The sequence below is a fragment of the Dietzia sp. NPDC055877 genome, from assembly GCF_053615975.1.
The window spans coordinates 56,513-111,757 of the sequence record NZ_JBSHCV010000006.1 but is presented as its reverse complement, the minus strand read 5'-3'; the positions used below and the strand labels follow the sequence as shown (position 1 = coordinate 111,757).

At 69.7% G+C, this 55,245-nt stretch carries 54 protein-coding genes (1 of these 54 running past the window's edge); 20 read left to right on the top strand and 34 right to left on the bottom strand.

Going from position 1 to position 55,245, the window contains the following annotated elements; all coding sequences use genetic code 11:
- Positions 1-272, top strand: the 3' portion of a protein-coding gene (locus ACWGLC_RS09270; RefSeq protein ID WP_452099614.1) for a hypothetical protein. The gene continues 130 nt to the left of window position 1, outside the view; only the last 272 of its 402 coding nucleotides appear in the window; the start codon falls outside the window, past its left edge; its stop codon occupies positions 270-272.
- Positions 273-282: 10 nt separating this feature from the next.
- Positions 283-1,326 carry an LLM class F420-dependent oxidoreductase gene (locus tag ACWGLC_RS09265; RefSeq protein ID WP_452099613.1) on the top strand — a complete coding sequence of 348 codons (1,044 nt, stop codon included), beginning with the start codon at positions 283-285 and terminating at the stop codon, positions 1,324-1,326.
- A 124-nt stretch (positions 1,327-1,450) separates the two neighbouring features.
- On the opposite strand, the gene ACWGLC_RS09260 is transcribed toward ACWGLC_RS09265, so the two are convergent.
- Both ACWGLC_RS09260 and kstD read right to left on the bottom strand, forming a co-directional pair.
- Positions 1,451-2,311: a MaoC/PaaZ C-terminal domain-containing protein gene (locus tag ACWGLC_RS09260; RefSeq protein ID WP_452099612.1), complete on the bottom strand. Its 861-nt coding sequence runs from the start codon at positions 2,309-2,311 to the stop codon at positions 1,451-1,453.
- Positions 2,312-2,314: 3 nt separating this feature from the next.
- Complete coding sequence (kstD, locus tag ACWGLC_RS09255) at positions 2,315-4,036, bottom strand: 3-oxosteroid 1-dehydrogenase (protein WP_452099611.1); 1,722 nt, start codon at positions 4,034-4,036, stop codon at positions 2,315-2,317.
- A gap of 60 nt (positions 4,037-4,096) precedes the next feature.
- On the opposite strand from kstD, the gene ACWGLC_RS09250 reads away from it, so the two are divergent.
- Entirely contained in the window at positions 4,097-4,882 is a 786-nt protein-coding gene (locus ACWGLC_RS09250; RefSeq protein WP_452099610.1) for a 2-keto-4-pentenoate hydratase, read from the top strand.
- Here the strand turns inward: ACWGLC_RS09250 and ACWGLC_RS09245 are convergent.
- Positions 4,879-5,658, bottom strand: a complete 780-nt coding sequence (locus ACWGLC_RS09245; RefSeq protein ID WP_452099609.1) for an IclR family transcriptional regulator — start codon at positions 5,656-5,658, stop codon at positions 4,879-4,881. The two genes, ACWGLC_RS09250 and ACWGLC_RS09245, sit on opposite strands and share 4 nt — an antisense overlap.
- A gap of 190 nt (positions 5,659-5,848) precedes the next feature.
- Here ACWGLC_RS09245 and ACWGLC_RS09240 point away from each other — a divergent pair, with 190 nt between their 5' ends.
- The 3 genes from ACWGLC_RS09240 to dmpG all read left to right on the top strand — a co-directional run bounded on the left by ACWGLC_RS09240 (position 5,849) and on the right by dmpG (position 9,307).
- A complete protein-coding gene (locus ACWGLC_RS09240; protein WP_452099608.1) occupies positions 5,849-7,243 on the top strand; it encodes a DUF222 domain-containing protein in 1,395 nt (464 codons plus the stop codon).
- A 76-nt stretch (positions 7,244-7,319) separates the two neighbouring features.
- On the top strand, positions 7,320-8,237 hold the full coding sequence (locus ACWGLC_RS09235) for an acetaldehyde dehydrogenase (acetylating) (RefSeq protein ID WP_452099607.1): 918 nt from the start codon (positions 7,320-7,322) through the stop codon (positions 8,235-8,237).
- Positions 8,238-8,242: 5 nt separating this feature from the next.
- A complete protein-coding gene (gene dmpG / locus ACWGLC_RS09230; protein ID WP_230931043.1) occupies positions 8,243-9,307 on the top strand; it encodes a 4-hydroxy-2-oxovalerate aldolase in 1,065 nt (354 codons plus the stop codon).
- A gap of 92 nt (positions 9,308-9,399) precedes the next feature.
- Here the strand turns inward: dmpG and ACWGLC_RS09225 are convergent, their stop codons facing one another.
- The 4 genes from ACWGLC_RS09225 to ACWGLC_RS09210 all read right to left on the bottom strand — a co-directional run bounded on the left by ACWGLC_RS09225 (position 9,400) and on the right by ACWGLC_RS09210 (position 12,716).
- Positions 9,400-9,921, bottom strand: a complete 522-nt coding sequence (locus ACWGLC_RS09225; RefSeq protein ID WP_452099606.1) for a flavodoxin domain-containing protein — start codon at positions 9,919-9,921, stop codon at positions 9,400-9,402.
- Positions 9,922-9,947: 26 nt separating this feature from the next.
- Positions 9,948-11,009, bottom strand: a complete 1,062-nt coding sequence (locus ACWGLC_RS09220) for a 2Fe-2S iron-sulfur cluster-binding protein (protein WP_452099605.1) — start codon at positions 11,007-11,009, stop codon at positions 9,948-9,950.
- 91 nt (positions 11,010-11,100) lie between these two features.
- A complete protein-coding gene (locus tag ACWGLC_RS09215; protein ID WP_230931040.1) occupies positions 11,101-11,499 on the bottom strand; it encodes a hypothetical protein in 399 nt (132 codons plus the stop codon).
- Positions 11,496-12,716, bottom strand: coding sequence for a Rieske 2Fe-2S domain-containing protein (locus ACWGLC_RS09210; protein WP_452099604.1), 1,221 nt, complete (start codon positions 12,714-12,716; stop codon positions 11,496-11,498). The genes ACWGLC_RS09215 and ACWGLC_RS09210 overlap by 4 nt, the downstream gene beginning before the upstream one ends.
- A gap of 186 nt (positions 12,717-12,902) precedes the next feature.
- Here ACWGLC_RS09210 and hsaA point away from each other — a divergent pair, with 186 nt between their 5' ends.
- From hsaA to ACWGLC_RS09185, 5 genes are all read left to right on the top strand, one after another.
- Complete coding sequence (hsaA, locus tag ACWGLC_RS09205; protein WP_452099603.1) at positions 12,903-14,078, top strand: 3-hydroxy-9,10-secoandrosta-1,3,5(10)-triene-9,17-dione monooxygenase oxygenase subunit; 1,176 nt, start codon at positions 12,903-12,905, stop codon at positions 14,076-14,078.
- A 32-nt stretch (positions 14,079-14,110) separates the two neighbouring features.
- Complete coding sequence (gene hsaC, locus ACWGLC_RS09200; RefSeq protein WP_452099602.1) at positions 14,111-15,013, top strand: iron-dependent extradiol dioxygenase HsaC; 903 nt, start codon at positions 14,111-14,113, stop codon at positions 15,011-15,013.
- 111 nt (positions 15,014-15,124) lie between these two features.
- On the top strand, positions 15,125-15,709 hold the full coding sequence (gene hsaB / locus ACWGLC_RS09195; protein WP_264886742.1) for a 3-hydroxy-9,10-secoandrosta-1,3,5(10)-triene-9,17-dione monooxygenase reductase subunit: 585 nt from the start codon (positions 15,125-15,127) through the stop codon (positions 15,707-15,709).
- Between the two features lie 11 nt (positions 15,710-15,720).
- Positions 15,721-16,920: a hypothetical protein gene (locus ACWGLC_RS09190; RefSeq protein WP_452099601.1), complete on the top strand. Its 1,200-nt coding sequence runs from the start codon at positions 15,721-15,723 to the stop codon at positions 16,918-16,920.
- 12 nt (positions 16,921-16,932) lie between these two features.
- Entirely contained in the window at positions 16,933-18,117 is a 1,185-nt protein-coding gene (locus tag ACWGLC_RS09185; RefSeq protein WP_452099600.1) for a sulfotransferase family protein, read from the top strand.
- Positions 18,118-18,328: 211 nt separating this feature from the next.
- Here ACWGLC_RS09185 and ACWGLC_RS09180 read toward each other — a convergent pair whose 3' ends face one another.
- From ACWGLC_RS09180 to ACWGLC_RS09145, 8 genes are all read right to left on the bottom strand, one after another.
- Positions 18,329-19,261, bottom strand: a complete 933-nt coding sequence (locus tag ACWGLC_RS09180) for an esterase/lipase family protein (RefSeq protein WP_452099599.1) — start codon at positions 19,259-19,261, stop codon at positions 18,329-18,331.
- Between the two features lie 106 nt (positions 19,262-19,367).
- Positions 19,368-20,189, bottom strand: coding sequence for an inositol monophosphatase family protein (locus ACWGLC_RS09175; protein WP_452099598.1), 822 nt, complete (start codon positions 20,187-20,189; stop codon positions 19,368-19,370).
- 23 nt (positions 20,190-20,212) lie between these two features.
- Complete coding sequence (locus ACWGLC_RS09170) at positions 20,213-21,394, bottom strand: acyl-CoA dehydrogenase family protein (protein ID WP_452099597.1); 1,182 nt, start codon at positions 21,392-21,394, stop codon at positions 20,213-20,215.
- Positions 21,391-22,383: an acyl-CoA dehydrogenase family protein gene (locus ACWGLC_RS09165; RefSeq protein WP_452099596.1), complete on the bottom strand. Its 993-nt coding sequence runs from the start codon at positions 22,381-22,383 to the stop codon at positions 21,391-21,393. Before ACWGLC_RS09165 ends, ACWGLC_RS09170 begins: the two co-directional genes overlap by 4 nt.
- A gap of 11 nt (positions 22,384-22,394) precedes the next feature.
- Positions 22,395-23,564, bottom strand: a complete 1,170-nt coding sequence (locus ACWGLC_RS09160) for an acyl-CoA dehydrogenase family protein (protein WP_452099594.1) — start codon at positions 23,562-23,564, stop codon at positions 22,395-22,397.
- 3 nt (positions 23,565-23,567) lie between these two features.
- Positions 23,568-24,500 (bottom strand): enoyl-CoA hydratase, encoded by a 933-nt coding sequence (locus ACWGLC_RS09155; protein WP_452099593.1) that lies wholly within the window; start codon positions 24,498-24,500, stop codon positions 23,568-23,570.
- An 83-nt stretch (positions 24,501-24,583) separates the two neighbouring features.
- Positions 24,584-25,396 carry an SDR family NAD(P)-dependent oxidoreductase gene (locus ACWGLC_RS09150; protein ID WP_452099592.1) on the bottom strand — a complete coding sequence of 271 codons (813 nt, stop codon included), beginning with the start codon at positions 25,394-25,396 and terminating at the stop codon, positions 24,584-24,586.
- Positions 25,393-26,994, bottom strand: a complete 1,602-nt coding sequence (locus tag ACWGLC_RS09145; protein WP_452099591.1) for a FadD3 family acyl-CoA ligase — start codon at positions 26,992-26,994, stop codon at positions 25,393-25,395. The genes ACWGLC_RS09150 and ACWGLC_RS09145 overlap by 4 nt, the downstream gene beginning before the upstream one ends.
- A 400-nt stretch (positions 26,995-27,394) precedes the next feature.
- On the opposite strand from ACWGLC_RS09145, the gene ACWGLC_RS09140 reads away from it, so the two are divergent.
- Both ACWGLC_RS09140 and ACWGLC_RS09135 read left to right on the top strand, forming a co-directional pair.
- Positions 27,395-28,627 (top strand): acyl-CoA dehydrogenase family protein, encoded by a 1,233-nt coding sequence (locus ACWGLC_RS09140; RefSeq protein WP_452099590.1) that lies wholly within the window; start codon positions 27,395-27,397, stop codon positions 28,625-28,627.
- A complete protein-coding gene (locus tag ACWGLC_RS09135; RefSeq protein ID WP_452099589.1) occupies positions 28,624-29,430 on the top strand; it encodes an SDR family oxidoreductase in 807 nt (268 codons plus the stop codon). Before ACWGLC_RS09140 ends, ACWGLC_RS09135 begins: the two co-directional genes overlap by 4 nt.
- Before the next feature lie 33 nt (positions 29,431-29,463).
- Here ACWGLC_RS09135 and ACWGLC_RS09130 read toward each other — a convergent pair whose 3' ends face one another.
- Positions 29,464-30,279 carry a hypothetical protein gene (locus ACWGLC_RS09130; protein ID WP_452099588.1) on the bottom strand — a complete coding sequence of 272 codons (816 nt, stop codon included), beginning with the start codon at positions 30,277-30,279 and terminating at the stop codon, positions 29,464-29,466.
- A gap of 102 nt (positions 30,280-30,381) precedes the next feature.
- On the opposite strand from ACWGLC_RS09130, the gene ACWGLC_RS09125 reads away from it, so the two are divergent.
- Together ACWGLC_RS09125 and ACWGLC_RS09120 are read left to right on the top strand one after the other, a co-directional pair.
- Positions 30,382-30,963 carry a TetR/AcrR family transcriptional regulator gene (locus ACWGLC_RS09125; protein WP_452099587.1) on the top strand — a complete coding sequence of 194 codons (582 nt, stop codon included), beginning with the start codon at positions 30,382-30,384 and terminating at the stop codon, positions 30,961-30,963.
- Between the two features lie 32 nt (positions 30,964-30,995).
- Complete coding sequence (locus tag ACWGLC_RS09120) at positions 30,996-32,165, top strand: acetyl-CoA C-acetyltransferase (protein ID WP_452099586.1); 1,170 nt, start codon at positions 30,996-30,998, stop codon at positions 32,163-32,165.
- A gap of 88 nt (positions 32,166-32,253) precedes the next feature.
- Here the strand turns inward: ACWGLC_RS09120 and ACWGLC_RS09115 are convergent, their stop codons facing one another.
- From ACWGLC_RS09115 to ACWGLC_RS09080, 8 genes are all read right to left on the bottom strand, one after another.
- Positions 32,254-33,150 carry a hypothetical protein gene (locus ACWGLC_RS09115; protein WP_452099585.1) on the bottom strand — a complete coding sequence of 299 codons (897 nt, stop codon included), beginning with the start codon at positions 33,148-33,150 and terminating at the stop codon, positions 32,254-32,256.
- A 216-nt stretch (positions 33,151-33,366) separates the two neighbouring features.
- Complete coding sequence (locus ACWGLC_RS09110; protein ID WP_452099584.1) at positions 33,367-33,924, bottom strand: hypothetical protein; 558 nt, start codon at positions 33,922-33,924, stop codon at positions 33,367-33,369.
- 196 nt (positions 33,925-34,120) lie between these two features.
- Positions 34,121-34,690, bottom strand: a complete 570-nt coding sequence (locus ACWGLC_RS09105) for a hypothetical protein (RefSeq protein ID WP_452099583.1) — start codon at positions 34,688-34,690, stop codon at positions 34,121-34,123.
- Between the two features lie 228 nt (positions 34,691-34,918).
- Positions 34,919-35,551: a hypothetical protein gene (locus tag ACWGLC_RS09100; RefSeq protein ID WP_452099582.1), complete on the bottom strand. Its 633-nt coding sequence runs from the start codon at positions 35,549-35,551 to the stop codon at positions 34,919-34,921.
- A 274-nt stretch (positions 35,552-35,825) separates the two neighbouring features.
- Positions 35,826-36,947: an NAD(P)H-dependent flavin oxidoreductase gene (locus tag ACWGLC_RS09095; RefSeq protein WP_452099581.1), complete on the bottom strand. Its 1,122-nt coding sequence runs from the start codon at positions 36,945-36,947 to the stop codon at positions 35,826-35,828.
- Complete coding sequence (locus ACWGLC_RS09090; RefSeq protein ID WP_452099580.1) at positions 36,944-37,711, bottom strand: CoA-transferase; 768 nt, start codon at positions 37,709-37,711, stop codon at positions 36,944-36,946. Before ACWGLC_RS09090 ends, ACWGLC_RS09095 begins: the two co-directional genes overlap by 4 nt.
- 3 nt (positions 37,712-37,714) lie before the next feature.
- On the bottom strand, positions 37,715-38,629 hold the full coding sequence (locus ACWGLC_RS09085; RefSeq protein ID WP_452099579.1) for a CoA transferase subunit A: 915 nt from the start codon (positions 38,627-38,629) through the stop codon (positions 37,715-37,717).
- A complete protein-coding gene (locus ACWGLC_RS09080) occupies positions 38,626-39,420 on the bottom strand; it encodes an enoyl-CoA hydratase family protein (RefSeq protein ID WP_452099578.1) in 795 nt (264 codons plus the stop codon). The genes ACWGLC_RS09085 and ACWGLC_RS09080 overlap by 4 nt, the downstream gene beginning before the upstream one ends.
- 79 nt (positions 39,421-39,499) lie before the next feature.
- Here ACWGLC_RS09080 and ACWGLC_RS09075 point away from each other — a divergent pair, with 79 nt between their 5' ends.
- Together ACWGLC_RS09075 and ACWGLC_RS09070 are read left to right on the top strand one after the other, a co-directional pair.
- Positions 39,500-40,291, top strand: a complete 792-nt coding sequence (locus ACWGLC_RS09075) for an SDR family oxidoreductase (protein WP_452099577.1) — start codon at positions 39,500-39,502, stop codon at positions 40,289-40,291.
- Positions 40,292-40,333: 42 nt separating this feature from the next.
- Entirely contained in the window at positions 40,334-41,251 is a 918-nt protein-coding gene (locus tag ACWGLC_RS09070) for an SDR family oxidoreductase (protein WP_452099576.1), read from the top strand.
- A 346-nt stretch (positions 41,252-41,597) separates the two neighbouring features.
- On the opposite strand, the gene ACWGLC_RS09065 is transcribed toward ACWGLC_RS09070, so the two are convergent.
- The 4 genes from ACWGLC_RS09065 to ACWGLC_RS09050 form a co-directional block, all read right to left on the bottom strand.
- Entirely contained in the window at positions 41,598-42,785 is a 1,188-nt protein-coding gene (locus ACWGLC_RS09065) for a hypothetical protein (RefSeq protein WP_452099575.1), read from the bottom strand.
- 178 nt (positions 42,786-42,963) lie between these two features.
- The gene (locus ACWGLC_RS09060; RefSeq protein ID WP_452099574.1) at positions 42,964-43,461 is read right to left on the bottom strand and encodes a nitroreductase family deazaflavin-dependent oxidoreductase; all 498 of its coding nucleotides are present in this window, start codon (positions 43,459-43,461) and stop codon (positions 42,964-42,966) included.
- Entirely contained in the window at positions 43,458-44,045 is a 588-nt protein-coding gene (locus ACWGLC_RS09055; RefSeq protein WP_452099573.1) for a GNAT family N-acetyltransferase, read from the bottom strand. The genes ACWGLC_RS09060 and ACWGLC_RS09055 overlap by 4 nt, the downstream gene beginning before the upstream one ends.
- 1 nt (position 44,046) lies before the next feature.
- Positions 44,047-45,213 carry a steroid 3-ketoacyl-CoA thiolase gene (locus tag ACWGLC_RS09050; protein ID WP_452099572.1) on the bottom strand — a complete coding sequence of 389 codons (1,167 nt, stop codon included), beginning with the start codon at positions 45,211-45,213 and terminating at the stop codon, positions 44,047-44,049.
- 166 nt (positions 45,214-45,379) lie between these two features.
- On the opposite strand from ACWGLC_RS09050, the gene ACWGLC_RS09045 reads away from it, so the two are divergent.
- Together ACWGLC_RS09045 and ACWGLC_RS09040 are read left to right on the top strand one after the other, a co-directional pair.
- Complete coding sequence (locus ACWGLC_RS09045) at positions 45,380-46,624, top strand: cytochrome P450 (protein ID WP_452099571.1); 1,245 nt, start codon at positions 45,380-45,382, stop codon at positions 46,622-46,624.
- Between the two features lie 127 nt (positions 46,625-46,751).
- A complete protein-coding gene (locus ACWGLC_RS09040) occupies positions 46,752-47,786 on the top strand; it encodes an alpha/beta hydrolase (protein ID WP_452099570.1) in 1,035 nt (344 codons plus the stop codon).
- A 234-nt stretch (positions 47,787-48,020) separates the two neighbouring features.
- Here ACWGLC_RS09040 and ACWGLC_RS09035 read toward each other — a convergent pair whose 3' ends face one another.
- The 6 genes from ACWGLC_RS09035 to ACWGLC_RS09010 all read right to left on the bottom strand — a co-directional run bounded on the left by ACWGLC_RS09035 (position 48,021) and on the right by ACWGLC_RS09010 (position 53,935).
- Entirely contained in the window at positions 48,021-48,968 is a 948-nt protein-coding gene (locus ACWGLC_RS09035; RefSeq protein ID WP_452099569.1) for a hypothetical protein, read from the bottom strand.
- A 247-nt stretch (positions 48,969-49,215) separates the two neighbouring features.
- Positions 49,216-50,121, bottom strand: coding sequence for a TIGR03619 family F420-dependent LLM class oxidoreductase (locus ACWGLC_RS09030; RefSeq protein ID WP_452099568.1), 906 nt, complete (start codon positions 50,119-50,121; stop codon positions 49,216-49,218).
- Positions 50,122-50,123: 2 nt separating this feature from the next.
- Entirely contained in the window at positions 50,124-50,642 is a 519-nt protein-coding gene (locus ACWGLC_RS09025; RefSeq protein ID WP_452099567.1) for a nuclear transport factor 2 family protein, read from the bottom strand.
- Positions 50,639-51,823 carry a thiolase domain-containing protein gene (locus ACWGLC_RS09020; RefSeq protein ID WP_452099566.1) on the bottom strand — a complete coding sequence of 395 codons (1,185 nt, stop codon included), beginning with the start codon at positions 51,821-51,823 and terminating at the stop codon, positions 50,639-50,641. The genes ACWGLC_RS09025 and ACWGLC_RS09020 overlap by 4 nt, the downstream gene beginning before the upstream one ends.
- A complete protein-coding gene (locus tag ACWGLC_RS09015) occupies positions 51,820-52,884 on the bottom strand; it encodes a thiolase domain-containing protein (RefSeq protein ID WP_452099565.1) in 1,065 nt (354 codons plus the stop codon). Before ACWGLC_RS09015 ends, ACWGLC_RS09020 begins: the two co-directional genes overlap by 4 nt.
- Positions 52,885-52,894: 10 nt before the next feature.
- Entirely contained in the window at positions 52,895-53,935 is a 1,041-nt protein-coding gene (locus ACWGLC_RS09010; RefSeq protein ID WP_452099564.1) for an OB-fold domain-containing protein, read from the bottom strand.
- Positions 53,936-54,025: 90 nt separating this feature from the next.
- Between ACWGLC_RS09010 and ACWGLC_RS09005 the strand changes: the two genes are divergently transcribed.
- Entirely contained in the window at positions 54,026-55,060 is a 1,035-nt protein-coding gene (locus ACWGLC_RS09005; protein ID WP_452099563.1) for an LLM class F420-dependent oxidoreductase, read from the top strand.
- The last annotated feature ends 185 nt before the right edge of the window (positions 55,061-55,245 follow it).

The following is a 55,245-nucleotide window of genomic DNA, read 5'->3' as shown; positions in this document are numbered from 1 at the left end:
TGGCCCGCATGTTCGGGCGCGGTCTCGGTGGTGATGTCGTCGTCGTCCCCACCGCGGATGTCGATCTGCCCGAGCACGCCGTCCTGGAGGTGGCCGCGGGGGCGGGGTTCCGGATCATCGGGTATGAGCGCGCCGACACGCCGCTGCGCAGGCGGGTGGGCGTGTTCGTCCGCGTCGGAGGGCCGGTCGACGCGGTGATCAGGGGCCCGCTGGGGTCGGGCGAGCGGGCGAAGTCGGCGGTGCACGCGGGGAGGGCCCCGGCGCCCCGGTAATGTCGCGCGCATGCGCATCGGAATGGCCCTGAACTACAGCGGCGGGTTCGCCGAGACCGCGGCGGAGGCCGCGGACCTCGAGCGGGCCGGACTGGACATCGCCTTCGTGCCGGAGGCCTACTCCTTCGACGCCGTGAGCCAGCTCGGCTACCTCGCGGCCCGCACGTCCACTATGGAACTCGCGTCCGGGATCCTGCAGATCTACACCCGCACGCCCACGCTCACCGCCATGACCGCCGCCGGCCTGGACTTCGTGTCCGAGGGCCGCTTCACGCTCGGACTGGGCGCCTCGGGCCCGCAGGTCGTCGAGGGCTTCCACGGCGTGAAGTACGACGCGCCGCTGGCCCGCACCCGCGAGATCATCGAGATCTGCCGCCAGGTGTGGCGGCGCGAGAAGGTCGTCCACGACGGCGCCAAGTACCAGATCCCGCTGCCCGCCGACCAGGGGACCGGGCTGGGCAAGCCGCTCAAGCTCATCAACCACCCGGTGCGAGAGAAGATCCCCATCGTGCTGGCCGCGCTCGGGCCCAAGAACGTGGAGCTGGCCGCCGAGATCGCCGACGGCTGGCAGCCGCTGTTCTTCCACCCCGAGAAGGCACACCTGGCGTGGGCCGACCCGCTGGCCAAGGGGCGCGCCAAGCGTGACCCGTCGCTCGGTGAGCTGGACGTGTACGCAGGCCCGCCGCTGGCGATCTGCGACGAGAGCGAGGTCCCGGGCTATCTGGACTTCGTGCGCCCGCACCTCGCGCTGTACATCGGCGGCATGGGTGCGCGCCGCAAGAACTTCTACAACGAGCTCGCCTGCCGCTACGGCTACGAGGCCGAGGCCGAAAAGATCCAGGACCTGTACCTGGACGGCAAGAAGGACGAGGCGGCCGCGGCCGTGCCGGACGAGCTCGTGCGGTCCGTCTCGCTGATCGGGCCCGCCTCCTACGTCGCCGAGCGGGTCGAGGCGTTCCGCGAGGCCGGCGCCACCACGCTCACCGTCGTCCCGATGGCCATGGACGCGCCGGGCCGCATCAGGCTCGTGGAGCAGTTCCGCGACCTCTGCTGAGCAGCGCGGGACCCGCGCCGGCATCCGCTCCCGCGCCCCGGTCGGTTCCCGCGAAATGACCACACCCCGCGGCACGGGGCCGCGGGGTGTGCAGGTGAGCCGTACGGCCCGATCGGATCAGCGATCAGGCGAGGTCGACCACCACGTTCTTGAGGACGGGGGCGTCCTCGCGCTCGACGACAGTGGCCGCCACGAGCAGCTGCGTTCCCTCCTCCCACACGCGGATGCGCATGGTCTCGCCGGGGAAGAAGATGCCGCCGAAGGTCACGCCGTAGCCGCGGACCTTCTCGACGTCGCCGCCCAGCACCTCGTCGACGACCGCGCGCAGCACCAGGCCGTACGAGCACAGGCCGTGCAGGATCGGGCGCGGGAAGCCGGCCGCCTCGGCGAAGGCCGGGTCGGAGTGCAGCGGGTTGCGGTCGCCACACAGGCGGTAGATCAGGGCCTGCTGCGGCAGGGTCGCGACCTCGATGGTGTGGTCGGCCTCGCGCTCGGGGTACTCCACCTTCTCGGAGGTGCCCCGCTCGCCGCCGAAGCCGCCCTCGCCACGGGCGAAGATGCCGGACCGGGCGGTCCACAACTTCTCCCCGTCGGCGGAGACCGTCTCGGACTCCTGGATGATCACCGCGGCCGAACCCTTGTCCTGGATCTCGGCGATCTTCGTCGTCGTCGTCGCGGTCCCGTCGGCCGGGATCGCACGGTGCAGGCGCACGGACTGGCTGCCGTGCACGACCTTGGCCAGGTCGATCTCCACGCCGGGGAACGACACCCGCGGCGCCTCGGTCACGTTCATCGTGGCCGCGACGGTCGCGAACGACGGCAGCACCTTCGGCGCGGTGTCGTGGATGTACTCCAACCCGGTGGTGTCCATCGGGTCGCCCGCGGCGCCCACCCCCAGCGCGTAGAGCGCCACGTCGGAGGCGGTCCAGGAGAACTCCTGCGAGGGCAGTTCCGCCCCGAGGGCGGTGTTCAGATCGATCGGCACTTCTCAGACTCCGGTCTTCTCGGTGGTCGGGGCGGTGGCGAGCATGTTCTCGATCGCGAGGTAGCCGAAGACCAGCGCAGGTCCGATGGTGGCGCCCGGGCCGGCGTAGGTGTGGCCCATGACCGGCGACGAGGCGTTACCGGCGGCGTAGAGGCCCTCGATCACGGAGCCGTCCTCGCGCAGGACACGGCCGTGGACGTCGGTGTTCGCGCCGCCCTTGGTGCCGAGGTCGCCCGGGACCATCTTGACCGCGTAGAACGGCGCCTTGGCGACCGGGCCGAGGCTCGGATTGGGCTTGTTCGTGGGGTCGCCGTAGTAGTGGTCGTACCCGGAGGCGCCGCGGTTGAAGTCCTCGTCGCGGCCGTTGGCGGCGAAGCCGTTGAACCGGTCGGCGGTCTTCTGCAGCGCCTCGGCCGGCACGTCGATGAGCTCGGCGAGCTCGGCGAGGGTGTCTGCCTTGTGGAAGTTCTCCGTCGCGAGCCACTTCTTGGGCAGCGGCTGCTTGGCCTGCAGGCCGGCGAAGAGGTAGCGGTTCTTGTACTCCTGGTCGAAGACGATCCAGGCCGGGACGTTCTCGCCCGGGGCGTCCTTCTGCCCCTCGGGAGCCTGGCCGAACTCGCCGCCGTACATCATGTGCCCGGCCTCGACGTAGGGCAGGGACTCGTTCATGAAGCGCTCGCCGCGCGAGTTGACCATGAACGAGCACGGCAGCGACCGCTCGGCCAGCGCGAACCACGGGCCGCGCGGCATGAGGATCGTCGGACCCCACCAGGCGTCCTCCATGAAGGACAGGGCGGCGCCCGTCTTCTCCATGTACTCGATGCCCTCGCCGGTGTTGGCGGCGGCGCCGACGGTCCACGAGGTGGGGATGGGCTGACGCTGGTACTTGTCGCGCATCTCCTGGTTGTGCTCGAAGCCGCCCGAGCCCATGACCACGCCGCGGCGGGCACGGAGGGTGACCTCTTCGCCGTTCCGGGTGACGGTGATGCCGACGACGCGCTCGTCATTCCCGGACCCCTCGGTGACCAGTCCGGTCATGGGGGTCTCGAGCCACACCGGCACGCCGGCGTCGAGCAGGCCCTTGCGCATGGCGGCGATGAGCGCGCGGCCCATACCGACGGAGTTCTGCTTGCGGGCCTTGGCGAGGAACATGCGCGCGGCGACCCGGATCGAGCGCCGGATACCCTTGGTGTGCGGGCGCTGGAGGAGGTTGAGCCAGCGGTAGTCGGACTGCATCACGACCATGTTGGCCGGGGCCTTGGCGTAGCCCGGCTCCAGCTTGTCGGCTTCGGGGCCGAGCTGGTTCAGGTCGAAGGGGCGGGGCTCGACCGAGCGGCCGCCTAGGCGGCCTCCGGGGGCCTCTGGGTAGTAGTCGGAGTAGTCCTTGACCCACTCGAGCTGCAGCGGACTGTTGGCGAGGATGAAGTCGAGCACCTCGGGGCCGCGGTCGATGTAGGTGTCGATGCGCTCGGGGGCCACGACGTCACCGATGATGGACCGCAGGTAGGTCCTGGCGGCCTCCGGGGTGTCCAGCACACCGTCGCGCTGGAGCACGGAGTTGCCCGGGATCCACACGCCGCCGCCGGAGCGGGCGGTGGAGCCTCCGTAGTGTGGGGCCTTCTCAACGAGGACCACGCTGAGGCCCTTCTTTGCTGCCGCGAGGGCGGCCGTCATGCCTGCTCCACCGCTGCCGACGACGACGACGTCGAATTCCTGGTCTGCCATGTAGAACACGTTATAGAACTGATGGCAATCGCGCCAGACGCCCCAGGTAGCATCCCCCTCATGCTCAACGAGGAGACCCGTGCCACTCTCGCGCAGCGACTCTGGGACGCCGAGGCCGGCGTGACCCCGATCGCCCCGCTCACCGACGACCACCCGGACCTGACCCCGGACGACGCGTTCGAGATCCAGCTCGTCAACATCCGGCGCAAGCTGGACGCGGGCGCCGTGGTCACGGGCCACAAGGTGGGCCTGGCCTCCAAGGCCATGCAGGAGATGATGGGCGTCGACGAGCCCGACTACGGCCATCTCCTCGACACCATGGAGTACCCCGAGGGCACGCCGATCGAGGCGGCGAGGTTCTGCTTCCCCCGCGTCGAGGTCGAGGTGGGCTTCATCCTCGGCGCCGACATCCCGCCGGAGGGCTGCTCCCAGGAGGAGGCCGCCGCCGCGATCGAGTGGGTCGTGCCGTCCATCGAGTTGATCGACTCGCGGATCAAGGACTGGAAGATCACCCTCGGCGACACGATCGCCGACAACGCCTCCTCGTGCGGCTACGTGGTGGGCTCCGGCCGCGTGCGCCTGGCCGACATCGATGTGGCGGCCATCGAGGCCACGCTCTACAAGAACGGCGAGTTCCTCGCCTCCGGCCGCTCCGATGCGGTGCTGGGCAACCCGCTCAACTCGGTCGGTTGGCTGGCCTCGACCGTCGCCAAGTTCGGCGTGCGCCTGCGCAAGGGCGACGTGATCCTGCCGGGCACCGCCATCCGCGCCATGGACGCAACCCCGGGCGACGCCTTCCGCGCCGACTTTGCCGGGCTGGGCTCGGTCTCGATGGAGTTCCGCTAGCGGTCTGCGTTGAGCGCACGCCCCGCCGCCACGGCCACCCGGGTGACCAGCGGCTCCAGTCGGGCCAGCGCGCTCTCGTCCGCCGCGCTGGCCGACAACGCCGCAACCGCCCGAGTTCCCCCGGGGGCCGGTCCGGAGTCGACGGCGGCGTCGTCGTCAAAAACCGGGGCGGCCACGCAGTACAGGCCGGGCGTGAGTTCGGCATGGTCCAACGATCGCCTCCTGCGCCGGATCTCGGCGAGCTCGACCGCCAGCGCGTCCGCCGAGGTGACGGTGGTGTCGGTCCACGCCACCATCGGCCCCCGGGCCACCCGCGCGGCGGCCTCGTCGTCGAACGCCAGCATCGCCTTGCCGACCCCCGTGCAATACGCGGGCAGCCCGCCCCCGATCCGTGACGGCGACGGGATCGGCCGCGGCCCGTGCAGCTTGTTGAGGTAGACCACCTCGTCGCGGTGCAGTGTCGCCAGGTGGACGGTCGCGCGCGTGGCCTCGAAGAGGTGCGCGAGAAAGGGCGTGAGGACCCGGCGGATCCGCTCGTACTCCGGCGACACCGGGATCGGGTCCAGCTCGTGGATCAGCGGACCCAGCCGGTAGTGCTGGCCGATCCGCGTGACCGCGCCGTTGCGCTCGAGCGCGGCGAGGAGCCGCAGTGTCGTGGACTTGGCCAGCCCTGTGGCGCGCGCGAGTTCGCTCAACGTCAGGCCGCCGCTGCCCGCGGCCGTCGCGCGCAGCACGTCGAAGGCGCGATCGACGGGGGACGCGGGGGGCTGTGTCATGTAGCGAGTGTAGCGCGATGCTCCGACACAGTGCCCGGTCTGATTCGAACACTTGCGCGATAGTGGGACGGCGGGTACGGTCGTACATACGTTCTACTGATGTGCGGCGGGGGTGGCGATGATGACGACGACGTCGGCGGGTTCGTTGTCTGCGGTTCCCGAGTCCTCCTGCTGCGAGGATCTTGCCGCTGTGAGCGAGGCGGCGCGGTCGGCGACGCTGGCGCAGAATCGGGCCGGGGCCACGCGGTTGGAAGCGGCTGCGTTGTTGGTGCGGCAGCTGGCTCGGGCTGCTGAGGCCGACGATTCGGGGCGGCCGGGGTATGCGCGGTTGGATCCGCAGGCGCGGGCCCGTGACCATATGGCGGCGGCGTGTCAGCTGACGTGTTGGCACGCGGGCCGGTTGGTGATGGCCGGGGTGCAGATCCACACCCGGCTGCCGCGGATGCTGTCCATGGTCGGGCGGGGGCTGTTGCCGGAGCAGTTGGCCATCGATATCGCCTGCCGGTTGGCGCAGGTGCCGGACGGAATCGTCTCTGATGTGGAGGATGCGGTCATGGCCCGCGTCGGGCACGATCTGGACGGTGGTGACCGGCCGTCGCGGTCGGCGGTGGAGGCGATGATCGACCGGGCCGTGGAGCGTCTGGATCCCGGGGCGGCGCAGGACGCGGTCGATGCGGCCACAGAGTCGCGCACGGTGCGGTTTCGCCGGGGCCGCGACGGGATGGCCTCGATGTGGGCCAAGCTGCCGATCGGGGACGCGGAGATGCTGCGCCGCAGGATCGAGACCGATGCCGCCGCGGCCGCCGCCGACGGGGTGCCGCGGCCCATGGACCAGCTCCGCGCTGACGCACTGTCGGCGTTGGCGGTGTACTCGCCGGCCGGGCCGGCCGAGGTCGTTGATGGCATCGAGCTCGGCCCGGTGCAGGTCGGGGCGGACCTGCCGCGCCCGACGGTCGGTAACGCCGCCGCCGCGAGCGGTCAGCCGATCCGGATCAGTGTGATCGCCGCGGCCGCGCGGGGACGGCCGGATCAGGTGGAGTTCGTCACCGGCGCGTACACCAGCTTCGACTGGCTGTGCCAGGAACTGCTCGAGGGCGATGACGCGCGGGTGCGGTTCGAGATCATCGACCCCGCCCCCGGCGCCCTGGACGCCCCGGAGCGGGCACTGCGGTACGTCCTCTCCCCGGCGTTGGCCGAGCGGATCCGGCTGCGTGATGGCACCTGCCGCCACCCGGGCTGCGCGGTCGATGCCCGGGACTGCGACATCGATCATGTGATCGCGTTCGACCGGGCCACCCCGGAGTTGGGCGGGCCGACCCTGGAGTGGAACCTGATGTGCCTGTGCCGCAAACACCACCGCGAGAAGACCTTCGGCACCAACTCCTACCGGCCCGGGCCGCTGGGCGAGCTGATCATCACCACCGACACCGGACACCAACACCGCACCCGACCCAAAGGGCCACTGGCCCGGGCACGCGAGGGCATCCAGGAACAGGTCGAGATCATCCTCAACGACAGACTCTTCTCACCCGACGGATACCTCACCAACCCACCCGGCACGGACAGACGCGACCGACCCGCCTGAAGCGTCAGTTCTCTGGTGTTCTACTGAACGGCACACTCGTTTGTGGCGGGGGTTCCGCGCGGGCGAGACTGCTGTCATGACGGAGAAGAAGAAGCTCACAGCCGCGATCGTGGGGTCCGGCAACATCGGTACCGACCTCATGTACAAGCTCGAGCGCAGCGAGTACATCGAGCCCAGGTGGATGATCGGCATCGACGCCGAGTCCGAGGGGATGAAGCGCGCCGCCGAGCACGGCCTCACCTGCATGTCCGGTGGTGCCGACGAGTTGCTCGCCTCGATCGAGGCCGGTGGCGAGAAGCCCGACCTGCTGTTCGAGGCCACCAGCGCCTACGTGCACAAGGAGTACGCCCCCAAGTACGAGGCCGCCGGCATCGTCGCGGTCGACCTCACTCCCGCGGCGGTCGGCCCGATGGTGATCCCGCCGGCCAACCTGCGCGAGCACCTCGACGCCCCCAACACCAACATGGTCACCTGCGGTGGCCAGGCCACCATCCCGATGGTCCACGCCGTCTCATCGGTCGTGCCGGTCGAATACGCCGAGATCGTCGCCTCCGTCTCCTCGGAGTCGGCAGGCCCCGGCACCCGCGCCAACATCGACGAGTTCACCGAGACCACCAAGATGGCCATCGAGCAGGTCGGCGGCGCCAAGCGCGGCAAGGCGATCATCATCCTCAACCCGGCCGAGCCGCCCATGATCATGCGCGACACGATCTTCTGCTCGATCCCCGAGGACGCCGACCACGACCTCCTCACCACCGCTATCCGCAAGCGCGAGAAGGAGATCCAGGAGTACGTGCCGGGTTACCGGCTGCTCCAGGAACCGCAGTTCGACCCGCCCACCGAGATCACCGGCGGCATGGCACGCGTGGCGATCTTCGCCGAGGTCGAGGGGGCCGGTGACTTCCTGCCGCCGTACGCCGGGAACCTCGACATCATGACCGCCGCCGCCGCGAAGGTGGGCGAAGAGATCGCCAAGACGAAGCTCGGAGTGTGACAACCATGGACAAGACCAACCCCTACAACGCCGACGCACGGGCGTACAGCTCCGAGCTCGACATCCGCATCACCGACTCGTCGCTGCGGGACGGCTCGCACCACAAGCGGCATCAGTTCTCGGTTGAGGACGTCCGCAACGTCGTCGGCGCCCTCGACGGCGCGGGAGTCCCCGTCATCGAGGTCACCCACGGTGACGGGCTCGGCGGCGCGTCGTTCAACTACGGCTTCGCCAAGTCGTACGACCAGGAGCTCATCAAGGCCGCGGCCGAGACCGCCAAGCAGGCCAAGATCGCGTTCCTCACGCTGCCCGGCCTGGGTATCAAGGACGACATTCTCGCCGCGCGCGACAACGGCGGTTCCATCTGCCGCGTCGCCACCCACTGCACCGAGGCCGACGTCTCCATCCAGCACTTCGGCTACGCACGCGAGCTCGGCCTCGAGACCGTCGGCTTCCTCATGATGAGCCACACCCAGCCGCCCGAGGTGCTGGCCAAGCAGGCCCGCATCATGGCCGACGCCGGCTGTCAGTGCGTCTACATCGTCGACTCGGCCGGCGCGCTCGTGATGGACCAGGTCTCCGACCGCGTCGCGGCGCTCGTCGCCGAACTCGGTGACGACGCCCAGGTCGGCTTCCACGGTCACGAGAACCTCGACGTGGGCGTGGGCAACTCGATCATGGCGATCCGTGCGGGCGCCCAGCAGATCGACGGCTCGACCCGCCGCTTCGGCGCCGGCGCCGGCAACACTCCCGTCGAGGCCCTGGTCGGCGTCTGCGACAAGCTCGGTATCACCACCGGCGTCGACTTCTTCAAGATCGCCGACGCCGCCGAGGATGTCGTCCGCCCGCTCATGCCCACCGAGTGCGTCGTCGACCGCCAGGCCATGATGCTCGGCTACGCCGGCTGCTACTCGTCGTTCCTCAAGCACGCCGAGGGGCATGCGCAGCGCTACGGTGTGCCGTCATCCGAGATCCTCATCCGCGCCGGCGAGCGTCGCCTCGTCGGTGGCCAGGAGGATCAGCTCATCGACATCGCGCTGGAGATCCAGAAGGAGCAGGCGAACGCCTGACCCGCGCTCCGCAGCGCCCAGCCGCGCCCCTCAGAGTCAGCCTCGCCCGATATACCCGGGCGGGTGACTCTGAGGGGCGCGGCTGTATGCGCTCACGGATCGACCGCAGCCGGGCCCGATGCCCAAGCCGCGACGGGCTCGAGGGCGGTCTCGTCGACCTGCTCGAGGCGCCGCGCCGGCAGCAGCATCCGCGCGGCGGGCGCGTCAGGGGTGCGGCGCAGCGATCGGCGCAGCGCGGCCATCAACACGCGGTCCGGCCAGGTGAGACGTGCCGGGTCGAGGTCGCCGCGCAGGTGGAACGTCGTGACGACGCGGTGGGAGGCGGCGACGAGTTTCGCGGCGAGGTCGCCGCGCCCCGGGTCACTGGCGGGGGAGAGGGCGACGACGACGAGGGCCACGCGCCCGGGAGCCGACCGGATCGCCCGGATGAGCCGTCTCCGACCCCTGATGCGCGTCGCGTATACGGGCGCGAGGACGATCAACGGGTCCGGCCGGCCGGAGGCGTCGAACGAGGACAGCTCCACCGCCGGCGTGCCCAGACGCTCGGCGAGAGCGAGGGCGTACCGGCGAGTGGAGCCGTACTTGGAGGTGTAGACGATGGCGGGGCGACTCACGCACCCGAGTCTGTCACCCCACCGGGTCACTCGGAGTAGGAGACCTCAACGCGGTCGGTCTTGGGCAGCAGTTGGCAGCTGAGGACGTAGCCCTCGTCGACCTCCTCGGGGTCGAGGATGCCGTTGTGGATCATCTCGACCTCGCCCGACTTGAGGATGCAGGCACACGCCGAGCACTCGCCCTTGCGGCACGAGAACGGCGCCTTGATGCCCTTGGAGAGCAGGACGTCCAGCAGCGGGGTGTTGCGCGGCCAGTCGACCTCGTGGATCTCGTCGTCGAGTTCCACGATCGCGGTGGCGGGCCCGGTGCCGTCGTCGCTCGGGGTGTCGTCGATGACGATCTCGGCGAACGGGTCGCCCTCGATCGAGGAGAACACCTCGGTGTGGATGAGGTGCATGTCGGCGCCCGAGCGGCGGAGGCCGTCCTTGACGGTCTCCATGAACGGGGCCGGCCCGCAGATGTAGGAGTGACGCTTGGCGGCCACCGGCTGCAGGACGTTGCCGATCATCTCGGCGGTGGGGATGCCGGAGACCGACTCGAGCCAGTGGACCACCGTGAGACGGTCAGGGTGCTCCCGCTGGAGCTTCTGCAGCTCGTCCTTGAAGATCACCGAGTTCTCGTCGCGGTTGGCGTACACCATGACGATGTGTCCGGTGCCCTGCGCGATCGCGGACCGGAGGATGGACATGACCGGTGTGATGCCCGAGCCGGCCGCCAGCAGGATGAAGTCCTGGTCGAGATTCTTGGGGGTGAAGATGCCGGACGGGGCCAGGACGTGCATGTCCATGCCGGCTTCGGCGTTGTCGCACAGCCAGTTCGAGCCGTAGCCGTCAACCGTCCGCTTGACCGTCACCTTGAGCTGCGAGTCCTCGGTGGGCGAGCTCGACAGCGAGTAGCAGCGGGCAACGGATCCGGTCTGGTCGCTCGGGATACGCAGGGTGAGGAACTGGCCCGGCGTGTACCGGAAGTCCGCCTCCGAACCTGCGGGGACGTCGAAGACGATTGACTTGGCGTCCGTGGTCTCCTCGATCACCTCCGCGATCCTGAGTTCGCGAACGAAGGAGCCCAGCTGTGGGGTTTCGGTCATGGGGAAAGCCTATCGGGTGGAGATAGAGGCCCGGCGACGACGATTCCGCGGAGCGGTAGTGCGGCCGCTCCGCGGAATGCTGGTCGGTCGGTCACTCAGGGGCGTAGAATGGGTTGACCATGTGCTCGGCGTCGACCGGGTCGACACCCTCGGCGAGGGTGATCAGGCCCTCGGAGTAGGCGTAGTGGATGCTCGCGAGCATCCGGGGACAGGTGTCCTCGCCCTCGGGGATCTCCCCGCCGGAGCGCCACTCGGAGAGCACGGGGCACTGCTGGTCGCTGCCGTCGCGCCACTGGATGGACGTGTGCTTGTCACTGTTCTTGCGGACGAATGCGCGGGTGCCGCAGCTCCGGCAATCGACAGGTTGGAAGCCGGCGCGCGTGTACGTCTCCCGGTCCAGGCTGGTGTCGGCGTGGAGCTGCGCGGCGCGCGCCGGGTCGGTCTCGTCCCAGGTGGGCGCGCGCCGCGAGTCGTTCTGCTTGAACGTCACTTGTCGGCCTTGGACGCCTTCGCCTCACCGGCGACCTCGGCCATGCCGGTGTACTGGGTCTGCTCGTCGGAGACCTCGGCCTCGCCGGCCTGCTGCTTGCGCATGTTCTCGGCGACCTCCTTCTCCCAGTACTGGTTGGCGGCCGTGGTGTCGACCTCGAACTCGAAGCGCTCCTGCATCTCGGGCTCGACCTTGTCGCGGTCCACGTAGAACTGCTCGTACCAGCGGCGAAGCTGGTAGACGGGGCCGTCCTCCTCGCACAGCAGTGGGTTGGCGATGGACGACTTGCGCTGCCAGATGCGGACGTCCTGGAGGAAACCGTCGCCGAAGAACGTGGCGATCTTGGTGGCCATCTTGGTGGAGGTCTCGTCGTCGAACCCGGCCGGCTTCTTGACCATCAGCCCGTACATGAGCACGAACGAGTTCTGGTCGACCGGGTAGTGGCAGTTGATCAGAATGACCTCGGACTCGAAGTCGCCGTACTGCTGCTTGAGCGGGTTGATCATGAACGCGGGCCCGTAGTACGCGGCCACCGACTCGAGCAGGGTGTCGCCGTACTTGCCCCCGGAGGGGTCGTGGTCCGGACGGCCCTTGGTGTTGAGGTACTGGGTGGCGGTCTGGCCCTCGAACACGTTCTTGAAGTAGGTCGGGAACGCGTAGTGGATGTAGAAGAAGTGGGCCATGTCCACGACGTTGTCGACGATCTCCATGCAGTTGGAGCCCTCGATCTCCAGGCGGTTCCACACCCAGTCGGTCCACTCGCCCGTGTCGTACTCGTCGAGGTAGGGGATCGCGTCCTCATCGCGGGGCGGGTTGCCCTCGTGGTCGTGCCAGACGAAGACGAGGCCGTTCTGCGTCATGGTGGTCCAGGCCCGGGTCTTGGCGCGAAGCGGGACACGCTTGGCGTACGGGATGCCCTTGCATTTGCCGTCGCCGCCCCAGCGCCAGTCGTGGAACGGACAGGCGATGTTGCCGTCCTTGATCTCGCCGTCCGAGAGGTCCCCGCCCAGGTGGCGGCAGTAGCCGTCGAGGACGTTGATGCCGTCGTCATTGGCCCACACGACGAGCTTGGTGCCGAACGCGTGGATGGAGTGCGGCTTGCCGTCGGAGAACTCCTTGACGGTCCCGATGCAGTGCCAGCCGCGCGCGTAGCGATCTCGCACCTCGCCGGTGTCGATCTCGCGGATGGCGCCGGGGGCCTGGGTTGGTGTGGTCATGATGAAGCCTCCTGATGGCATGAGCCTGATGAGAACAGGTTATAGAATCGTGTGAGGGGCCACAACCAATCCCGTCGGTGCTGGCACACCGTGCCAGTCCCGGGGGCGGGAGGGTGGTGTCTGTTGCAAAACTGGAACGTGTTCTAGTCTAGATCACACGCCGCACACATGCCAGAGAGGGATCACATGAGCCAGTACGCCAATCACGAGGTCATCGACCGGATCAAGGCCCTGCTGCCCGGCTTCGCCGAGCGTGCCCAGGAGACGGAGGACCTGCGGAAGGTCCATCCGAAGAACATCGCCGAGCTCGATGAGGCCGGCTTCTTCAAGCTCTGCCAGCCCGCCCAGTGGGGTGGGTACGAGGCCGACATGGAGACCTTCTACACCGCGGCGATGACCATCGCGACGGCCTGCCCGTCGACCGGTTGGTGCGCGAGCATCCTCGGGATCCACAACTGGCACCTGGCGCTGTTCCCGCAGCAGGCCCAGGAGGAGGTCTGGGGCGAGGACCCGACCGTGCGCATCTCCTCGTCCTACGCCCCGATGGGCGCGGCCAAGAAGACCGCCGACGGACTGGTCCTCAACGGCAAGTGGTCCTGGTCCTCCGGCTGCGAGCACGCCGACTGGGTGTTCGTCGGTGGCCCGGTTCTCGACGAGAACGACAAGATGGTAGACTTCTGCACCTTCCTGGTCGAGAAGTCGCAGTACGAGATCCTCGACGTCTGGCACGTCGCCGGCCTCAAGGGCACCGGCTCCAACGACATCCTCGTCAAGGACGCGGTCATCCCGGAGCACCGCGTGCTCTCGTTCGGCCTGATGGCCGCCACCAAGAGCCCGGGCCTCGAGGTCAACACCAACCCGATCTACAAGATGCCGTGGGGCACCATCCACCCCACCACCATCTCCACGCCCATCGTCGGCATGGCGTTCGGCTGCTACGAGGTGCATCGCGAGCACCAGCGTGACCGCGTGCGCGCCGCGTTCGGTACCGCCGTCAAGGACGACCCGTTCGCCAAGGTCCGCCTCGCCGAGGCCGCCGGCGACATCGACGCCGCGTGGCTGCAGCTCATGCGCAACGTGCGCGAGGAGCAGGACATCATCACGGCCGGCGGCTACCCGGACATGACCCTGCGTACCCGCGCCCGCCGCGACCAGGTCCGCGCCACCCAGCGGTCGATCGACGCGATCGGCCTGCTGTTCCAGAACTCCGGCGCCCGCGCCCTGCAGGACACCTCGCCGATCCAGCGCTTCTGGCGTGATGCCAACGCCGGCCGGGTCCACGCCGCCAACGAGGCGACGAAGGCGTACATCATGTACGGGCAGAATGAGTTCGGCGAGAAGGTCACGGACTCGATGGTCTGATCCGTACGACGGATCGAAGGGACTGGCAGAAGATGGCAATCAGCAATTTCGGTTACGTCCGGGTGTTCGCCACGGACATGGACGCGTGGCGCGAGTACGGCACCAAGGTGCTGGGCTTCGTGGTGGGCTCCGGTGATGACCCGAACGCGCTCTACTTCCGTATGGACGACCATCCGCACCGCTGGATCATCGTCCCGGGCGAGGAGGACAAGCTCGGCCAGGTGGGCTGGGAGTGCGCGAACGAGGGCGAGTTCGAGGACGTCAAGTCCCGTCTCGACGCCGCGGGGGTCCCGTGGGAGGAGGCGCCGGAGGAGGTCAAGCGCGACCGCAAGGTCCGTGGCCTCATCACCTGCCAGGACCCGGCCGGGTTCACGCTGGAGATCTACCATACGATCGCGCTGCAGCACCGCCGCATCCCGACGCCGTACGGTCACGAGTTCGTGACCGGCGACCAGGGTGCGGGCCACATCGTCCTGTCCACCCCGGACGAGGTGGCGGCGCTGGAGTTCTACCGCGACGTGCTCGGTTTCTCGCTGCGTGACTCGATGAGTCTGCCGCCGGAGATCGTGGGCCGCCCAGCCGACGGCGAGCCCGCGTGGCTGCGCTTCCTCGGGTGCAACCCACGTCACCACTCACTGGCGTTCACGCCGTTCCCCAACCCCACCGGGATCATCCACCTGATGGTCGAGGTGTCCTCGGCGGACGATGTGGGGCTGGCCCTGGACCGGGCGCAGCGCAAGCAGGTCCGGATGTCGGCGTCGCTCGGCCGCCACGTCAACGACAAGATGATGAGCTTCTACATGAAGACGCCCGGCGGCTTCGACTGCGAGTACGGCTGCGAGGGCATGCAGGTCACCGATGACGAGAAGTGGGTGGCCCGCGAGTCCACCGCCGTGAGCCTCTGGGGCCACGACTTCTCCGTCGGCTTCAAGTAGACGCCTAGGCTGGGCCCACATCCGTATCGCCCGACGGCGGCGCGGGTGTGGGCCCGGCCGTAGCCGCGCCCTCCGCTCGCCCCGAACAACGTCCATGGGAGGACCGACCCGATGAGCAGCACCGAAGACCGCCCCGAGGGCCAGAATTTCTCGAGTCGGGAGCTGCGCGACGCGCTCGGCCAGTTCTGCACCGGCATCACAGTGATCACCGCGGTGGACGAGGGCGCCCCGGTGGGCTTCGCCTGCCAGTCGTTCTCCGCGCTGTCGCTGGAGCCGCCGCTCGTCTTGTTCTGCCCCATGAAGACCTCCGGGTCGTGGAAGGGCATCGAGAAGGCCGGGAGGTTCGCGGTCAACATCCTCTCCGAGGAGCAGGAGGACGTCTCCTCGACCTTCGGCCGTCGTGGTGACGACAAGTTCGCCGAGATCGACTGGGAGCCGAGCCCACTCGGTTCGCCGGTGATCAAGGGCGTCATGGCGTGGTTGGACTGCGAGATCGACCAGGTCCTCGACGGCGGCGACCACTGGATCGTCCTCGGCCGCGTCCACGATCTCGGCCCCACCAAGCGCGACATCCGGCCGCTGCTGTTCTACCGCGGCGCCTACCTCAGCATCGAGGAGGACGTCGTGGACCCCACGCCCGAGCAGGAGGAGTTGGCCAACTTCATCACCTCGGCCGACTCCTACACCTGGCTGTGAGGTAAGCGGCCATGACAGGGAACACCGCCGGGAACGCGACCGGGCCGCTCGCCGCCGCACTGGCCGAGGCCGAGGGGATCATCAGGCAGGCGCCGCACGTGCGCACCGAGGCCGACGTGGCCGAGGGCCTCGACTACCTGCTCGGCACCCTTCGTGGGGTGATCGAGGGGGGTCAGCACCGGGGCCGCACGCACCCGCAGCTGTTCGAGGCGACGGGCCCCTACACCAAGATGGGCCTGGACAACCCGGACACGCTGTACTTCTACGCCAACCTCGCCGACGACGCCGAGTACGTCGTCGAGGGCCGGCGCGGTACCACGGCGGATCTGTCGTTCCAGGTCATGGCGGGAAACTACTCGGCGGACGAGCGCGCAGCGTCGCACGCGGCTTTCGACGACCGCGCCCTGGAGATCGGCACCGACGGCCGGTACTCCTTCCGGATGGGACCGGCGAGATACGACGACGACGAGGGCGACCCCGGTTACGTGGTGCTCCACCCCGGCTCGTCGATGATCGCGGTCCGCGAGGTGTTCTCGGACTGGGCGGTGGAGGAGGCCGGGTCGGCCACGCTCCGTCGTGTCGATGCCGCGGGCACCGCACCCGAGCCCGCCACGGTCGCCGGCCAGGAGAAGTTCTACGCCAAGCTGGCGGAGGCTCTGATCGGGCGGCTCCGGACGTGGCTGGCGTTCCCGGGCTGGTTCTTCGGTGACCAGGAGCGCAACACGCTGTACACGCCCCGCAGCACGCCCGGCGGGCTCACCACGCAGTACTCGTCGGCGGGGATCTTCGAGCTCTCCCCGGATGAGGCCATGGTGATCTCGGTGCCCGTCGCCGGGGTGCCCTACCAGGGCTTCCAGCTGGGCAGCATGTGGTATGCCTCGCTCGACTACGTGCACCACCAGACCAGCCTCACCGCCGACCAGGCGCACGTGGACTCCGACGGTATGGTCCACCTGGTGCTCTCCGAGCAGGACCCGGGTCTGGCCAACTGGCTCGAGCTGCTCGGCCACCGCGAGGGGATCATGCAGTTCCGGTGGCAGCGGGTCGATGGCCCCATCACCCCGGAGCAGGGCCCGACGCTGAAGGTCGTGCCCTTCGATTCGCTGGCCGACGAGGTGCCCGGGTACGCCGACCAGCGGGTGAGCCCTGAGCAGTGGCGCGAGCGGATCGCCGCGCGGCAGCAGGCGTTCGCACGCCGCGGACTTTCGTAGGAGGGGCCTGTCATGAGTGACGACGCCGACCGGGTCCATGTGGGGACCGTCGAGGACCTGCACGCCAGCGCCTCGCGCGCCGTCGGACTGGAGGATTTCGGGGACGGTGCCGACGCCCATCGCGAGGCCCTGGGTGTCCTGCTCGAGTCCCTGCACACCGACGCCGGCCTGACCCCCGCGGGCAGCAAGTACTGGCGCTCGGTCCTCAAGAGCGCGCTGACCGCCAGGCTCATGGCGAACGCCGGGTTCGCGGCCGCGCCGGAGCAGACGGGCGTGGAGATCGAGCGGCCCGTCGTCGTCACCGGGTTGCCCCGCACCGGCACCACGGCGCTGCACCGGCTCCTCGGTGCCGACCCAACCAACCAGGGGCTCGAACTGTGGCTCACGGAGGTGCCGCAGCCGCGTCCGCCGCGCGAGAGCTGGGAGGACGACCCCGCCTACGTCGGGCTGCGCGACCTGTACGCCGGGTTCATGTCCGAGAATCCCGACTACGGCGGTGTGCACTACATCTCCGCCGACGACCTCGAGGAGTGCTGGCAGCTGCTCCGTCAGTCGGTGACGTCGGCGTCGTACGAGTGCCTCGCCCGGCTCGACGGCTACTCGAGCTGGCTCCAGGGTGCCGACTGGGCGCCCGCGTACCGGCGGCACAAGCGCAACCTGCAGCTCATCGGGGCCAATGACCCCGGACGTCGCTGGGTGCTCAAGAACCCCAGTCACCTGTTCACGCTCGACGCGCTGCTCGAGGTGTATCCGGACGCCGTGGTGGTGCAGACGCATCGGGATCCGCGGAAGTCGATGGCCTCGATGTGCTCGCTCGCGCACCGCACCGCCGCAGACTGGTCGACGCGTTTCACGCCCGAGTACATCGGTGAGTCCCAGCTGGAGATGTGGGCGCGTGGCGTCGAGACCTTCGATGCCGTTCGGACCCGGCACGAGGCGGACCCGGCGTCGAGGGCGACGTTCGTCGACGTGGAGCACCGTGAGTTGGTGCGCGACCCCGCCGGCGTGGTCGAGCGCGTCTACGCGGCCGCCGGGGAGACGCTCGACGACGATGTGCGTGCGGCCGTCGAGGCGGAGAACTCCAGGAGCCTGTCCGGTGACCGCGCGCCCGCTCACAGGTACACGCTCGCCGACTACGGGCTGAGCGAAGCGCAGATCGCCGAGCGCTTCGCCGGCTACCGCGGCCTCGACACCTGATCCCTCACGCCCGCGCCGTCCCTCACGCCCGCCCCGCCGCCCCGCCGCGCCGCTGCCCCGCCGCGCCGTGCGCCCCGTCTCGGCCCCCAGCAGGCGGTTGCAAGACACGCCCCTCGAGTTGCACGACACGTGGTGCGAGAAATCGCCGTAGAAGCGCACCGGATGTCGTGCTTCTGGCTATTGATGTCTTGCAACCGCGGTGGGCGGTGAATCAGCCTCGGGGCGGTACCGGACCCGGCAGGCCGATCACCGGCAGTGTCGGCAGGCAGCGCGGGGTGACTGCGCTGTCCGGGTCGAGCGCGTTCAGGGTGAGGTCGATCGTGCGCGGGTCCACGGCGAACGACGCGTGGTCGGCCATGTCCTGCGGGCAGCCGTCCTGGACGACGATCTGGGTCGCGCCCGGGACGTGCACGAATGCCGCCGACGGGGGAGAGGCCTGGTCGTGGATACCGGCGAGGATCGTGTAGTCCGTCTCGCGGTGGAACGGGGTGCCGCCCACGGCCCAGAGGTCGTCTATGAAGGCCGCGTCGGGCAGGCCGTCCCCGAACGGGCTGGCCCGGAATGTGTTCTCCACGGACGCCCCGGCCTCCGGGCCGGCACCGGGGATGAGGTCGGCATTGCCGTAGAGATTGCCCGCGAGCAGCACCGCCCGCCCGACCTTGCCCGGCCGGTCGACCTTCGCCAGGTGCGCTGCCACCGGCACGCCGGCGGACAGCCCGATCAGATCGACCTTCTCCGCACCGGTACCCGCGAGTACGCGGTCGATGTAGTCGGCCATCTCGTCCTGCGCCTGACGGAACGGTGCCCGGGTACCGATGCCGGGATGATCGGGCAGTGCGCCCCAGGTGGGGGCGAACACGCAGTAGCCCTCCTCGACCAGCGTCGGCACCATGCCGCTCCACTGGTTGAGCCCGTTGCCGCCCATGCCGTGCAGCAGGATCACGGGATTCGGGTGCTCGGCGGACGGGCGGCAGGACCAGTCGTCGGTGCCGGGCCACGGCTGGCCGGGATTCAGGAGGTTGAACATCCCGCCGGACGCGTTGGTGTGGTCGATCGGCGCTGCGGTGGCGGCGCCCGTACCCATGACGAGCGCGGCGGCGGCAGCCAGTAGGGCGCGGCTGACGGATGGACGGCTGACGGGCATGCGGCGCTCCGGGACTCAGGTGCGGGTGAGCGCAGACGCTAGCAGCCGCGACACGCCCGTGGTGGCCGCTTCACGCACCCCCGTGTCGGCCCCGGCGCGCCTGAGGCTAGAGGTACTCGGCCACGGCACTGACGATCCGGTCGGCCACCTCCGGCTTGCACACGAGCAGGTCGGGGAACTCGATCTCGTCGACGTTGTACTGCAGGTCCGTCCCGTCGAGGTGGCTGGCGTGCAGGCCGCGCTGCGTCACCACGCCGTAGGTCGCGGCGGAGTCCCACTGATGGTGGCCGCTGGTGTGGATGAAGGCATCGCACTCGTCCTCGACCACCGTCGCGGTCTTGCCGCCGCCGGAACCGAGGTGGGTGAGCGTGGCGTCGAGCTCGGCGGCCAGTTCCTCGGCGAACGCCGGCGGCTCGGCCTCGGACACGGCGATGCGGAGCCGATCGTCCGTGCGGGGAGGGACCAACGGCCCGGGCCGGGGGCCACGGATGATCGACATCGGCTGGTAGGTGGTGGCGCCTCGCCCGGTGAGGACCCGGCCGTAGGCGGGCATGGCGATCGCACACGCGGTGATGCCGCCGACGCCCTCGGGGTCCGTCTCCCACAGCGCCACCTGCACGGCCCAGTCGGGGCGGCCCTGAGTGACGTACGAACGCACCCCGTCGAGGGGGTCGAGGAACCAGACCCGGTCGGCCTCGAGCCGGGCCCGCGACTCGGGATCCCACTCCCCGAACACCACGTCATCGGGCCGGGCGACGGCCAGCCGGTCCACCATGACGGCCTGAGCCTCGCCCTCGGCGAACGCGCCCAGATCCTCCGGCGCGACCCTGGAGACCCGGAGATCGGTGAGCAGACGCCCGGCCTGAGCTGCCAGGTCCTCGGCGAGTCGTTGGTCGTTGGTCCGTCCGTGCTCGGGGAAAGGGCTCATGGGGCAGATTCTAGAGGTCCGGGCTAGAGCCCCGCGGCGACCTCCAGTGCCGAGAGGAGCTCGTGGGGCTGACCGAGCAACTGCGCGGTGCCGTGTGCACGTTTGAAGAACAGGTGCGTGTCGTACTCCCACGTGATCCCCACGCCGCCGTGGAGCTGGATCGACTCACCGGTGATCCACTGCAGCGCCTCCGAGCAGTAGACCTTGGCGGCGGCCGCCTCGATCTCCGCGGCGTAGGCGGCGGCGTCGGCCTCGGGGCCGTCCGCGAGCTCCTGCGCCTGCGCGACCAGCGCGGCGGCCGAGTAGGACAGCGAGCGGGCCGTCTCGACACGGACATACATCTCCGCCATGCGGTGCTTGAGCGCCTGGAACGAGCCGATCACGCGACCGAACTGCTTGCGCTCCTGCGTGTACTGCACGGTCGCGTCCAGCACGGCACGGGCGGCGCCGACCTGCTCGGCCGAGATCGCGGCCCACGCCGCGGCCCGCAGGCGCGACAGGAAGCTGTGGCGGGTGGCGACCGGCGTCGCCGCGGCGGAGTCGAACTCCACGCGCGACAGGGTGCGGGTGGGGTCCATGACCGGCACGCGCGTGATGGTCACGCCGTCGGCGGAGGCGGGCAGCTCGAACAGGCCCACGGTGTCGTCGGTGACGGCCACGACCAGCAGTGTCGACGCGGTGTCCGCGCCGAGCACATGGTGGGCGGTGCCGATCAGTGACACGGAGGCCGAGCCGACGGGGGAGTCGGCAAGCACACCGGGGGTGGCCCAGCCGCCCGCGCCGGCCCAGCACAGCGCGACCTGCTCACCGGCGGCGATGCCGGGCAGGAGGCGGGCGGAGGCCTCGGCGTCGCCGGCGGCGAGCACGGCCTGCGCGGACAGCACGGCCGAGCCGAGCATGGGCGACGGGGTGAGCCGACGGCCGAGCTCCTCGCACACCAGGTGCGTCTCGACCCAGGTGGCGCCGGCGCCGTCGAATTCCTCGGGGATCGACAGCGCGGCGGCGCCGATCTGCTCGACCAGCGTCGACCACAGTGCCGGGTCGTAGCCGTCGTCGGAGTTCATCGCCGCACGGACGGCCTCCGAGTCGGACTTCTTCTCCAGCAGCGAGGCCACCGACCGGCGCAGGGCGGCCTGTTCGTCGGTGTCGACGCCGGGGGAGGCGGCCGGGACTGAGTCCGCGGAGGAGGTGGCAGACGCGGTCATCGCGCGGCCTCCAGCGAGTCGAGCACGCGGCCGCGGTGGTAGCTCTGCGTGCCCCAGGCGGTCTGCAGGGCGCGGGTCTTGGTCAGCCACAGCCCCAGGTCGTGCTCGAGGGTGTAGCCGATCGCCCCGTGGACCTGCAGGGCGGTGCGGGCCGACAGGTAGGCGGCGTCGGCCACGGCCACGCGGGCGGCGGAGACGTCGCGGACGGCGGCCTCCGGATCACCCGGGTTCTCGGCGATCGCCAGGGCGCCCGCCCACAGTAGCGGCCGCGCCATCTCCAGCGCGATGGCCACGTCGGCGAGCTGGTGCTTGAGCCCCTGGTACTCGCCGATGAGCTTGCCGTACTGCTTGCGCTGCTTTGCGTAGTCGACACTCATGGTGAGCATCGCCTGGCCCAGTCCCATGAGCTGGGCGGCGGTGCCGATCGCGCCGTGGTTGATCAGGTCGACCGTGCTGTGGGCGGCCACCCGGCCGCCGCGGGTCGGGGCGGTGACGGTGCGGGCCCGGTCGACCGACCGGCGGGACTCGTCGGCGGTGCCGGTGAAGACCTCGTCGTCGTCGACAACCCACAGGTACTGCGCGGCGTGGGCGTCGGGTGCGAACGGGGAGACCCCCGGCGCGGCCACCGAGGCGAGCGTGCCAGCGGCGAGCTCGCCGGCGACGTCGCCGAACTCGGAGTCGCCGCCGAGCGCGGCGGCGATGCGCGGCGCGACCATGACCGACTCCACGACCGGGCCGGGCACTGCGTGGCGACCCAGGACCTCGAGCGCGGTGACGGCCTCTACGGCCGTGGCGCCTGCCCCGCCGGCCTCCTCGGGCACGAGAAGCGCGGCGGCACCGGTCTCGGCGATGCGGCCCCACACGGCGGTGCCGGGCGCGGTGTCACCGTCGGCCCAGGCGCGGATGACCGACGGCATGTCGGACTTGGCCAGTAGGGAGTCGATGCTCGCGGCGAAGTCGGTGATGTCGGGATCGAGTGCGAAATCCATGGTGTCCCCCGTTATCCGCGCGGAAGGCCGAGAAGGCGCTCGGCGATGATGTTCTTCTGGACCTCGTTGGTGCCCGCGTAGATGGGCCCGGAGAGGGCGAACAGGTAGCCGTCCATCCACTGCTCACCGGCGAGCTCGCCCGCGGTGTCGAGAATGTCCAGCGCCGTCTCGTGGGTCGCGATGTCCCACTTCGACCAGAAGACCTTGTTGATGGAGGACTCGAAGCCCAGGTTGGCCCCGCCGGTGAGCTTGGTGACCGTGTTCCAGGTGCTCAGCTCGTAGGCGCGGGAGCCGATCCAGGCGTCGACCACGCGGTCCGCCAGCGCGCCACGGTTGCGCTCGTCCAGCTCGGACTCGGCGCCGGACCACAGCTCCAGCAGCCGGTCCGTGGTGGCCAGGAACCGACCGGGCGAGCGCAGCGACAGGCCGCGCTCGTTGTTGGCGGTGGACATGGCCACCTTCCAGCCCTGGTTGACCTCGCCGATCACGCCGGACTCGCCCGGGTTCGCGGGATCATCGGGAACGAACACGTCCTCGAGGAACAACTCGGCGAAGCCGGGCAATCCGTCCAGCTGGTCGATCGGGCGCACGGTGACGCCCTCGGCCCGCAGATCGAACATGAAGTAGGTCAGGCCCTTGTGGCGCGGCTCGTCCGGGTCGGTACGGAACAGGCCGAAGCCCTTGTCGGCGAACGAGGCGCGGGTCGACCACACCTTCTGACCGTTCAGGACCCAGCCGCCGTCGACGCGCTTGGCGGTCGAGCGCAGCGAGGCCAGGTCGGACCCGGCCTCCGGCTCGGACCAGGCCTGCGCCCAGATGTCGTCGGCGCGGGCCATGCGCGGCATGATCCGCTCGAGCTGCTCGGGGGAGGCGTGGTCGAACAGCGTCGGGGCCAGCAGGAAGATGCCGTTCTGGCTCACCCGCAGGGGCGCGCCGGCGCGGAAGTACTCCTCCTCGAACACCACCCAGTTGACCAGGCCGCAGTCGCGCCCGCCGTACTCGGCGGGCCAGGACACGACCGACATGCGGGCGTCGGCCATCTTCGCCTCCCACGCGCGGTGGGCCTCGAACCCCTCGGCGGTGTCCATGTGGGGAAGCGGCTCGGCCGGCACGTTCTCGGCCAGCCACTGCCGCACCTCGAGGCGGAATTCCTCGGTCGCGGCGTCCAGATCCAGGTCCACGCCTCAGCTCTCCTTGTTCGTGTCGGTGTTGCCCTTGTTGGCGCTGTCGCGCATCGACCGGGCGTCCATGCCGCCGAGGGAGGCGGAGAACGAGTCGGTGTCGTCCGGCTCGGCGTTGGCGGAGTGGGAGAACATGTGCCAGCCGAACGCGGTGTCCAGCGAGGTCTGCAGCCCCATCTGGTCCTCATTGGAGTTGATGACCTTCTTGGCCAGCGTCAGCCCGAACGGCGGCATGCCCTTGATCTCGCCGGCGATCTCGTCGACCTTCGCCTGCAGCTCGTCGCGCGGCACGACGTGGTTGAGCATCCCCCAGTCCAGCGCCTCGGCGGCACCGAACCTACGACCGGTGTAGAGGATCTCCTTGGCGCGCCGCGGCCCCAGCACGAAGGCGTGCGCGAAGTACTCGACGCCCGGGATGCCCATCTTCACCACCGGGTCGGAGAAGAACGCGTCGTCGGAGGCCACGATGAAGTCGCAGACCCACGCCAGCATGAGTCCGCCGGCGATGCACGCGCCGTGCACCTGGGCGATCATCGGCTTGGGGATCTCACGCCAGCGCCGGCACATCTGCACGTAGACCTCGGTCTCGCGCGCGAGCCGCCGGTCACCGCCGCCGCGGGTGGTGTGGTCCCACCAGATCGAGGCGCGGTTGGTGTACTGCACGTGGTGGTCGCGCTCGGTCGTGCCGATGTCGTGCCCGGCCGAGAAGTGCTTGCCGTTGGCGCGCAGGACGATCACGCGAACGTCCGGGTCCTCGACGGCCTTGATGAACGCGTTGTCCAGCGAGTACGTCATGACCGAGTTCTGCGCGTTGCGGAAGTCCGGCCGGTTGAGGGTGACGTACGCGGTGCCGTCGGTGACCTCGTACGCCACGGGCTGCGTGTCCGGGCCGAGGTCGTCTACCTCGAGGACCGGGGGGATGGGTGCGTCGGTCATGAGCTGGGACTCTCCTTACCTAGCAAGTGCTTGGTTGGTACTGTACCGGACTTCGCGCGCGGGCCCGATTCAGACGCCTCGTCTCAGACGCCGTAGCCGCCGTCGACGTCGAGCTTCTGGCCCGAGATGAACCCGGCCCGGTCGGAGGCGAGGAACGTCACGGCCTCCGCGATGTCGCCGGCCGAGCCGAACCGCCGCAGCGGGATGTTGCCGCGCGTGATCTCCAGCGCCCGCTCGTCGAGGTCGCCCGAGGCGATCAGCCGCGACGCCATGCCGTCGGTGAGCATCCCCGGCCCCACGCAGTTCAGGCGCACCCCGTACCGCCCCTCCTCGGCCGCGAGGCCGCGCACGAGCTGCTCGACCGCGCCCTTGGGGCCGGCCGACAGGCCGTCGCGTACGGGGTAGCGGGTGGTGGCGGCGGTGGTGACGACGACGACGTTGCCCGCCACCGCACGCAGATGCGCCAGCGCCGGGTGCACCAGCGCGAAGAACCCGGCGGCGTCCTCGTCCAGCTGGCGCCGGAAATCGGCCGGCGATACGCGCGACAGGTGGACCATGGGCACGTGCGGGCCGGCGCAGTGGGCGAGGACGCGGATGCCGCCGAAGCGGGTTCCGATCCGGTCGACCGTGGCCGCGAGGGCGGCGTCTGCGTCGTCGTCGTTGTCGTCGTCGGAGTCGTCATGGACCGCGAGTCGTTCGCACTGCACGGTGCGCCCGTCCCCGCCCAACTCCCGCGCCAGGTCGACCGGCTCGGTCGAGCGGTACCCCAGCACCATCGGCGCGCCCGGGAACTCGACGGCCAGGCGGCGCGCGACGGCCGCCCCGATCCCGCCCGAGGCGCCGGTCACCACCACGGCGCCAACGGTGGGGGCGTCCGCATCTGCTGCGCTGCTCATCGCAGGTCCGTCTTGAGGATCTTGCCGGAGGGGTTGCGCGGGAACGCGTCGAGGAACTCCACCGTCCGCGGCCGCTTGAAGTTCGCCAGGTGGTCGGCGGCGAAGTCCATCACGTCCTGCTCGGTGAGCTCCGAGCCCTCGCGGCGCACGACGAACGCCTTGCCGACCTCGCCCATCCGCTCGTCCGGAACGCCGATCACCGCGGACTCCACCACGCCGTCCAGGCGCGCGAGCGTCTGCTCGATCTCAGCGGGGTACACGTTGAAGCCGCCCGTGATGTACATGTCCTTGAGCCGGTCGGTGATGCGCAGGTTGCCGTTCTCGTCGATCTCGCCCACGTCACCGGTGTGGAGCCAGCCGTCGGCGTCGAGCGTTGTGGCGGTGTTCTCGGGGTCGTCGAGGTAGCCCTGCATGACCATGGGGCCGCGGGTGAGGATCTCGCCCTTCTCGCCGATCCGGATCTCCATGCCGGGGTACGCGCGGCCGCAGGTGGTGGCCACGGTGACGGCGTCGTCGGTGGGGCGGCAGGTGGTGATGAAGCCCATCGTCTCGGTCTGCCCGTAGGCGGTGATGACGGTCTCCAGGCCCAGATCGGACTGCATGCGCTCGACCAGCACGACCGGCACCACGGCGGCGCCGGTCACGGCCAGCCGCAGCGACGACAGGTCGTACTGGCCGCGCATCGGCTCGTCGAGGAGGGTCTGGAAGATCGTCGGCGCGCCGGGTAGGACGGTGGCGCGCTCGTCCTGGATCAGCCGCAGCGTCTCGGCGGTGGAGTACACGGCCAGCGGGATGATCGGCGCGCCGAACAGCACGCACACCAGGAAGCCGGCCTTGTAGCCGAAGCTGTGGAAGAACGGGTTGACGATGAGGTAGCGGTCGGTCTCGGTGAGCTCGCCGTTGCTGCCCCACGCGTGGGCGCCGGCGACGGTCTGGCGGTGTAGCGCCACGACGCCTTTGCTCTTACCGGTGGTGCCCGAGGTGAAGAGGATGTCGGCCACGTCGTCGCCGGTCACCGCGTCGGCGCTGGCGTCGGCGCGGCTGAGGAGTCCGTTGGTGGCGCGGGCTCGGAGGTCGGAGTAGTCGACGACGTCCACGCCCGCACCGTCGGCGGTCACCGTGTCGCCACCGTCGAGGGGGATCCGCACCACGGTCTTGAGTTGCGTGGACTCCGCCAGCGAGCCGCCGGCCGCGGCCGTGAGGTCCGCGATCCGCTCGGCGCCGAGGAACGCCCCGGCCACCACGGCGGCGACCGCGCCCGTGCGCTGGATCAGCTCGAGCGTCTCGCTGCCGGTGTAGCGGGTGTTGGCCGGCACGACGGTGGCGCCGACGTACTGCGCGCCGAGTGCGGCCACCACCCAGTGGTGCGTGTTGGGCGCCCAGATGACGATCCGGTCGCCGGCCTCGACCCCGCGGTCGAGCAGGCCGGCGGCGAAGTGGCGGACCTCGTCGAGGAGCTCGGCCCAGGTCCAGCGGGTGTCCTGGCCGGGTTGGACGTCGATGATCGCCTCGCGGTCCGCCCACAGGGTCGCTGCTCGTCGCAGCGCGGCGGGGATGGTGTCCACGGGCTGGCGGTCGGCTGGTGCGCGGTCGGTCATCGCGGGCTCCTCAGGGCTGCGGGTGTGGCGGAGGCAACCCTACCAAGCAAGTGCTTGGTGGCGCGGTCCGCCGTGGCTGGCTGCGTCTGCGCCATCCCGCCGCCTCGCCGCCTCGCCGCCTCGCCATCCCGCCGACCCGTCGTGCACCGCCTCGTCCCGCCGCCCCGCTGACTATCCGCCCGGTTGCAAGACAACTGCTCACGTTTGCAAGGCAATCGGGGCGAGATCTGGCCCCGAAACCGCACCGGAGGTCTTGCGAGTGGGAAGGCGTGTCGTGCAACCGGGTGGTGGGTTCGTCCGGCGGTCCGCGAGCGGCATGCGGCGGACGGGGGAGAGGGTCGCGACTGCCGGGTTGGGCGGCCCGGTGCACTACCAAGCAAGTGCTTGGTAGTGTGTCGGCATGACCGAGAACACCAGGCCTGCGTCGGAGATGTCCGACGACGAGTTCGCCGGCCAGTTCCGCGCCTGGCTGGACGCCAACCTCGTCGGCGAGTTCGCCGAGATCAAGGGGGTCGGCGGGCCGGGCAGCGAGCACGAGTTCTTCCCCCAGCGACTGGCCTGGGAGCGACACATGGCCGCCGCGGGTTGGACCTGTGTCGGCTGGCCGGTCGAGTACGGCGGCCGCGGCGCGAGCCTGAGTCAGCAGGTGCGCTTCCACGAGGAGTACGCCAAGGCCGACGCCCCGGCGCGCGTGTCCCACCTGGGCGAGACGCTGCTCGGGCCGACACTCATCGCGCACGGTACGCAGGAGCAGAAGGACCGCTTCCTGCCGAAGATCGTCGACATCACCGAGCTGTGGGCCCAGGGTTACTCCGAGCCGGGCGCCGGCTCCGACCTGGCCAACGTCGCCACCACCGCCCGGTTGGGCGAGGACGGCAAATGGCACATCGACGGCCAGAAGGTGTGGACCTCACTCGCGCACCTGAGCCAGTGGGCGTTCGTCGTAGCCCGAACCGAGGAGGGCACGAGCCGCCACAAGGGACTGAGTTTCCTGCTGGTGCCGCTCGACCAGCCGGGCGTCGAGATCCGTCCCATCCAGCAGCTCACCGGCACCTCCGAGTTCAACGAGGTGTTCTTCGACGACGCGGTCACCGACGCGTCGATGATCGTGGGGGAGCGCGGCGAGGGCTGGAAGGTCGCCATGACCCTGCTCGAGTTCGAGCGCGGGGTGTCCACGCTCGGCCAGCAGGTCGGGTTCGCCCGCGAGCTCGACGAGATCACCCGGATGGCGCACGCGAACGGCAGCGCGCAGGATCCGGCGGTGCGCGAGCGCATCACCCGCGCCTGGATCGGTCTGAAGGTCATCCGCGCCCACGCCCTGCGCACGCTGGCCGACCGCGACCCCACCGGCGGCACGGCCTCGGCGGCCAAGCTGCTGTGGGCCAACTGGCACCGCGACCTCGGCGAGCTCGCGATGCTGGTCCAGGGTGCGGAGTCGCTCACCGGACCCACCGAGACGTCCGAGGGCGCACCCAACGATCTGCGGGACCCCGAGAACGTGGAGCTGGCGCTGTGGCAGCGGCTGTTCCTGTTCACCCGCTCCGACACCATCTACGGCGGATCCAACGAGATCCAGCTCAACATCATCTCCGAGCGCGTGCTCGGACTACCCCGAGAGGCCAGGCCGTCATGACCGAGCAGAAGTCCCCCCTCGCCGTCGTTCCCGAGGAGACCCCGGGCCACGGCCTGCTCAAGGGTAAGAAGGTCGTGGTGACCGCCGCGGCCGGTACCGGCATCGGCTTCTCGTCCGCCCGTCGCGCCGCGCTCGAGGGCGCCGACGTGCTGGTCTCCGACTTCCATGAGCGGCGCATGAACGAGGCCCGCGACGCGCTGGCCGCCGAGTTCCCGGACCAGCAGTTCGAGGCGATCACCTGCAACGTGCAGTCCACCTCCGACGTGGACGCGCTCATCACCGGCGCCGTGGAGAAGCTCGGCCGGATCGACGTGCTGATCAACAATGCCGGGTTCGGCGGCGAGGCCGAGCTCGTCGACATGACCGACGAGGACTGGGACCGCGTCCTGGACATCACGCTGAACGGCACTTTCCGCGCGACCCGCGCCGCGCTGCGCTACTTCCGCGACGTGCCGCACAACGGCGTGATCGTCAACAACGCCTCCGTGCTCGGCTGGCGCGCGCAGCGGGCGCAGGCCCACTACGCCGCCGCCAAGGCCGGCGTCATGGCGCTGACCCGGTGCTCGGCCATCGAGGGGGCGGACTACGGCGTGCGGATCAACGCCGTGGCGCCGTCGATCGCCCGGCACAAGTTCCTCGAGAAGTCCGCCTCCTCGGATCTGCTCGACGAGCTGGCCTCGAAGGAGGCCTTCGGCCGCGCCGCCGACGTGTGGGAGGTCGCCGCGACCATCGCGATGCTCGCCAGCGACTACACCACCTACCTCACCGGCGAGGTCGTCTCGATCTCCTCGCAGCGCGCCTGATCTCCGCGGAGCTCCGCGTCGCGGCAGGGGCGATCAGGCCGCGGCGCGGACCTTCTCCGCCTGCTTGACGAACGCGTCCATCGCTGTGGCCTGGGCCTCCGGCGAGACCTCGCCGGCGGGGATGGTCGCGGTGACGGAGACGCCGATCCCGCGGACCGTGCCGGTGACGATGAGGTTCCCGCTGGTGACGTTCTGGCCCATCATGTCCATCGAGCTGTCCTGCTGGACCGCGACGAAGTTCTCGACCCCGGCGGGGGCCTCGACGTCCAGCACCGTGTTGGCGGTCTCGGTGACCAGGTCCTGGCCGCCTTCGCCGAGCGGGAAGCTGACGGTCATGACCGGGCAGTCCTCGATCGCCGCGGCGCGATCCGGCAGGCCGTCGATCACCGTGGTGACGGCCACCGCGTAGGCGATGTCGTCCTTCTGTCCGGCCTGGATGGCCATCGTCCCCGGCTCGGACTGCGCCATCAGGGTGTCCTGGCTGAACTCCGCGCAGTGCGGCGGCTCGACCTTCAGCCCCTCGGTGAGGCCGCCGATCATGTCCATCCCGCCGGCGATCTCCTCCGGGGACACCGGCTGCAGGCCCAGGTCGGGAGCGTCCGCCGCGGTGAGGATCAGCTGGTCGAGCGCCGTGGCGGGGGCGGCCTCGGAATCCGCTTCCGCTTCCGTCGGCTCGGCCGACCCGGTGGCCGAGGTCTGCTGGGTGGCGGAGGTGTCGGTGGCCGCGGCGTCGTCGTCGACCTCCCCGATCGTGCAGGCGGACAGGCCCAGGGCCAGGCCGAGCGCTGCGGACGCGGCGAGGAGGCGGCGGCCACGCCGGCGGGGCAGGGTGGTGGCGGAGGAAGTCATGGAGCAGAGTCTAAGCAGGGCGGCCGCCCGGCGGGCGGTGGCGGTGGCGCGTCGAGCGCGGTCGACTGCCCAAACAAGTGCTTGGTTGGTATTGTGTCCGGTATGACCGCCACGAACAGACGCGACGAGCTCCTGTCGATCGCGGCCGGCCTCTTCGCGGAACGCGGCCTGCGCGCGACGACCGTGCGCGACATCGCCGACGCCGCCGGCATCCTCTCGGGCAGCCTCTACCACCATTTCAAGTCCAAGGAAGCCATCGTCGACGAGATCCTCCGTGGCTTCCTCGACGCGCTGTTCGGCGACTACCGGCGCATCGTGGAGTCCGGGATGGGCGCGCGCGAGACGCTGGAGGCCCTGGTGGAGGCGTCGTTCGAGGCCATCCACGACCACCGCGACGAGGTGGCGATCTACCAGGACGAGGTCAAGCACCTGCGCGGCAACGCGCGGTTCGACTACCTGGGCGAGCGCAACACCGAGTTCCGCGAGATGTGGACCGGGGTGCTGCGCCGCGGCATGGAATCCGGCGACTTCCGCGACGACCTCGACGTGCGCCTGACCTACCGCTTCCTGCGCGACACCGTCTGGGTCGCGGTGCGGTGGTACCGCCCCGAGGGGGACGACGACCACGGCGCGATCGCCAACCAGTACCTGAACATCGTGCTCGACGGACTCGCCGTCAACTGAAGAGCCCCAGCACCACTGAGGAGAGACCAGCCATGACAGAAGTGACCGGCCGCGAGGCCTACGTGATCGACGCCGTCCGGACGCCGGTGGGCAAGCGCGGCGGCAGCCTGGCCGCGCAGCACCCCGCCGACCTCGGTGCCCACGTCATCAAGGCCGTCGTCGAGCGAACCGGCATCGACCCGGAGGTCGTCGACGACGTGATCTTCGGCTGTGTCGACACCATCGGCCCGCAGGCCGGCAACATCGCCCGCTCGTCCTGGCTCGCCGCCGGCATGCCGCTCGGTGTCCCCGGCACCACCGTCGACCGCCAGTGTGGCTCCAGCCAGCAGGCCATCCACTTCGGCGCCCAGGCCATCATGTCCGGCACCCAGGACGTGATCCTGTTCGGTGGCGTCCAGAACATGAGCGCCCTGCCCATCTCCTCGGCCATGCTCGCCGGCCGCGAGTACGGCTTCGACGACCCGTTCTCCGGCTCCACCGGCTGGACCGAGCGCTTCGGCACGCAGGAGATCTCGCAGTTCAACGGCGCCCAGATGATGGCCGACAAGTGGGACATCTCCCGCCGCGAGATGGAGGAGTGGGCGCTGCAGTCCCACAATCGCGCGCGTGCCGCGATCGCCGAGGGCCGCTTCGGAGCCGAGTACGTTCCGATGGCCGGCCTCGAGGCCGACGAGACCACCCGAGAGACGACACTCGAGAAGATGGCCTCGCTGCCCGTGCTCGCCGAGGGGGGTTCGCTCACCGCGGCCGTCGCGTCGCAGATCTGTGACGGCGCCTCCGCCGGCCTGCTGGCCTCCGCCGAGGCCGTCGAGAAGTACGGTCTCACCCCGCGCGCCCGCATCCACCACATGACCGTCCGCGGCGACGACCCGGTGATGATGCTGTCCGCGCCCATCCCGGCCACCAAGCACGCGCTGGCCAAGACCGGCCTGACGATCGACGACATCGACGTGGTGGAGATCAACGAGGCGTTCGCGCCCGTCGTGCTCGCCTGGATCAAGGAGACCGGCGCCGACCCGGCCCGCGTCAACCCCAACGGCGGCGGCATCGCCCTGGGCCACCCCCTCGGCGCCACGGGTGCCAAGCTGTTCGCCACCCTGCTCAACGAGCTCGAGCGCACCGGCGGCCGCTACGGCCTGCAGACCATGTGTGAGGGCGGCGGTACCGCCAACGTGACGATCATCGAGCGCCTCGACCGCTGATCTACACGGCCTTCTGAGCCCAGCCCTGAGCCCCGCACCGGATCATCGGTGCGGGGCTCTCGCGTCTCGCGCCTTCGAGGCCCACCCATCAGGAGCCGGGGAAGCTCATGTCTCCGACACTGTCACTGATGTTGCCGGCCAGCGGGATGATGCTGCCGACGTCGATGCTGCTGCCGTTGCTCGAGCCCTCGGGGAGCTCAACACTGCCGGTCAGGCTGCTGGTGTCGAGTGCTCCGGTGCTCGCGCCGTCGATGCTGCCCTGACCCGACCCTGCAGCGGCTTCGCTGCCCGAGCTGCCCGCCCCGGCGTCCACGCCGAGGCTTCCGCTGACGTCGGCGATGCTGCCGTGGAATCCGATGTCGACGGTGCTGCCCTGGTCGGAACCCGAGGCGCTGCCCAGCTCGATCATCCCGTCCGCCGAGCCCGCGCCGACCTCGGCGCTCCCGAGGCCGATGCTGCTGCCCTCGGCGGAACCGGAGCCGCCGACGCTTCCGGTGACGCTGCCCTCGAACGCCCCCAGCGGATTGCCGACCTGGGTGAGGAACAGGTGCGGTTCTAGAGGTGCGCCGCCGCCGTTGCAGACCACGCCGGTGATGTAGAAGTCGGCACCCACTCCTTCCGCGACGAGGGTGCCCGCGCGTCCGGGCAAGGTAGCGATCAGCAGCGGCGATCCCGGCAGATGGAGGAGCGTCACCTCGTCGGCGCCCAGCAGGGTGTCGATGATCTCCAGGGTGTCGCCCCCGGCCAGAGGTCCGATCAGTCCGGGGATCGCGTGGAGGGCAACAAGCCCCCCGGAGCAGGTCTGGCCAAGGACGGGCGGACGGATCGTGCTGGGGATCGGGTCAAGGATCTCCGCGGACACCCTGTTGTCCGCGACCGCCGGTGGTGGGACCGTTGCGGCGTTCGCGGTGGCTGACCCCGCGAGCGCGATGGCGGCACCGGTGGCGAGGGCGGCCAGTCGGCCGGCGCTGGAGAGCGTGGGCATATCTTCTCCCTGACTTGGGCCTGGTGGCCGAAAGCGGAAACTAGTTGATGAAGATACACATATGTAGCAGTTGGGCGGAGGAATGTGCTGTGGGGGTGCGAGAACGATGAGCCACGCACCGGAAGGAAACGATGAGCCCCGCACCGGAAGGAAACGATGAGCCCCGCACCGGAAGGTGCGGGGCTCATCGTGCCAGTGCGTTGACGGGAGGGCCGATCAGGACCCGGAGCTGCTCGATCCGGTGCCGTTGTCGGTGGGCGCGGCGGGACCACCGATGCCGGTGCTACCGGAGGCGCTGCCGGCGAAGGCCTCCATCGGGTTGCCGACCACGGCCGGGAACAGGTGGGGCTCCATCGGGCCGGCATGGCCCATGCAGATCACGGCGAGCGCGTAGATGTTTGAGGGCACGTTCTGGGCGGACAGCCAGCCGTCCTGGCCGGGGATCGTCACCGGAAGCTGGAAGATCCCGGGGAACCCGGGGCCGTTCAGGGCGATCACGTCGGGGTTGTTGCCGAGCGCTGCGATGATCGGCATGAGATTGCCACCACCGGCGACGGCGGCGCCGGCGATGTCGGCTGCAGCGTACGGCGGAACGAGCATGCCCATGCAGGTCTGGTTGGGCAGCGGGGCGGTGACGTGCACGTTCACCGTGTTGCCCGCGATGTGGACGAACGGCGTTGCGGCGTTGGCGGCTCCGGCGCCGGCGACCGAGATGCCCGCGGCGGCGGTGGCGGCGACAGCGAAGCCCGCGGCTGCCTTCTTCAGGTTGGTCATGGGTAGCTCCTTAAAGGGTGCCTTGAAAACAGTGGTCTCCCTCACTGAGTCGCTCAGCGGACTGTAAGTGTTACATCAGCCGAGGCTCCGTATCGGCAGATTGACCGATCGCCCTTCTCGACCCACACGACAACGCCCGGCCCGCAGAAGCGGACCGGGCGTCTCAGTCTCAGTTAGAGAGCAGTGGTTCTGGCGGTCACTCGCCGCCGACTGCAGAGGACAGGATGGCGCCGAGGCCGCTCTCGTCGCCGCCCTGCAGGAGCGACGACGCGGTGTCGAGCAGGCCGTCCGAGCTCAGTCCGCTGATGATGTCGAACGGGTTGCCGATCGTGACCAGGTCGACGCCCGGATTCTCGGCGTCGGAGGCGCAGAAGGAAACCAGGCCGTAGATGCCGGTCGGGACCTCGTCGGCGGACACGGTGGCGGACTTCGCGCCGAGGGAACTCAGGGTCGCTACGGGGCTGGTGGGGCCGGTCAGGAGTTGGGCGCCCTCCAGCTTTTCGATTGCAGCGGCCAGTCCGGTGGGGTCGGACAGATCGATGTCGAGACCCTCGAAGATCGAGAGCGCGGCCTGGCCGGGGATGAGGACGGCACCGCAAGTGTCTCCAAGCTGACCGTCTTCAAGGCTGAAGGTCGCGGAGACCATGTTGCCGTCGACATCGTGGTCGAAGGTGGTTGCCGACGCGACGCCGGCGCCGGCGAGGGCGAGTCCGGACGCGGCGGCGAGGACGCCGAGGCTACGAAGGGCGGTACGGGACTTCGACATGAGGGAAAAGCTCCATTCGGAGATGAGGGGGAGGGGAAGTGCGAATGGGGGCCGTATCTGACCGACCCTCTTTCGCTAGTCAATCTTAACCGGACTCTCAGCCTTCTGAAAAGGGTTCGCGGCCAAGAAGGCTCGAAGGGGGGTGGCTGGCGGCGCACCAAGTGCCCGTGGATATGACGACGCCCAGCCGGTCGGGCCGGCTGGGCGTGATCGACGTGCGAAGAGGAGTTACTCGGCGTCGCCCGTGGCGGATGACAGGGTGCCGAGGAGGTCGCCCTCCTCGCCGCCGCCGATGGCGGACGAGAGGATGCCACCGAGGCCGCTGTCGTCGCCGTTGACGACGGAGGAGAGGGTGCCGAGACCGTCGCCCGAGCTGCCCATCTCGACGGAGCCCATGATCGCCTCCATCGGGTCGCCGACGATGACACCCGGGTTGATCACCGGCTCGTCAAGCGTGCACTTGGAGATGAGCGTGTACACGTTCGGGTCTAGCTTCGCGTACACGGTGTTCTTGCCGACGGCGACGGAGATGAGCCCGGTTCCGCCACCCTGGCCGTCCTCGGCGGTGGTGAGCGCAGTGACGGCCGTGTCGCCCTTGATGATGTCGAAGAGATCCCCGAGGTCGCCGGTAGCCGCACCCTGAACCTGGCTGATGACGCTGGCTGCCCCCGCCGTGGGAACGGCCACGGCAAAGCAGAGCGAGCCGTCGTACCAGGTGTCCTTGGTGAAGCTGACAGACAGTAGGTTGCCGTCGACCTCATGCGTCGTGGCGGCCATCGCGGCGCCGGCTCCGGCGACGGTGAGGGCGGTGGCGGCGCCGAGCACGGCGGCCGAACGGGCGAAGGTACGGGTGACAGTCAAGGGGGTCCTCCGGGGAGTGGCAGGCGAGAGGGTCCCCGCCGCTGACGATAAGGCGATGCTCACGCTACCTGAGGATTCGATGAATGACTCCCGATACGCTTCATCTCCGTGCGCCGGTCCGGGAGGACGGTGACAAGACAAAAGGGTGCGCGCCCAGAATGGTTCATCCTGGGCGCGCACCCTCGTCGTTAGCGCGCGATCCGGGCGCGTAGGTCCCGGTGCGTAAGACCTGGAAAGCGTAGGCCCCAGGCGCGGCGTGGTGCGCCTGGCCGGCTCAGCCCAGGTCGCGCAGCGCACCCAGGCGGCCGTGCGCCTGCGTCATGATGCGCTGGATGAGCTCGTCACAGCTGGGCAGGTCCTCGATCATGCCGACGACCTGCCCGGAGGCCAGCACGCCGGCCTCGGTGTTGCCCTCGACCAGACCGGCCTTGAGCAGCATCGGCGTGTTGGCCGCCATGACTATCTGCTGCCACGTGCGCTCGGACGACTTCTTCATGTTGAGGCCGTCCTTGGCCAGCTGCTGCCACTTCATGCCGGTCATGGCCTTGAACTTGTTGGCGTTCTGCACGGCCGCGACCATGCCCTTGACCGGGCTGCCGGACTCGAGTGCGTTGACCAGCCCGGTGCGCAGCACGCGGTGCGGCATGCCGTCGACGCGGGTCGAGACGACCGTGTCCTGCAGGCCCCGCTCGAGGTACTGCTGCTTGACCGCGTCCGGCACCTGCGAGTCGCTGGTGAGCAGGAACCGCGTGCCCATCGCGATGCCCGCGGCGCCGTAAGACAGCGCCGCGACCAGCCCGCGGCCGTCGAAGAAGCCGCCGCCCGCGACCACGGGGATCGACGTGTTGCCGGCCCCGCCCAGGGCGTCGATGACGCTGGGGAGAAGCAGCGTGGTGGCGACCTGACCGGTGTGACCACCGCCCTCACCGCCCTGCACGATCACCGCGTCCGCGCCCCAGGACGCGACCTTGACGGCGTGCTTCGCGGCACCGATCGAGGGGACGACGACGAGGCCGTTCTCCTTCAGACGGGCGATCAGCTCGGGCTTCGGTGCGAGCGCGAACGACGCGACCTTCACCCCGTGGCGGATCATCAACTCGCAGCGCTCGGCGGCGTCCTCGGCATCGGCCCGGAGGTTGACACCGAAGGGCTTGGAGGTGAGTTCCTTGGTCCGGATGATGGCGGCCTCGAGCTCCGAGTACGTCATGGTCGCGGACGCGATGATGCCCAGGCCGCCGGCGTTGGCGGTGGCGGCCGTCAGCTCGGGACCGGATACCCAGCCCATGCCCGTCTGGACGATCGGGTACTCCACGCCGACGAGACGGGTGAAGTCCGTCGACAGTGTGGCGGCGCGAGCGGTGGCGGAGGTGCCGGTGGCGGCGTCGTCGTCGCTCACTTCTTCTCCTCCGCGGGGACCTCACGGTTACGGAAGCCGCGCGGGTCGATCACCTCGCGGATCAGGCGCAGCTCCTCCGTGGACGGGTCGCGCGTGACGCCCGCCTCGGCCAGACCGGCAACCTCGAAGCCCGTGTTCTGCGCGACCTCCTCGGCCGTGACACCCGGGTGCAGGGTGACGGCGCGCATCGTGCGGCCGGGGCCGCCGAAGTCAAACACACCGAGGTTGGTGACGACCTTCGGGATGTGGTGAAAGCGGAAGGCCGGGTCGCCCTCGGTGTAGCGGTCGTAGCCGATGCCGCACACGATGTCGACCTTCTCGGCGAAGACGCGGGTGCTGTGCTTGCCCACCCAGTAGCTGGTGGCGTGTGCGATCGTGTTGCCCGGCGCACCGCGGAGGCCGAACATCTGGCGCGTCGGCTTCTGGACGTCGTCGCCGAACGCCGACAGGTTCTGGTTGCCGTACTTGTCGATCTGGTTGGCGCCCATCACCACGTGGCGGGTGCCGGCCTGCAGCACGTCGAAGACGCGCGGGAACGGGATGTAGCCCTCGAAGTCGATGAGCTTGCCCAGCGGCGGGGTCTGGCCGAGGAAGCGGTACTCGCCATCGGTGATGAGCAGGTCCGGCTCGGTGGTCATCCGCGCGAGGCGGGCGCCCAGGGTGGCCATCGGGGTCATGGGGGAGGCGAAGATCTCCCCGGCACCGGCGAAGATCTCGGCGCAGGCGATCGCGCAGTACTCGGCGCGCGTGATGTTCTCGCTCACGTGTCAGCCCTCCTTCTCGGCCGCGATCTTGGCGGCGAACTTGGTTACGGCCTCCTGGTACGCGGCCTCGTCGCCGGACAGGAACTCTTCGGTGAACGCGGCCCAGGACTGCTCGTCCTTGGCGGCGGCCGCGTAATGCTTCTGGAACGCCTCGTCGCGGCCGTAGCCGCCGGCGAACGTGAAGTGCGCGCCGTTCGGGGCCTCGGAGACGGTGTCGACGAACATGCGGCTGATCAGCATGCGCTGCGGGCCGACCTCGTTCATCAGCGCATCCGCCGAGTCGACGATCTCGTCGGTCTCGAGCAGGACCGTGTCGGCGGCCATGGCGTACAGGTCGTCGAAGTAGCCGTCGGCGCCGGTGAACGCGGCGTTGCCGTGCTTGTCGGCCTTGTCCAGGTGGATGAGCGCGGCGTCCATGCGCAGCGCGGGCATCGCGACCAGGGTCTCGGTCCTGCCCTCGAAGTCGTACGGGGAGTCGACGGTCTTGAGCTCGTCGCCCCAGAAGCGGAAGACGTCCGAACCCAGGCCGGCGCGCGTGGGCAGGAACGGCAGGCGCTGCGCGGCGGCGGTGAGGCCGGCGCGGACCATGCCCTCATCCATCTCGCGGGAGATGATCGAACCCTCGGTGCGGCGCTTGGCGAACCACGGATCGTAGAACGGTGCCGAGTCCAGGGTCACGAAGCCGTAGTACGCCTTCGAGACCTTGCCCGCCGAGCAGAGCAGGCCGAGATCCGGGCCACCGTAGGTGATGACGGTCAGATCGGTGAGATCCTCGCGGCGGAGAATCGCGCGGACCAGGGCCATCGGCTTGCGCCGCGAGCCCCAGCCGCCGATACCGATGGTCATACCGCTCTCGAGGCGTGCGACGGCCTCGTCGAGGCTCGTGCGCTTGTCGCGCGGGGTGGGGGTCGTCGTCACTTGTTCTCGCCCGTCCTCTCGGAATTCTTGACTCGTTTATCCAGGTTCGTACCGCTCTTGACGAACTCGTCCCGGTGCTCATCGGCCACGCCGGCGAGATTGAGTTCGAAGGTGAAGCCCTGCTCCATGCGGTACGAGGACTTCACGTCGACCGGATCGATGTGGTTGATGGCCTCCTTGGCCGCCCGGATCACGCGGGTGTCCTTGGCGGCGATCGCCTCCGCCAGCTCGCGGGCCGCGGCGTCGAGCTGGTCGCGAGGGACCACCTCGTACACCGTTCCCCAGTTGTGCAGCTGCTGCGCGGTGACGTTGCGGGAGGTGAAGTACAGCGTGCGCATCATGTGCGGCGGCACCATGCGCGCGAGGTGGGTGGCCGCGCCGAGCGCGCCCCGGTCCACCTCGGGAAGTCCGAAGACCGCGTCATCGGAGGCGATGATGCAGTCGGCATTGCCCACCAGCCCGATGCCGCCGCCCACGCAGAAGCCGTTCACGACGGCGATCACGGGGACCGCACACTCGTAGACGGCGTTGAAGGCCACGTAGCAGCCGCGGTTGGCGGCCAGCAGGTGGTCGAAGCCCTCGAAGTCCTGCATCTCCTTGATGTCGACGCCGGCGTTGAACCCGCGGCCCTCGGCGCGCAGGATCACGACGTGGACCTCGGGGTCCCGGCCGGCGGCCAGGATCTGCTCGCCGAGTTCGAACCAGCCCGCGGACGGGATGGCGTTGACGGGGGGATAGTCGACGGTGACGGTCGCGATACCGTCTGCGCCCTTGTCGACGCTGATGCCCATTGGTGCTCCCTTCGCACGCCACCGCCCGTCGCTGACGGTCCGGTGACTAACCAAACGCTTGCTTGGTAGGCTAGCACGCATGACGAACATCGATCTTGGTCTGGCGGGGAAGGTAGTCCTCGTCACCGGAGGCGTCCGAGGCGTCGGCGCCGGCATCAGTCGAGTATTCAGAGATGCCGGCGCCGTCGTCGTCACCTGCGCCCGGCGACCCGCCGACGAGGGCTCCGATGTCGCGGACCTCGAGTTCCACCCGGCCGACCTCCGCGACCCCGACGCGGTCCGCGAGATGATCGACGCGATCGTCGCCAAGCACGGCCGCCTCGACGTGGTGGTCAACAACGCCGGCGGCGCCCCGTTCGCGCTGGCCGCCGACGCCAGCGCCAACTTCCACGCCAAGATCGTCGCGCTCAACCTGCTGTCCGCGCTGACCGTCGCGCAGGAAGCACACCGGGCGATGACCGCCGACGGGCCCGACGGCCAGATCGGCGGCGTGATCGTCAACATCTCGTCCGTCTCCGGCCACCGCCCCTCGCCCGGCACCGCCTCCTACGGCGCCGCGAAGGCCGGCATCGACTCGCTCACCCAGTCGCTGGCCGTCGAATGGGCCCCCGCGGTGCGCGTGAACTCCGTCGTCGTCGGCCCCGTGAAGACCGAGCTCGCCGAAATGCACTACGGCGACGCCGAGGGCGTGGCCGCCGTCGACGCCACCATCCCCATGGGGCGCATGGCCGAGCCCGCCGACGTCGGCCGGGCCGCCGCGTTCCTCGCCTCGCCACTGGCCGCCTACATCACCGGCGCCGAGCTGCTGGTCCACGGCGGCGGCGAGAAGCCCGCGTTCCTCTCGGCCTCCACCGCCGAGAACAAGCACTGACCGAGAACACCCGCACCGACCATTTCAACCAAGGAGACATCAATGGGAATCTGCGACGGACGCGTCGTCATCGTCACCGGCGCCGGCCGCGGAATCGGCCGTGAGCACGCGCTGGCCTTCGCCGCCGAGGGGGCGAAGGTCGTCGTGAACGACCTCGGCGCCGGCATCGACGGCACCGACGTGGGGGAGCACCCCGCCGAGCAGGTCGTCGCCGAGATCAAGGCCGCCGGCGGTGAGGCCGTGATCAACGGTAACGACATCTCCTCGTGGGAGGGCGCGCGCGAGCTCGTCCAGCAGGCCATCGACACCTTCGGCGGGCTCGACGTGCTGGTCAACAACGCCGGCTTCCTGCGCGACAAGATGCTCGTCGGCATGACCGAGGAGGAGTGGGACAAGGTCACCACCGTGCACCTCAAGGGCCACTACGCGCCGCTGCGTCACGCCGCCGAGTACTGGCGCGCCGAGTCCAAGGCCGGGCGCCCTCGGGCCGCGCGCGTCATCAACACCTCCTCGGGCGCCGGGCTGTTCGGCTCGGTCGGCCAGGGCAACTACGCCACAGCCAAGGCCGGCATTGCGCTGCTGACCATCCAGACCGCGGCCGAGATGAAGGGCTACGGCGTCACCGCCAACGCGATCGCCCCGTCCGCCCGTACCCGAATGACCACCTCCGCCGGTGAGGCCATGGCCGCGCAGATGGCCGCCCCCGAGGACGGCTCGTTCGACGTGATGGACCCGGCCAACGTCTCCCCGCTGGTCGTGTGGCTGGGCTCCGAGGAGTCCGGCGACGTCTCCGGCCGCGTTTTCGAGGTCGAGGGCGGCAAGGTCACCGTGTGCGACGGCTGGCAGCGCGCCGCCTCCGAGGACAAGGGCGCCAAGTGGGATCCGGCCGAGCTCGGCTCCGTGGTCCCGCGCCTGCTGTCCGAGTCGCCGACCCCGGTCCCGGTCTACGGCGCCCGCTGAGCTGACGCCGGGTCCCGCTTCCGGCTCGGCCACGCGCCCGGCCCCCCGTGCCGCCCCGCGCGGTTGCAAGACATCGCCGTCCATCTGCAAGACAGATTGGTCGAGATTCCGGACTGGAATCGCATCTGATGTCGTGCAGATCGTGAGGGCTGTCTTGCAACCGAGGTTCGGGTGGCGTCGGACGAGCGGCGAGGAGCTGGTTGGGGCCGCTCGCTGTGCCGGCGCCTACCTGTTGCTTGTGCGCGCGGCGTGCGGAGGTTATGAAGGCACACCGTGAGCGAACAAGACGGAGCCCCGCACCTTTCGAGGTGCGGGGCTCCGTCAGTTACCGGCCGACCGGATCAGGTCAGGGGCGCGGGCAGTTCTGGGCGTCGACCGAGCCGAGGCCGGCGAGCTGGTCGATCTGCGCCTGCGGCAGGTCGCACAGCGGGAAGCCCGGCAGCGGCGGAAGCTGGACGTTGGCACCGGCGGCGGCACCGACGGCCGCGCCGCCCAGGGCAGCAGCGCCGCCCAGCGACAGGATCGGCAACAGGCCGCCGCCGACGCTCATCTCGACGCTGGTGACGGTCTCGAGGGAGGACATCGCGCCGACCGTCGAGCCCAGATTGGTCGAGGCAGTGCTCATGTCGAAGGCGTTCTCGATCGAGCCGGTGAGCGCAGTGAGCGAACCGTTGACGGTCACAAGCTCCTGGGCGGAGCCGACAACGACGTAAGCGCTGTCGCTGGTGACGTTTCTGATCGCATCGGAGCTCGCGCCTGTCGAACCGCCGTTGCCGGTGACCGAGCCGAGCAGGCCAGTGGCCGGGTCGGACAGCGAGCCGGAGGTGTTGCCGATCGAGCCTGCGATTGCACCGTTGATGCCCTCGACCGAGCCGCCATCGTCGATGGAGCCACCGACCGCCTGGGTGATGTCGCCAGCCGAGCCGCCGTCTCCGAGCGACTCGGTGATACCGAGACCGATGTTGTCCAGCGATCCACCGAGGTTGCTGGTGATGTCGCCGGCCGAGCCGCCGTCTCCGATGGAGCCCTCGATGCCCGCCAGCACACCGGCGAGTGAGCCGCCGTTGCCGATGGCATCCGCGATGGCCCCGGTGATCGCGGTAGCGGAGCCGGTGTTGTCGATGGAGCCGGTGAGGGCATCGGTAAAGGCGCCGGTCGACCCGCCGCTGGCGTTGACGGAGCCGGTGATGGTGGTGACCGAGCCGGCGACATTGGTGAGGATGCTCTCGAGCGAGCCACCCTCGACGGATCCCGCGATGCCGTTCGCGATCGTGCCCGCAGAGCCGCTGATGTTCGCGGAGCCGCCAAGCTCAGTGGAGCCTGTGCCGATACCGGTGGTGGAGCCTTCGGGAATCACGCCAGCGGAGCCGGGGATCAAGCCCGCCGAGCCCGGAATCGACACGTCCGAGGACTGCAGGCCGCCCAGAATGGGGATCTGGAAATCTCCAGACTGGGCGTTGGCAACTCCGGTGGCGCCGGACATGGCGAGGGCCGCCGTGGCGGCGGCCGCGGCGGCCCTGGTCATTTTCTTCATAAAAGTGGATCCTCTCGGCGAATCGCGGCACCAATGTGCCCTTTGGCACATGAGAATCCCCTGAATATGAACTTTTGTCAATGCCGCCACGCATGCCGATCGGATTGAGCGGTGTTCACGCCGTACACTGCTCATGACGTGCACAGCATGACAGGTCAGCCATTCGGCGAGCGTTCGGCTAACGCACGGGTTCGCAGATCACCACGGGTATGACGCGGCTGGTGTTTGCCTGATACTCAGCGAAATCCGCGTAACGCTCGACGAGCCGAGGCCACAACTCCGCCCGCTCGGCCGGAGACGCCTCCCTCGCCGTCATCGACCTGACCCGGCGACCCACCTGAACGGTGACGGCCGGGTCCGCCAAGACGTTGCGGTACCACTGCGGATGAGAGGGCAGCCCGCCTTGCGACGCGACCAACAGGACGCGGTCGCCGTCCGGGAGGTGCAGCAACGGGACCGTGCGTGGTTCGCCGGATTTACGGCCCGTCGTCGTCACCAAACACACCGGAACCGGCGCCCGCAGCGCCGATCCCACCCGCCAGGTCCCGCCGATCCGACCGCCCGTGCGCTGGTACAGCCACGTGTTGGCCCGCGACATCACCTTGATCACGCCGACGACCCACGGCGCGCCACGCCGTGGGTCGTCGGTGCCGGTCTCGGGCTGCTGATCCGTCACTTGCCGCCGGCCATCGGCGCACGGACGATCACGTGCTTGCCGGGGAAGAACGCCGCGAGCTCACGGCGGCTCTCCTTGAGCGCCATCAGGCCGTAACCCTTCTTCCGCTCCTCCGGGTGGATCCAGATCGCAACGTCAACGTCGCCGTCGTTGACCTGCTCGCCGAACACCAGGCCCACCTGGGTGCCCCGCGCGCCGTCGACGGCGACGAACCACATCGCCGACTCCGAGTCGATCCGCTTCAGGCCCTCGCGACGCTCCTGCTCCGTGCGGCTCTCGTCCCACGTGCCGCCCGTCGCGGACGAGGCATCGGTCGAGCGCGCCTTGTACAGCGCATTGTGCTCGTCCGAGTCGCGGAACGGGTGCAGGGCGAAGCTCGACGGACTCGAGGCGTCCGGCTGCTCGGTGGTGGCGCCGACGAACGACTCGAGCGGGGCGCGCAGGACCTCGCGCGCCTCGTCCGCCGAAACCGCCAGGAGGTGGGACACGGCCTTGACCGCGTCGTCCGTGCCGGTGGCGGACGAGATGGCGGCAAAGATCTCCTGCCGACGTCCCGCGGCCGCCTCGATGACGTTGCTGCTCATGTCAGATCCTCTCGATGATGCTGGCCGAGGCCTGGGCGCCTCCCGCGCACATCGTGATGAGCGCGCGCTCGCCGTCCGTGCGCTCGAGCTCGTGCAGGGCGGTGGTGATGAGCCGCGACCCGGTGCTGCCGACGGGGTGGCCGATCGCGATGGCGCCCCCGTTGACGTTGACCTTGTCCATGTCGGGCCCGTGCACCTGCGCCCAGCTTAGGAGCACGGAGGCGAACGCCTCGTTGCATTCGAAGAGATCGAAGTCGGAGATCGACATGCCCGAGCGGTCGAGGACGCGCTGAGTGGCCTGGACCGGGCCGTCGAGGTGGTACTCGGGCTCGCCACCCACCAGCGCCTGGTGGACGATGCGCGCGCGGGGCTTGAGGCCGTGCGCCTTGGCGACGTCCTCGTCCATGAGCAGGACCGCGGCCGAGCCGTCGGACATCTGGCTCGAGGTGCCGGCGGTGTGCAGGCCGCCCTCGAGGACCGGCTTGAGGCCGGCGAGCGCCTCGGCGGTGGTCTCCCGCAGGCCCTGATCGCGGGTGACGGTCACCGTCTCGCCGGTGTAGGTGCCGTCCTTGAGGCGCTCGGGGGCGTCGACGGCGAAGGTCTCGCGATCGAACCGGCCTTCGTCCCACGCGCGCTGCGCATTGGCCTGCGACCGGACGCCCAGCTCCTCGAGGTCGGCGCGGCTCAGTCCGCGACGCTTGGCGATCCGGTCGGCAGCCGTGAACTGGTCGGGCAGATCCACCGTCCAGTCGTCGGGGCGGGGCATGCCGTTCTCGCCGTTGCCGACAGCCGCACGGAGCGCGATCCAGCTCATCGACTCGACGCCGCAGGCGATGCCGACGTCCATGGCGCCCGCGTGGATGAGGTTTGCGATGAAGTGGTTGGCCTGCTGCGCGGACGAGCACTGGCAGTCGATGGTCGTGCACGCGGTCTGCCAGGGCAGGCCGGAGGCGAGCCAGGCGCCGCGGGTGACGTTGTTGCCCTGTGCGCCGGCCTGGGTCACGCAGCCGCCGACGACCTGCTCGACCAGGGCGGCGTCGATGCCTGCCCGGCGGATGACCTCCTTCTGGGAGGCGCCCAGCAGGTGCGCGGGGTGGAGGCCCGACAGCGCGCCGCGTGCCTTGCCGATCGGGGTACGTACGGCCTCGACGATGACGGGATTTCCCATGGTTTTCCTTCCGGGAATCCGGCCGGAGGTAGACCTGGCCGGAACTGAACGTGTTCTAGTATGGTGCGTGGAACGTGTTCTAGATTACAGCCCGGGCGAGGGGTTCGCAGTATCCGGGTTGTGGGAGTGAACACCTGACGCAAACCGACGCGGCCAAGGAGTGCCAGTGCAGCCAGTCACCATTCCCGAGGGGTTCGACTTCACCGACCCGGAGCTCTACCAGAAGCGCCTTCCGCATCCGGAGTGGATGCACCTGCGGCAGACCGAGCCGATCTGGTGGTGCGCCAACGAGCCGGGTGCGGACGGATACGACGACGACGGCTACTGGGTCGTCACCAAGCACGCAGACGTCAAGGAGATCTCCCGGCGCACCAACGAGGTGTTCTCCACCTGGGAGAACACCGCCATCCCGCGCTTCGCGCCCGGGACGGAGCGCGAGATCGTCGAGATGACGCGCTTCCTGTTCATCAACCAGGACGGCGACGAGCACAAGAAGTACCGCCGCATCATCTCGAAGGGGTTCACCCCGCGGAACATCGAGAAGATGCGTGAGAACCTCGCCGAGAAGGCGCGGAGCATCGTGGAGACCGCAGCCGCCAAGGGCGGGGGAGACTTCATCACCGAGGTGGCCTCCGAGCTCCCGCTGCAGGCCATCGCCGAGCTCATCGGTATCCCGCAGGAGGACCGCCACCAGATCTTCGAGTGGTCCAACAAGATGACCAGCTACGACATCCCGGAGCTGGCGGACGAGTCCAACGCCGCCAACGCCGAGATCCTCGGCTACGCCATGGAGTTGGCCGCCAAGCGCGAGGTCGACCCGCGGGACGACCTGGTGACCAAGCTGGTCCAGGCCGACGTCGACGGCGAGCAGCTCACCGCGGACGAGTTCGGCTGGTTCGTGGTGCTGCTCGCGGTGGCCGGCAACGAGACCACCCGTAACGCGACAACCCACGGCATGATCGCGTTCCTGGAGAACCCGGACCAGTGGGAGCTGTTCAAGGCCGAACGCCCGGAGACCACCTACGACGAGATCCTCCGCTGGGCCTCGCCGATCTCCTCGTTCCAGCGCACCGCCACCGAGGATGTCGAGATCGGCGGCGTGACCATGAAGAAGGGCGACCGTGCCGCGATCATGTACGGCTCGGCGAACTTCGACGAGGACGTCTTCGAGGACCCGTTCAGCTTCAACATCCTGCGCGACCCGAACCCGCACCTGACGTTCGGCGGGAACGGCCCGCATTACTGCATCGGCGCCAACCTGGCGAAGTTGCAGATCGAGTTGATCTTCAACGCGATCGCGGACCACATGCCCGACATCACCTCGATGGGTGACGCGACCCGCCTGCGTTCGGGCTGGCTCAACGCCATCCAGGACTGGAAGGTCGACTTCAAGTGCCCGGTCCGGGCCTGATCGACTGACCCACAGCACGCACGGTGACGGCCCCGGCGCACCGCCCACCGGGGCGGAGCGCCGGGGCCGTCGGCGTCTCCTACGACAATCGCGCCGAATCCCCCACAGAACCAGGCAGGGTGACATCATGATCGACCCCCGAATCGACGACCCGTCCTTCCTCGAGCACCGCCACATCGACCGCGACGGCGTGGGCATCCACTACGTGGTCGCCGAACCGAGCGCGTCCGCAGACCAGCGCCCGGGCACCGTCGCGCTTGTTCACGGCTTCCCTCACTTCTGGTTCACGTGGCACCGCATGATCCCCGTCCTCGTGGACGCCGGGTGGCGGGTCATCGCGCCGGACCTGAGGGGGATGGGCGGCTCCGACGCGCCCACGAATGTCGAGGACTACGCGCCGCGCGAGGTGGTCGACGACCTGATCGCGGTACTTGACGATGCACTCCCGAAGTCGGAGAAGGTCGTGTTGGTGGGCTTCGACTTCGGCGCGGGCGTGGTCTACGACGCCTGTCACCTGGAGCCGGAGCGGGTCCGTGCGGTGATCGGGATGGAGAACCCCTTCATGGGCACCGCCGGGTCGGTCTCCCCTCTGGAGGGCTCGGCGATGATCGCCGAGAAGCACTTCCTGCATCTGCACTACTTCGCGCAGCCGGGCGTCGCCGAGGCCGATCTCGAGGGCCACGAGCGCGACTTCCTCGCCCGCGTGTTCTGGGCCCTGTCCGCCGACTACCACTACCTCGATGTGTGGCAGCACCCGTCGGGCACGACCTACCTCGATGCGCTGCCCGAGGCGCCGGAGCTGCCGTGGCGCTGGCTCACCGCGGAGGAGTTGGACCGCTACGAGACCGAGTACGTCCGCACCGGGTTCGCCGGTCCGCTGCAGTGGTACCGCGCGATGGACGCGTCCTGGTACGCCCGCAAGGAGTTCGAGCGTCAGACCAACCCCGTGCCGTACTACTTCGTCTACTCGGAGCACGATCCCGACCTCGAGGGCTTCCACGGCCGCGAGCCGCTCAAGAAGCTCGACCGCTATCACGACGACGTCCGCCAGGTCCGCAGCGTGCCGCGAGCCGGGCACCTCATGCATCTCGAGGCCACCGAGGACACCCACCGCGAGATCCTGGCCTGCCTCGACGACATCGCAGTGACCATCTCGGCGTGATCGTCGAGGCCGCCCCTCGCCCTCGCCAGCCGCCCTTTGCCACCGCCCCGCGCCACCGCCTCGTCACCCTCAGGCGGCCCTTCGCCCTCGCCCTCGCCAGGCCGCCCCTCGCCGCGGTTGCAAGACACGGGTACGCGGTTGCACGACGCCAGTTGTGTTTCAGACCCGGCTTTTCGCACCGATTGTCGTGCAGGTGATGGGGGATGTCTTGCAACCGCTGCGGGAAGAGTGGTGTCAGGTGCAAGGGCGGTTTTGAGCGCGGGTGTATGCGTTCGTGATGTGACGCATCGCCTCGTCAGGCTTCATGTCCTTGACGATCCGCACGACCTGCCACCCGAGATCGGTCAGCCTGGCGGTGATGCGTAGGTCCCGCCGCCACTGGTCCTCGTCACCGTGGTGCCTGCCGTCGTAGAAGATCGCGACCTTGGCAGAAGCGTAGGCGAGGTCGGCGATCGTGATCCGCTCACCGGTGGGCTCGAAGATCTCGAGTTGAGAAGTCGGCCGGGGGAGCGGCGACCGTTCGATGCGGAGTCGCAGCAATGTCTCCTGCGGTGACTGCGCGCCGGCGTCACATGCATCCAGGAGTCTCGCGACCGTCGATGCACCGTGCAGGCCATGCATGCGTCCCGCGGCCGCGGCGACGGCGTCCAGAGCAGTGCCGGTGGTGAAGCAGAGCGAATCGATCACGCAGATTCGCAGGTCGCCTCCGCGGATCCATCTGGCCGCGTCCACGGCTGTGCGAGCAGGGGCGGTGACGCGCAACCCACCGATCTCGCAGATGTCCTCGCTCGGCACCAAGCGGCGAAGTGAGCGTTTCCGGATCCCGCGCGGAGGCCGCGGTTCGGCTGCGGTGAACACATCGATTCCGCCAAGTACTCTTTCTCTGGCGTACGACGTTTCGCCGTGGAGATAGGCGGCAGCCCATCCTCCGATGATCGCGTCCGACGGAGCCCAGATGCCGGCTGCCCGGATGATGTCCCAGCTGGTCAGCGGATCCCCTTTCGCAACGTAGACACCGGGGAAGATCGCGTGGAACCCGGCTCGGAGTGCGTAGCGGGTGACGAGTCCGGCGGCCAGGGCATCGGCGCCTGCGAACGGTTTGCCGGTCGTCACCGCGTCCGCCAATGACGCGGGGACCGGGACGGGTGGGCGGGTGTCGCTGACCCAGCGAGTGCGTGCCATGAGGCAATCGTGAATGGCGGCGACGTCTCGGAACAGGCAGAAAGCGGCCACTGTGGATGGAGTCGACGACCATCCACAGGGGCCGCGGTTCGCCTTATCCCGCGCTCCCAAGCCGGTCCCGCCCACAACAACCCCGCGGTTGCAAGACATCACCCCGCAGCTGCAAGACCAGCGGTGCGAAAAACAGCTCAGTAATCGCACTAGATGTCTTGCAATCGCGGGGTGATGTCTTGCAACCGGGGAACTGTCAGTCGGTCAGGCCGTACTTCGCGCCGAAGTTGGAAATGGACTCGAGCTTCTGCTCGGTGGAGCAGTCGAAGCCGTGTCCCTCGACCATCCACGGCATCACGATGATGTCCGTGACCCCGGCCTCGGCCAGCTCGGTGAAACCGCGCGTGCCGAACTTGTCCAGGCAGACCACCTGGATGGCGAAAGGCTTGCCGTCGCCGCGGTCGGCGAGCGAGCGGCCGCTGGCCTCGAGCAACTCGCCCAGGCGCGTGACGGTGGCCGCGATCTCGTCGAACTTCATCATCGCGCTGGTCCAGCCCTGGCCGATCCGCGCCGCCCGCTTGAGGGCGATCTCGGTGTGGCCGCCCACGTAGAACGGCACCTGCTCGGACGGGGCCGGGGTGAAGATGAGCTCGTCGAAGTCGAAGTGGTCGCCGTGGAACTCCATCCACTCGCCCTTCAGTGCCTCGCGCATGATGGCCAGCGACTCGTCGGTGCGCTTGCCGCGGCCCTTGAACGGGGCGCCGCACCACTCGAACTCGTTGGGATCCCACCCGATCCCCACGCCCAGGTCGAGCCGGTTGCCGGTCATCAGTGCGACGGAGGCGACCTGCCGGGTCAGGAGCAGCGGGTTACGTGGCCCGACTTTCAGTACCTGAGGGCAGAACCTGATCGTCGACGTGGCGCCGCCCATCGCGGCGCAGGCGATCAGCGGTTCGACCCACTGCGTGTTCTCGTCCCACATCCGCGAGCCGTCCGGCGTGTACGGGTAGTCCTTGTCCTGTCGACGCGGATGGAACAGGGAATCCGGCAGCACGACCCGGTCGAAACCGGCGGCCTCGGCGCCGCGGGCGATCGAGATGTACTGGTCGACGGGGGAGAAGGAGACGGGGACGGAGAACTCGACGTCGACTACGCGGGACATGATCACTCGGTCTTCCGGGCGGCGCCGGCGATGGCCGCCCTGTCGTCGTCGGTCAGCGGCCGCAGGCCCGAGGCCAGGGCGACGTCCTGCTCCCAGAAGGCGCGGAGGGAGACCAGGCGGCCGTCGGAGTCGACGCGGTAGTCCACGGCGATATCGATCTCCATGATGTTCTCGCCCATATGCGTGCGCATGGTGCCGATGCACAGTATTTCGTCGCCGACGGCGATCCCGCGGTCGAAGCGGAACTCGATGTGGTCCGGGGTGGCCACGGCCTTCTCCCAGAACTCCAGGAGTCGCTCGGTACCGCGGTGGCCGATTCCCTCGGCGTCGAACATCGACGGGCCCACGGGGTCCTCGATGCAGCCCTCGGGCGACCAGCCGGCGATCCAGGCGTCGCGGTCACCGGCGTTGGTCGCCGCCCACGACCGGCGGGCGGCGGCGTAAGCGGGACTCGCCAGCGCGGCCTCGCTCAACTCGAGTGGCCGGTACTGGCCGCTCTCGTCCAGGTAGGGGTTGCTCATGACTTACGCTCCGTTCCCACGACCCACATCGAGAAGTACTGCGAACCCCCGCCGTAGGCATGACCGAGGGCCTTTCGGGCGTCGGGGATCTGGTGCTCGTCGGCACGGTTCATCACCTGGCGGGCCGCCTCGGCGAACCGCAGCATGCCCGAGGCGCCGATCGGGTTGGAGCACAGGACGCCGCCGGACGGGTTGACCGGCAGCGAGCCGTCGCGCGCGGTGGCGCCGGACTCGGTCATGCGCCAGCCCTCGCCCGGCTCCGCGAAGCCGAGGCTCTCCAGCCACATGGGCTCGAACCAGGAGAACGGGACGTAGATCTCGGCGGCGTCGATCTCCTCGGCCGGGTTGGTGATCCCGGCCTCGGCCCACAGTGCGGCCGCGGCGTCGCGGCTGGCCTGTGGGTTGGCGTAGTCGCGCCCGGCGAAGGTGCCCGGCTCGGTGCGCAGGGCGGTGGCGTGGATCCAGGCGACCTGGCGGCCCTCGGACTCCACGGCCTCGGCGGCGTCGGCGTCGCCGATCACGATCGCGCACGCGCCGTCGGAGGACGGGCAGGTCTCGTCGAAGCGGATCGGGTCCCACAGCATCTGGCCCTCGAGCACCTTGTCCACGGTGATGTCGGGCTGCTTGAGGTGCGCGTACGGGTTGATGGAGCCGTTGAGCCGGTCCTTGACCGCCACCATGGCGCCCACGTGCTCGGGGGCGCCGGTGCCGCGGATGTAGGAGCGCACGTGCGGGGCGAAGTAGCCGCCGGCGCCGGCGCCGACCGGTGCGGTGAACGGCACGGGCAGCGACAGGGCCCACATGGCGTTGGACTCGGACTGCTTCTCCCACGCCACGGCCAGCACGCGGCGGTACCGCCCCGACTGGACGTGGGAGGCGGCCACGATCGCGGTGGATCCACCGACGGAGCCGGCGGTGTGCACGCGCAGCAGCGGCTTGCCCACGGCGCCCAGGGCGTCGGCCATCATCAGTTCGGGCATCATGACGCCCTCGAACAGGTCGGGGGCCTTGCCGACGATCACCGCGTCGATGTCGTCCCAGCCCACCCCGGCGTCGATCATGGCGGCGTCGATGGCCTCGCGGCAGAGGCCGGCCATGGAGACGTCGGTGCGGCGGGAGACGTGGTGGGTCTGACCGGTGCCGAGCACGGCGGCGGGCAGGCCGGAGCTGTGGGCGCTCATGCGGTGCGTCCTTCCAGGAGGCAGATGAGGTTCTGCTGCAGCAGATGGCCGCTGGTCGCGTGGGCCAGGGCGCGCTCGGTGCGGCCGGACCAGATGGCCTCGGCGGCGTAGCCGATGCGCTCGAGCCCCGCGGAGAACAGTGGGTCGGCGACCAGCGAGCCGCCCGACGGGGTCACCGCGACGTCGTCGGCCAGGCCCAGCGCCGCGCGTAGGAGCAGTTCCTGGTGCGTGTACTGGGTGTGCAGCTCGGCGACGCCGACGCCGCCCAGGTCGGGACGGTCCGACGACGACGAGCCCGTCGCACGAACCGCGGCAGCACGGGCCGAGGGCGAGTCCGTGAGATCGCGCGCCCCGAACTCGGCGGAGTCGGCGATGTGCTCGATCCCCGAGATGTAGGCGGGGTTGGCCACGAGTTCGCGGGCGCGATCGCCGGAGGCGAGGATGATCGCGCCGGCGCCGTCGGTGACGGGCGGGCAGTCGTGGCGGCGAAGCGGGTCGGCGATGTGCGGCTCGGCCAGCAGTTCGGCGGCGCCCCGGCCGTGTGCGCGGGCGGCGACGGCGGCCATCTCGGCCTCGGACCAGCGCCCTGCGTCGATGCCGGACCGGGCCTGTAGTGCGGCCACGTGGTGGCGGCCCGGCCACAATGGGGCGACGGTGTAGGGGTCGAGTTGCAGTGCGAGCGCGGTGTCGAGGTCCGCGCTGGCGGAGGCCTTACCGAAGCCGTAGACCAGCGCGGTGTCGGCGTGGCCGGCGGCGATCTTGAGGTACGCCTCGAACAGCGCCCAGGCGGCGTCCATCTCGACGTGCGACTCGGAGATCGGCGGCACGGCGCCGATCGAGTCGACGGCGGAGATGAAGGAGAAGGCGCGGCCGGCCAGGTAGTCGGACGAGCCCGAGCACCAGAACTCGATGTCGGTGCGGTCGAGGCCGGTCTGCCGGTAGCACTCGGCGAAGACGGGGGCGAGCATCTCGACACCGTTGGTGGTGCCGAACGTGGACTCGGAATGGCGGGCGTGGGCGAAACCGATGACGGCCACGTCCCGGGGAGCAGTGTGGGTCACGAGGTGTCCTCTACAGGTGTGTGGCGGCGGTGGCCGGATCGGTGTCGGGCTCACCGCTGGGCTCGAAGTGCGTGATGGCCTTCATGGACGCGGGCCGCTCGGACTCCGGCGCCCACACGGCGCGCACGCGCATCCCGATCCGCACCTCGGAGGCCTCGCAGCCCAGGACGAGGTGCTGGATGGGCACATCGGAGCCGTCGAGCAGGATGTAGGCCGTGACGTACGGGGGCTTGATCTCCTGCCCCGCGAACGGCACGTTGACGATGCCGAACGTGGTGACGGTGCCGACGTCGGCGACCTCCACGTATTCGCCCATGGCCACGCCGTCGGACGGGCAGTAGTCGCGCGGCGGGACGTAGACCTCGGGGCCGTTGGAGCGGCGGCGCCCCAGCATCCGGCCCTGCACGATGGCGCGCAGGAACTCGCTCTCCGCGGGCGCGGCCGTGTGGGTCACCGCCAGGCCGATGGGCGTGACGACCCCCGTGACGGGCTCGGCGGCAGCGGACTCGGCGGCGGGCTCGCCGTCAGTGGGCGGGGCGTCGGTGGCGGCGGTGTCGTCGGCGTACCCCTCGGGGACCACGCACGCGATGTCGTGGACGTCGCCACGTCGCTCGGCCGACCACTGCACGCGCACGCGCATCCCGGTGCTCACGGCCTCGGGGCCGTCGGCGGCCAGGGCCAGGAGCATGGCGGTGTCCGCACCGTCGAACCGCACGAGCGCCCAGGCGAACGGGGTGTCGAGCGGGTTGACGTCGGTGGGGTCGGGAACCCAGGTCCAGGCGACGACGACGCCGCCGACCCCATCGCCCGAGCCGACCTCCACGGTCTCGGTGAGCGGCGCGCGCGTATGCGGGTCGAACTCGACCGGCGGGACGTGCACGGTGCCCCGGGAGTCGCGGTTGCCCACGATCCGGCGGTCGCGGAGGCCGGTGAAGAACGCTCCCAACACGGGGCCGGTCGACCTGGTGTAGTCGAAGGACGGCGTGAGCGAGGCGGACAGCACGGGCTGGTCCGGCGGGGTGATATCGACAACTATTTCTCTGGACGTCACAGCCGTAAGTAGAACACGTTCCACCGGATTCTGGGCGGCTTTCCGTGGTGGGCGTCACGCAGATCCGGCGGCGTGGGTCACACTGTGTCCATGAAATTCGCCTTGCAGCTCGGATACTGGGGCGCGCAGCCGCCCACCAATCACGCCGACCTCGTGGTGGCCGCGGACAAGGCGGGGTTCGACACCGTCTTCACCGCCGAGGCCTGGGGTTCCGACGCGTTCACCCCGCTGGCCTGGTACGGCTCACTCACCGAGAACATCCGGTTGTCGACCGCTGTCGTGCAGCTCTCCGCTCGCACGCCCACGGCCACCGCGATGAGCACCATGACGATCGACCACCTGTCCGGCGGGCGCTTCTGCCTGGGGCTTGGCGTCTCGGGGCCGCAGGTGGTGGAGGGCTGGTACGGGCAGGCGTTCGCCAAGCCGCTCGCCCGGACCCGCGAGTACATCGACATCATCCGCAAGGTGCTGCGGCGCGAGGCCCCGGTGACCTCCGAGGGGCCCGCCTACGCGCTGCCGTACCAGGGCGCGGACGCCTCCGGCTTCGGTAAGCCGCTCAAGTCGATCCTGCATCCGCTGCGCGAGGACGTGCCCATCTGGCTGGGCGCCGAGGGCCCCAAGAACGTGGCCCTGGCCGCCGAGATCGCCGATGGCTGGCTGGGCTTCCTCGCCTCGCCGCGCACGGCGTCCGAGTTCAACTCCTGGCTCGATGAGGGCTTCGCCCGCCCCGGCGCGCGGCGCACCCGCGAAGACTTCGAGGTGGCGTTCCTGTGCCAGCTGCACATCACCGATGACCGCCGCGGCGTGATCGACGCCTACAAGCCGTTCACCGCGCTGTACGCCGGCGGCATGGGGGCCGAGGAGAAGAACTTCCACGCCGAGGCGTTCCGCAGGATGGGGTTCGCCGAGGACGTGGACCGCATCACCGAGCTGTTCCGCGCCGGCCGCAAGGACGAGGCCGCGGCCGCCGTGCCGGACGAGATGGTGGAGGCCACGGCGATCATCGGCGACGAGGCGCAGGTGCGCGAGCAGATCGCCGAGTGGGAGGCCGCCGGCATCACGATGCTGGTGGTGACCGCGCGGTCGGTCGAGGAGATCGAGCGGATCGCGCGGCTGATCGACTGAGCACAGCGGCGCCCGTCGCGCCCGCTCGTCCGTCGCGCCCGCTCTCCCGGCCCCGCCGCCGGCCTGACTGACATGCGCGCCCGGCCCTCGGCCCTGCCGCCCGGGACTCGCGCCCCACGCCTGGTTGCAAGACATCGCTCCCCGGTTGCAAGACCGGGGAACGAAAAGCGGCCCGAAAAACGCAC

What these genes read in the sequence shown, in the direction of transcription:
- ACWGLC_RS09265 (WP_452099613.1), top strand. Translation starts at nt 283, where the DNA reads ATGCGCATCGGAATGGCCCTGAACTACAGCGGCGGGTTCGCCGAGACC.
- kstD (WP_452099611.1), bottom strand. Translation starts at nt 4,036, where the DNA reads ATGGCAGACCAGGAATTCGACGTCGTCGTCGTCGGCAGCGGTGGAGCA.
- ACWGLC_RS09250 (WP_452099610.1), top strand. Translation starts at nt 4,097, where the DNA reads ATGCTCAACGAGGAGACCCGTGCCACTCTCGCGCAGCGACTCTGGGAC.
- ACWGLC_RS09245 (WP_452099609.1), bottom strand. Translation starts at nt 5,658, where the DNA reads ATGACACAGCCCCCCGCGTCCCCCGTCGATCGCGCCTTCGACGTGCTG.
- ACWGLC_RS09235 (WP_452099607.1), top strand. Translation starts at nt 7,320, where the DNA reads ATGACGGAGAAGAAGAAGCTCACAGCCGCGATCGTGGGGTCCGGCAAC.
- dmpG (WP_230931043.1), top strand. Translation starts at nt 8,243, where the DNA reads ATGGACAAGACCAACCCCTACAACGCCGACGCACGGGCGTACAGCTCC.
- ACWGLC_RS09220 (WP_452099605.1), bottom strand. Translation starts at nt 11,009, where the DNA reads ATGACCGAAACCCCACAGCTGGGCTCCTTCGTTCGCGAACTCAGGATC.
- ACWGLC_RS09210 (WP_452099604.1), bottom strand. Translation starts at nt 12,716, where the DNA reads ATGACCACACCAACCCAGGCCCCCGGCGCCATCCGCGAGATCGACACC.
- hsaA (WP_452099603.1), top strand. Translation starts at nt 12,903, where the DNA reads ATGAGCCAGTACGCCAATCACGAGGTCATCGACCGGATCAAGGCCCTG.
- hsaC (WP_452099602.1), top strand. Translation starts at nt 14,111, where the DNA reads ATGGCAATCAGCAATTTCGGTTACGTCCGGGTGTTCGCCACGGACATG.
- hsaB (WP_264886742.1), top strand. Translation starts at nt 15,125, where the DNA reads ATGAGCAGCACCGAAGACCGCCCCGAGGGCCAGAATTTCTCGAGTCGG.
- ACWGLC_RS09190 (WP_452099601.1), top strand. Translation starts at nt 15,721, where the DNA reads ATGACAGGGAACACCGCCGGGAACGCGACCGGGCCGCTCGCCGCCGCA.
- ACWGLC_RS09185 (WP_452099600.1), top strand. Translation starts at nt 16,933, where the DNA reads ATGAGTGACGACGCCGACCGGGTCCATGTGGGGACCGTCGAGGACCTG.
- ACWGLC_RS09180 (WP_452099599.1), bottom strand. Translation starts at nt 19,261, where the DNA reads ATGCCCGTCAGCCGTCCATCCGTCAGCCGCGCCCTACTGGCTGCCGCC.
- ACWGLC_RS09175 (WP_452099598.1), bottom strand. Translation starts at nt 20,189, where the DNA reads ATGAGCCCTTTCCCCGAGCACGGACGGACCAACGACCAACGACTCGCC.
- ACWGLC_RS09170 (WP_452099597.1), bottom strand. Translation starts at nt 21,394, where the DNA reads ATGACCGCGTCTGCCACCTCCTCCGCGGACTCAGTCCCGGCCGCCTCC.
- ACWGLC_RS09165 (WP_452099596.1), bottom strand. Translation starts at nt 22,383, where the DNA reads ATGGATTTCGCACTCGATCCCGACATCACCGACTTCGCCGCGAGCATC.
- ACWGLC_RS09155 (WP_452099593.1), bottom strand. Translation starts at nt 24,500, where the DNA reads ATGACCGACGCACCCATCCCCCCGGTCCTCGAGGTAGACGACCTCGGC.
- ACWGLC_RS09150 (WP_452099592.1), bottom strand. Translation starts at nt 25,396, where the DNA reads ATGAGCAGCGCAGCAGATGCGGACGCCCCCACCGTTGGCGCCGTGGTG.
- ACWGLC_RS09145 (WP_452099591.1), bottom strand. Translation starts at nt 26,994, where the DNA reads ATGACCGACCGCGCACCAGCCGACCGCCAGCCCGTGGACACCATCCCC.
- ACWGLC_RS09140 (WP_452099590.1), top strand. Translation starts at nt 27,395, where the DNA reads ATGACCGAGAACACCAGGCCTGCGTCGGAGATGTCCGACGACGAGTTC.
- ACWGLC_RS09135 (WP_452099589.1), top strand. Translation starts at nt 28,624, where the DNA reads ATGACCGAGCAGAAGTCCCCCCTCGCCGTCGTTCCCGAGGAGACCCCG.
- ACWGLC_RS09130 (WP_452099588.1), bottom strand. Translation starts at nt 30,279, where the DNA reads ATGACTTCCTCCGCCACCACCCTGCCCCGCCGGCGTGGCCGCCGCCTC.
- ACWGLC_RS09125 (WP_452099587.1), top strand. Translation starts at nt 30,382, where the DNA reads ATGACCGCCACGAACAGACGCGACGAGCTCCTGTCGATCGCGGCCGGC.
- ACWGLC_RS09120 (WP_452099586.1), top strand. Translation starts at nt 30,996, where the DNA reads ATGACAGAAGTGACCGGCCGCGAGGCCTACGTGATCGACGCCGTCCGG.
- ACWGLC_RS09115 (WP_452099585.1), bottom strand. Translation starts at nt 33,150, where the DNA reads ATGCCCACGCTCTCCAGCGCCGGCCGACTGGCCGCCCTCGCCACCGGT.
- ACWGLC_RS09110 (WP_452099584.1), bottom strand. Translation starts at nt 33,924, where the DNA reads ATGACCAACCTGAAGAAGGCAGCCGCGGGCTTCGCTGTCGCCGCCACC.
- ACWGLC_RS09105 (WP_452099583.1), bottom strand. Translation starts at nt 34,690, where the DNA reads ATGTCGAAGTCCCGTACCGCCCTTCGTAGCCTCGGCGTCCTCGCCGCC.
- ACWGLC_RS09080 (WP_452099578.1), bottom strand. Translation starts at nt 39,420, where the DNA reads ATGGGCATCAGCGTCGACAAGGGCGCAGACGGTATCGCGACCGTCACC.
- ACWGLC_RS09075 (WP_452099577.1), top strand. Translation starts at nt 39,500, where the DNA reads ATGACGAACATCGATCTTGGTCTGGCGGGGAAGGTAGTCCTCGTCACC.
- ACWGLC_RS09070 (WP_452099576.1), top strand. Translation starts at nt 40,334, where the DNA reads ATGGGAATCTGCGACGGACGCGTCGTCATCGTCACCGGCGCCGGCCGC.
- ACWGLC_RS09065 (WP_452099575.1), bottom strand. Translation starts at nt 42,785, where the DNA reads ATGAAGAAAATGACCAGGGCCGCCGCGGCCGCCGCCACGGCGGCCCTC.
- ACWGLC_RS09055 (WP_452099573.1), bottom strand. Translation starts at nt 44,045, where the DNA reads ATGAGCAGCAACGTCATCGAGGCGGCCGCGGGACGTCGGCAGGAGATC.
- ACWGLC_RS09050 (WP_452099572.1), bottom strand. Translation starts at nt 45,213, where the DNA reads ATGGGAAATCCCGTCATCGTCGAGGCCGTACGTACCCCGATCGGCAAG.
- ACWGLC_RS09040 (WP_452099570.1), top strand. Translation starts at nt 46,752, where the DNA reads ATGATCGACCCCCGAATCGACGACCCGTCCTTCCTCGAGCACCGCCAC.
- ACWGLC_RS09035 (WP_452099569.1), bottom strand. Translation starts at nt 48,968, where the DNA reads ATGGCACGCACTCGCTGGGTCAGCGACACCCGCCCACCCGTCCCGGTC.
- ACWGLC_RS09030 (WP_452099568.1), bottom strand. Translation starts at nt 50,121, where the DNA reads ATGTCCCGCGTAGTCGACGTCGAGTTCTCCGTCCCCGTCTCCTTCTCC.
- ACWGLC_RS09025 (WP_452099567.1), bottom strand. Translation starts at nt 50,642, where the DNA reads ATGAGCAACCCCTACCTGGACGAGAGCGGCCAGTACCGGCCACTCGAG.
- ACWGLC_RS09020 (WP_452099566.1), bottom strand. Translation starts at nt 51,823, where the DNA reads ATGAGCGCCCACAGCTCCGGCCTGCCCGCCGCCGTGCTCGGCACCGGT.
- ACWGLC_RS09005 (WP_452099563.1), top strand. Translation starts at nt 54,026, where the DNA reads ATGAAATTCGCCTTGCAGCTCGGATACTGGGGCGCGCAGCCGCCCACC.